49 protein-coding genes, 2 pseudogenes and 1 riboswitch (1 of these 52 running past the window's edge) are annotated in these 57671 nt (G+C 49.1%); of the genes and pseudogenes, 34 read left to right on the top strand and 17 right to left on the bottom strand.

Translation table 11 applies throughout. From position 1 onward, the window contains the following. The 6 genes and pseudogenes from CLV58_RS28415 to CLV58_RS28775 form a co-directional block, all read left to right on the top strand. Positions 1-650, top strand: a 650-nt coding sequence (locus tag CLV58_RS28415) for a GTPase-associated system all-helical protein GASH (protein WP_211300875.1), incomplete at its 5' end; no start/stop codon positions are given. Positions 651-658: 8 nt separating this feature from the next. Beyond that, positions 659-1642, top strand: coding sequence for a TRAFAC clade GTPase domain-containing protein (locus CLV58_RS17240; RefSeq protein WP_106139080.1), 984 nt, complete (start codon positions 659-661; stop codon positions 1640-1642). Beyond that, positions 1629-2456 carry a TRAFAC clade GTPase domain-containing protein gene (locus tag CLV58_RS17245; protein WP_106139081.1) on the top strand — a complete coding sequence of 276 codons (828 nt, stop codon included), beginning with the start codon at positions 1629-1631 and terminating at the stop codon, positions 2454-2456. Before CLV58_RS17240 ends, CLV58_RS17245 begins: the two co-directional genes overlap by 14 nt. Beyond that, positions 2453-4945: a GAP1-N1 domain-containing protein gene (locus tag CLV58_RS17250; protein ID WP_106139082.1), complete on the top strand. Its 2493-nt coding sequence runs from the start codon at positions 2453-2455 to the stop codon at positions 4943-4945. Before CLV58_RS17245 ends, CLV58_RS17250 begins: the two co-directional genes overlap by 4 nt. Continuing rightward, on the top strand, positions 4942-5970 hold the full coding sequence (locus CLV58_RS17255; protein ID WP_106139083.1) for a phosphorylase family protein: 1029 nt from the start codon (positions 4942-4944) through the stop codon (positions 5968-5970). The genes CLV58_RS17250 and CLV58_RS17255 overlap by 4 nt, the downstream gene beginning before the upstream one ends. A gap of 108 nt (positions 5971-6078) precedes the next feature. Beyond that, positions 6079-7203: pseudogene (locus tag CLV58_RS28775) on the top strand (IS3 family transposase); the annotation flags it as partial. A gap of 423 nt (positions 7204-7626) precedes the next feature. Here the strand turns inward: CLV58_RS28775 and CLV58_RS17280 are convergent. Next, positions 7627-10959 carry a DEAD/DEAH box helicase gene (locus CLV58_RS17280; protein WP_106139087.1) on the bottom strand — a complete coding sequence of 1111 codons (3333 nt, stop codon included), beginning with the start codon at positions 10957-10959 and terminating at the stop codon, positions 7627-7629. A gap of 641 nt (positions 10960-11600) precedes the next feature. On the opposite strand from CLV58_RS17280, the gene CLV58_RS17285 reads away from it, so the two are divergent. The 3 genes from CLV58_RS17285 to CLV58_RS17295 are packed head-to-tail and all read left to right on the top strand — an operon-like array spanning position 11601 to position 12777. Further along, positions 11601-11804 carry a hypothetical protein gene (locus CLV58_RS17285; protein WP_106139088.1) on the top strand — a complete coding sequence of 68 codons (204 nt, stop codon included), beginning with the start codon at positions 11601-11603 and terminating at the stop codon, positions 11802-11804. Beyond that, positions 11801-12076: a hypothetical protein gene (locus CLV58_RS17290; protein WP_106139089.1), complete on the top strand. Its 276-nt coding sequence runs from the start codon at positions 11801-11803 to the stop codon at positions 12074-12076. The genes CLV58_RS17285 and CLV58_RS17290 overlap by 4 nt, the downstream gene beginning before the upstream one ends. 2 nt (positions 12077-12078) lie before the next feature. Further along, positions 12079-12777 (top strand): recombinase family protein, encoded by a 699-nt coding sequence (locus tag CLV58_RS17295; protein ID WP_106139090.1) that lies wholly within the window; start codon positions 12079-12081, stop codon positions 12775-12777. 180 nt (positions 12778-12957) lie between these two features. Here CLV58_RS17295 and CLV58_RS28780 read toward each other — a convergent pair whose 3' ends face one another. From CLV58_RS28780 to CLV58_RS17310, 3 genes are read right to left on the bottom strand one after another with little or no spacing between them, the layout of a single operon-like run. After that, entirely contained in the window at positions 12958-13167 is a 210-nt protein-coding gene (locus CLV58_RS28780) for a GDCCVxC domain-containing (seleno)protein (protein ID WP_106139091.1), read from the bottom strand. 3 nt (positions 13168-13170) lie between these two features. After that, the gene (gene merTP / locus CLV58_RS17305) at positions 13171-13761 is read right to left on the bottom strand and encodes a mercuric transport protein MerTP (RefSeq protein ID WP_106139214.1); all 591 of its coding nucleotides are present in this window, start codon (positions 13759-13761) and stop codon (positions 13171-13173) included. A gap of 26 nt (positions 13762-13787) precedes the next feature. Next, the gene (locus CLV58_RS17310; RefSeq protein ID WP_106139092.1) at positions 13788-14171 is read right to left on the bottom strand and encodes an ArsR/SmtB family transcription factor; all 384 of its coding nucleotides are present in this window, start codon (positions 14169-14171) and stop codon (positions 13788-13790) included. Between the two features lie 1002 nt (positions 14172-15173). On the opposite strand from CLV58_RS17310, the gene CLV58_RS17315 reads away from it, so the two are divergent. After that, positions 15174-15925 (top strand): IS5 family transposase gene (locus CLV58_RS17315; RefSeq protein ID WP_106139093.1). Its coding sequence is split into 2 segments (ribosomal slippage): positions 15174-15489 and positions 15489-15925, totalling 753 coding nucleotides; the frame shifts between segments, so codons are not numbered across the junction. A gap of 13 nt (positions 15926-15938) precedes the next feature. On the opposite strand, the pseudogene CLV58_RS17320 reads toward CLV58_RS17315, so the two are convergent. The 3 genes and pseudogenes from CLV58_RS17320 to CLV58_RS17325 form a co-directional block, all read right to left on the bottom strand. Further along, positions 15939-16273 (bottom strand): annotated as a pseudogene (locus CLV58_RS17320) (YnfA family protein). Positions 16274-16304: 31 nt separating this feature from the next. Next, positions 16305-16436: a hypothetical protein gene (locus tag CLV58_RS29000; RefSeq protein ID WP_281257927.1), complete on the bottom strand. Its 132-nt coding sequence runs from the start codon at positions 16434-16436 to the stop codon at positions 16305-16307. A 393-nt stretch (positions 16437-16829) separates the two neighbouring features. Continuing rightward, a complete protein-coding gene (locus tag CLV58_RS17325) occupies positions 16830-18080 on the bottom strand; it encodes a hypothetical protein (protein WP_106139094.1) in 1251 nt (416 codons plus the stop codon). 192 nt (positions 18081-18272) lie between these two features. On the opposite strand from CLV58_RS17325, the gene CLV58_RS17330 reads away from it, so the two are divergent. Further along, positions 18273-18902 carry a DUF305 domain-containing protein gene (locus CLV58_RS17330; RefSeq protein ID WP_106139095.1) on the top strand — a complete coding sequence of 210 codons (630 nt, stop codon included), beginning with the start codon at positions 18273-18275 and terminating at the stop codon, positions 18900-18902. Positions 18903-19039: 137 nt separating this feature from the next. Then, positions 19040-19531: a DUF305 domain-containing protein gene (locus CLV58_RS17335; RefSeq protein WP_245882366.1), complete on the top strand. Its 492-nt coding sequence runs from the start codon at positions 19040-19042 to the stop codon at positions 19529-19531. A 79-nt stretch (positions 19532-19610) separates the two neighbouring features. On the opposite strand, the gene CLV58_RS17340 is transcribed toward CLV58_RS17335, so the two are convergent. The 4 genes from CLV58_RS17340 to CLV58_RS17355 form a co-directional block, all read right to left on the bottom strand. After that, entirely contained in the window at positions 19611-22430 is a 2820-nt protein-coding gene (locus tag CLV58_RS17340) for a multicopper oxidase domain-containing protein (protein WP_106139097.1), read from the bottom strand. Then, positions 22430-22942 carry a DUF305 domain-containing protein gene (locus CLV58_RS17345; protein WP_106139098.1) on the bottom strand — a complete coding sequence of 171 codons (513 nt, stop codon included), beginning with the start codon at positions 22940-22942 and terminating at the stop codon, positions 22430-22432. The genes CLV58_RS17340 and CLV58_RS17345 overlap by 1 nt, the downstream gene beginning before the upstream one ends. Positions 22943-23340: 398 nt before the next feature. After that, a complete protein-coding gene (locus CLV58_RS17350) occupies positions 23341-25608 on the bottom strand; it encodes a heavy metal translocating P-type ATPase (protein ID WP_106139099.1) in 2268 nt (755 codons plus the stop codon). A 121-nt stretch (positions 25609-25729) separates the two neighbouring features. After that, positions 25730-26353, bottom strand: a complete 624-nt coding sequence (locus tag CLV58_RS17355; RefSeq protein WP_245882367.1) for a helix-turn-helix domain-containing protein — start codon at positions 26351-26353, stop codon at positions 25730-25732. Between the two features lie 541 nt (positions 26354-26894). Here CLV58_RS17355 and CLV58_RS17360 point away from each other — a divergent pair. Continuing rightward, complete coding sequence (locus tag CLV58_RS17360) at positions 26895-29054, top strand: heavy metal translocating P-type ATPase (protein ID WP_245882372.1); 2160 nt, start codon at positions 26895-26897, stop codon at positions 29052-29054. Between the two features lie 673 nt (positions 29055-29727). Here the strand turns inward: CLV58_RS17360 and CLV58_RS17370 are convergent. Further along, positions 29728-31779 carry an ATP-binding protein gene (locus tag CLV58_RS17370; RefSeq protein ID WP_106139100.1) on the bottom strand — a complete coding sequence of 684 codons (2052 nt, stop codon included), beginning with the start codon at positions 31777-31779 and terminating at the stop codon, positions 29728-29730. A 114-nt stretch (positions 31780-31893) separates the two neighbouring features. Continuing rightward, positions 31894-32883, bottom strand: a complete 990-nt coding sequence (locus CLV58_RS17375) for a site-specific integrase (RefSeq protein WP_106139101.1) — start codon at positions 32881-32883, stop codon at positions 31894-31896. A 293-nt stretch (positions 32884-33176) separates the two neighbouring features. On the opposite strand from CLV58_RS17375, the gene CLV58_RS17380 reads away from it, so the two are divergent. From CLV58_RS17380 to CLV58_RS17405, 6 genes are all read left to right on the top strand, one after another. After that, positions 33177-33419 (top strand): type II toxin-antitoxin system prevent-host-death family antitoxin, encoded by a 243-nt coding sequence (locus CLV58_RS17380; protein WP_012931394.1) that lies wholly within the window; start codon positions 33177-33179, stop codon positions 33417-33419. Positions 33420-33620: 201 nt separating this feature from the next. Continuing rightward, positions 33621-33684, top strand: a riboswitch (Fluoride riboswitch). Between the two features lie 237 nt (positions 33685-33921). Continuing rightward, positions 33922-35280, top strand: a complete 1359-nt coding sequence (locus CLV58_RS17385) for a voltage-gated chloride channel family protein (protein ID WP_012931393.1) — start codon at positions 33922-33924, stop codon at positions 35278-35280. Between the two features lie 12 nt (positions 35281-35292). Next, positions 35293-35688 carry a DUF190 domain-containing protein gene (locus CLV58_RS17390; RefSeq protein WP_012931392.1) on the top strand — a complete coding sequence of 132 codons (396 nt, stop codon included), beginning with the start codon at positions 35293-35295 and terminating at the stop codon, positions 35686-35688. Positions 35689-35699: 11 nt separating this feature from the next. Further along, entirely contained in the window at positions 35700-36143 is a 444-nt protein-coding gene (locus tag CLV58_RS17395) for a universal stress protein (RefSeq protein ID WP_012931391.1), read from the top strand. A 40-nt stretch (positions 36144-36183) separates the two neighbouring features. Beyond that, the gene (eno, locus tag CLV58_RS17400) at positions 36184-37467 is read left to right on the top strand and encodes a phosphopyruvate hydratase (RefSeq protein ID WP_012931390.1); all 1284 of its coding nucleotides are present in this window, start codon (positions 36184-36186) and stop codon (positions 37465-37467) included. Between the two features lie 80 nt (positions 37468-37547). Then, positions 37548-37901 (top strand): hypothetical protein, encoded by a 354-nt coding sequence (locus CLV58_RS17405; RefSeq protein WP_106139218.1) that lies wholly within the window; start codon positions 37548-37550, stop codon positions 37899-37901. A 247-nt stretch (positions 37902-38148) separates the two neighbouring features. On the opposite strand, the gene CLV58_RS17410 is transcribed toward CLV58_RS17405, so the two are convergent. Further along, positions 38149-38925: an MIP/aquaporin family protein gene (locus CLV58_RS17410; protein WP_106139102.1), complete on the bottom strand. Its 777-nt coding sequence runs from the start codon at positions 38923-38925 to the stop codon at positions 38149-38151. Positions 38926-39179: 254 nt separating this feature from the next. On the opposite strand from CLV58_RS17410, the gene CLV58_RS17415 reads away from it, so the two are divergent. The 5 genes from CLV58_RS17415 to CLV58_RS17435 all read left to right on the top strand — a co-directional run bounded on the left by CLV58_RS17415 (position 39180) and on the right by CLV58_RS17435 (position 43373). Beyond that, positions 39180-39860, top strand: a complete 681-nt coding sequence (locus CLV58_RS17415) for a response regulator transcription factor (RefSeq protein WP_012931387.1) — start codon at positions 39180-39182, stop codon at positions 39858-39860. Further along, positions 39857-41155, top strand: coding sequence for a sensor histidine kinase (locus tag CLV58_RS17420; RefSeq protein ID WP_012931386.1), 1299 nt, complete (start codon positions 39857-39859; stop codon positions 41153-41155). Before CLV58_RS17415 ends, CLV58_RS17420 begins: the two co-directional genes overlap by 4 nt. Positions 41156-41206: 51 nt before the next feature. Then, on the top strand, positions 41207-41692 hold the full coding sequence (locus tag CLV58_RS17425) for a DUF305 domain-containing protein (protein WP_012931385.1): 486 nt from the start codon (positions 41207-41209) through the stop codon (positions 41690-41692). An 8-nt stretch (positions 41693-41700) separates the two neighbouring features. After that, the gene (locus tag CLV58_RS17430) at positions 41701-42114 is read left to right on the top strand and encodes an EamA family transporter (protein ID WP_012931384.1); all 414 of its coding nucleotides are present in this window, start codon (positions 41701-41703) and stop codon (positions 42112-42114) included. An 80-nt stretch (positions 42115-42194) separates the two neighbouring features. Further along, positions 42195-43373, top strand: coding sequence for an ATP-binding protein (locus CLV58_RS17435; RefSeq protein ID WP_012931383.1), 1179 nt, complete (start codon positions 42195-42197; stop codon positions 43371-43373). A 173-nt stretch (positions 43374-43546) separates the two neighbouring features. Here the strand turns inward: CLV58_RS17435 and CLV58_RS17440 are convergent, their stop codons facing one another. Together CLV58_RS17440 and CLV58_RS17445 are read right to left on the bottom strand one after the other, a co-directional pair. Further along, on the bottom strand, positions 43547-44278 hold the full coding sequence (locus CLV58_RS17440) for a phosphatase PAP2 family protein (RefSeq protein WP_170108731.1): 732 nt from the start codon (positions 44276-44278) through the stop codon (positions 43547-43549). Between the two features lie 67 nt (positions 44279-44345). Beyond that, positions 44346-44774, bottom strand: a complete 429-nt coding sequence (locus CLV58_RS17445; RefSeq protein WP_106139103.1) for a hypothetical protein — start codon at positions 44772-44774, stop codon at positions 44346-44348. Positions 44775-44983: 209 nt separating this feature from the next. Here CLV58_RS17445 and CLV58_RS17450 point away from each other — a divergent pair, with 209 nt between their 5' ends. Genes CLV58_RS17450 through CLV58_RS17470 form a run of 5 tightly spaced genes read left to right on the top strand, consistent with a single transcriptional unit; the run spans position 44984 to position 52078 of the window. Then, entirely contained in the window at positions 44984-45388 is a 405-nt protein-coding gene (locus CLV58_RS17450) for a PepSY-like domain-containing protein (RefSeq protein WP_041618072.1), read from the top strand. A gap of 2 nt (positions 45389-45390) precedes the next feature. Further along, positions 45391-46710, top strand: a complete 1320-nt coding sequence (locus tag CLV58_RS17455) for a TolC family protein (protein WP_106139105.1) — start codon at positions 45391-45393, stop codon at positions 46708-46710. After that, positions 46685-47626 carry an efflux RND transporter periplasmic adaptor subunit gene (locus tag CLV58_RS17460; protein ID WP_106139106.1) on the top strand — a complete coding sequence of 314 codons (942 nt, stop codon included), beginning with the start codon at positions 46685-46687 and terminating at the stop codon, positions 47624-47626. Before CLV58_RS17455 ends, CLV58_RS17460 begins: the two co-directional genes overlap by 26 nt. Next, a complete protein-coding gene (locus CLV58_RS17465) occupies positions 47623-50808 on the top strand; it encodes an efflux RND transporter permease subunit (protein ID WP_106139107.1) in 3186 nt (1061 codons plus the stop codon). The genes CLV58_RS17460 and CLV58_RS17465 overlap by 4 nt, the downstream gene beginning before the upstream one ends. Before the next feature lie 40 nt (positions 50809-50848). Further along, positions 50849-52078, top strand: a complete 1230-nt coding sequence (locus CLV58_RS17470) for a glycoside hydrolase family 28 protein (RefSeq protein WP_245882368.1) — start codon at positions 50849-50851, stop codon at positions 52076-52078. Positions 52079-52382: 304 nt separating this feature from the next. Here CLV58_RS17470 and CLV58_RS17475 read toward each other — a convergent pair whose 3' ends face one another. Beyond that, positions 52383-53126 (bottom strand): substrate-binding domain-containing protein, encoded by a 744-nt coding sequence (locus CLV58_RS17475; RefSeq protein ID WP_012931375.1) that lies wholly within the window; start codon positions 53124-53126, stop codon positions 52383-52385. 220 nt (positions 53127-53346) lie between these two features. On the opposite strand from CLV58_RS17475, the gene CLV58_RS17480 reads away from it, so the two are divergent. From CLV58_RS17480 to CLV58_RS17500, 5 genes are all read left to right on the top strand, one after another. Then, on the top strand, positions 53347-53868 hold the full coding sequence (locus CLV58_RS17480) for an AraC family ligand binding domain-containing protein (RefSeq protein ID WP_106139109.1): 522 nt from the start codon (positions 53347-53349) through the stop codon (positions 53866-53868). 12 nt (positions 53869-53880) lie between these two features. Next, complete coding sequence (locus CLV58_RS17485; protein ID WP_106139110.1) at positions 53881-55731, top strand: cytochrome c oxidase subunit I; 1851 nt, start codon at positions 53881-53883, stop codon at positions 55729-55731. Between the two features lie 75 nt (positions 55732-55806). Continuing rightward, positions 55807-56385, top strand: coding sequence for a DUF308 domain-containing protein (locus CLV58_RS17490; protein ID WP_245882369.1), 579 nt, complete (start codon positions 55807-55809; stop codon positions 56383-56385). 8 nt (positions 56386-56393) lie between these two features. Beyond that, entirely contained in the window at positions 56394-56762 is a 369-nt protein-coding gene (locus CLV58_RS17495; protein WP_012931371.1) for a sulfite exporter TauE/SafE family protein, read from the top strand. 14 nt (positions 56763-56776) lie between these two features. Next, positions 56777-57671, top strand: the 5' portion of a protein-coding gene (locus CLV58_RS17500; RefSeq protein WP_106139112.1) for a c-type cytochrome. The gene runs 182 nt beyond the window's last position; 895 of the gene's 1077 nt are visible here — the first part of the coding sequence; it begins with the start codon at positions 56777-56779; the stop codon falls past the right edge of the window.

Raw genomic sequence — 57671 nt, forward strand, 5'->3', positions numbered from 1 at the left:
CAAAATATGCGGCAGAACAATCAGCTATCGGAATTACTGAAGTTGTGAACTCTGCCTTATCCGAACAATCGAAATCCCTTTCCTCTATACCTACCTCCATTCAAAAGTATCTTGATACTTACTTCGCTCAACTTCAACCGTTTTTCGAAAACTTAAATACTTCATTAGCTAGCAGTATCACTGCCAACAATAAACGTAGTGAGCTCCTTTGGTGGAAGCAATCGCTGTATTCCCGTTCACTCAATACCAGCTACCGAAGCTTAGATCCATTGAACGCGGCCGTTGCCATGGCGCTTGATCTTACTGAACAGGTGGAGGCTATTTACCCGGAAAGTGTGGATTACCTGCTTCGGGAAACGTTAAAAGACGTGCACAGTGAGAAAGCAGAGAGTGAACGCCTGCTCACCGATTGGTTAACAGATGGCAGCAACCTGCACAATGACATTCAACGAGCGTTGAGCAAATATGCCGCGGGAGGAAATGCACGCAAACCATTGCTTAGTGCATGGGCCAATGTCGTGCAGTCGGGCGAAGCCACCGAACTTTATACTGAAACAGGTATCGACAAAACAGCCAAGTTGACTTTGTCCGGTCTGGCGGTGTGGTTGTTTCATGGGTTGCAAGCGCATAAACTGGCAACTACTAAATAAAGCAGGACATGGCAAAGCGAAGATGCAACAAAGAAGGTTGCTATGCACCTAACGATTTCTGTCTTGTACTAGCTGGCCCACTGCACGAGCAATGTCAGTATTTTGCAAATGCAGGAATCGTAGAAGCACCTGCCAAAACGGCTAAAAAGTTGGGAGCGGCTACGGCAATTCCGTGGACGGGAGAATGGTTGCGACCCGAACAGCTAGACCTTCTGACGCACCGAGGTACGCCTAAAATTATCGGTTTGGTAGGATCGTCCGGGGCGGGAAAAACCACCTACCTAGCGATGCTATACTCACTGTTGTTCAACGGCAAGCGCATCGAAAACTGGGATTTTGCCGGGAGTTATACACTAGACGGGTGGGAATTGCAGGCCAAAACGTTGCAGGTGCAGGAAGACGGCACAGTGCGAAACCCCGATGCTACACCTTCCGATAAAGATTTTTATAGCTTGTATCACTTCGCGCTGCGCCATGATGGTTTTTTACATGACATTTTATTTGCTGACTCATCGGGCGAAGTATTTTCCAAATGGGCGGACAACGTAAACGACCCAGCTGCTGAGAATGCTCGCTGGATATATGAAAACGCCCATGCGTTCCTATTATTTGTAGACTGTGAGGCTATCATCAGGCAGCGGGGTAGGGCGGGGAGTGACATAATTCAGTTAGCCGAACAAGTAAAAAGCGGACTGCGAAGCAGACCAGTGGTGATCATATGGTCAAAAGCTGACTTAGCCCAGCAGATGCGTGAAAATATTGTAGAGGTTATCAAACGGAGTTTGTCTGAAAACTTTCCTGGAGCTGTATCACTGGAGATCAGTAATTATTCGAAGTCAGACTCCGATCAGCTTTGTCACATCAACAATGTAGGCGTGACTAAAACAGTACTCGATCAACTGGCCAACCCGCGCCCCCTGCACATTGCCCCCGCAGTCATTCAAACAGATGACTTTTTCTTTTTATACCGAGGCAGCTATGGCAACAAATAACGAGATATTAATCATTGGACCGCCGGGTTCGGGGAAGACCACCTTTGCGGCCCAACTATATGGTCGCCTGATTGGTAAAAAAGGAAAGTTGCAACAGGATTTCTCACCTGAAAACATCGATGGCATTAAAAGCGCCTTCTATCGTTTGGCTGACGGATTAGAAACAGAACCTACTTCTTCTACTGATAACTTGGAGGTTAAAATCCCAGTTATATACGAAGGGCAAAAATTCGTATTGCATTGCAAAGATTATGGCGGGGAGCAGGTACGTGACCTCGTAGCCTTGATGGAATACGATGAAACCTGGATTGATCGGGCTAAAACCAACGATCGGTGGATTCTTTTTATTCGTCCGTCTGAAATTGAACACCGCTTCGACTTGAGCAAGAAAGGGTACGCTATAAAAGACCAAAAAGAAACGAAAGCTCTATCCTCCAGCACATCTGATCAGTCCCGGTTCATCGAGTTATTGCAAGTGCTGCTGCACGCACGTGGCACAGGCATGAAAAGTCCTATCGATACCCCCAGATTGCTCATTGCATTAACCTGTTGGGACGAACTGAGCACCAATTTGAAACCGGAGGAAATCTTGCAGCAAAAGATGCCGCTGTTCGCCCATTTCATTGCGGCCAACTGGCTGTCAGGTGCCTTCATGGTAGTTGGAGTATCCGCTCAAGAATTTCCATTACAAACTGACGAGGCCCGCGACAAATACTTGGACGAGATGCCTCAAAATTTTGGTTATCTGGTTTTAGACGACAATCCTAGGGAGAAAGACCTGACTCGCCTGATTGAGAAAGTCCTAAGCCTATGATAGTTATTCACCAAGCCAAATATGGAGAAGTGCCGGGTAAAACTTCTGGGCATGATCTACTAGCCGCTTCCGATAAAAGAACCGAATTGTTTAGACGGGTAAGCGGTTATACCGATCTGGCCGATCGACCTGAAGGCGGGGTTTTGTCTGGCCCGGTGGTACGAGGTTTCTTTGTCGAAGATCATTTTCTGTTGATTAAAACATTTCCCGACAAAAGTCCAGGACTGCGTTCCGGGCGGGTGTTTTCGCACGCTCTGTTCATTCCAAAAAAGGACTTGCACCGAGTGCATGATCTCGGTGAGTTATTTCAATATCATCTGCAAAGCATTAAGAAAGAAGCAGAAATGCACTTACTGGAGTACCACTCGCAGGAGGCTGTGGCAACAACTGGAGAAGTTAACGGAAGGGAAGTAGCTGCTACAAATGCCTTGCTGCAAAACCAGTCATTCGCTTGGGTGGGGGAGGAAGGCTACTGGCAATGGATAGTACGTATCTGGCCCCAGTTACCGTCAGAGATAAAACAAACGCTGAAAATCGGAGCTGCGTTTAATCCTTCTTATGCCAAAAATGAATACCTCAACATACTCTACATTCCCGAAGCCGCTAAAACCCTATGGGGACGGCATTCTCTTCGAGTTGTCGATTTAGGAGAAAATGAAACCCTGCAATCCGCAGCCGCACACTGGCTGATGGGGAATACAAAGGAAGCCGCACCTTTTCAAGTTTTGGTTGACGACTTTGCCCCGAAAATGGAATCTATTAGAAAGCTCAACCAGCTTGAGGATTATGGCAGGACTTACCACCAGATAGACAAGAATCCGGAGCTAAACCAGTTGTTGGTATTGGCACACTTTATCTCCCAGATTAGTCCCAGTGAAAAGGTTGGCATCAAAGGTAAAAACAGGTTGTTGACTGCAATTCTTCAAGCTATTCCCAATGCTCCGGTAAATATGTTCACGGCTCTTATTTACCAGAGCTGGAAAGGATTTCCAGATGCAATACCTTCCGCTTCAAGTGCGGTGCGTAGCTGGCTTACCAACCATCTATTTCAAGGTAGCCAAGCGACCAAAGGTGGTGTTGTGCTTTTACAAGCATTGAAGGATAAAACGAAAAACTGGTGGGCCAGCACTGTGTTGAGTTATTCAAGCGACCGGCTAAAAAAGCGACAATCGGGCGATGCTCCCATTTTGTGGCAATGGATAAAAAATGAACCTGCGTTGATTGCCGAACATGCTTCCTGGTTGCCAGATGATGCTGAAAACGAGCTGACTCAAAAAATTCCAAAGCTAGAAACATCAGTAGCCGAATCCATACTGCAAATGGCCGAACAAAAGGATTGGCTTGTGCTACATGCGAAAGTGGCAGCGCAGTTTTATTCTGCTCAGAAGGCAATCGAAGCACAGTTGCGTATAGACACAGATGAAGGCCATACCGTGGCTTTAGAAGCCTTGTCCAACAGCATGAGCGGAAGCTCTTTTGTACCTGTAGCAGCCAGTCACACCAATGCCCGCTTACACCGCATTGCTGGAAAATTAATTGCGGAAAACAGCAAATTGCTGAAAGGAATCGATCTTATCAGCGAAGGTTGGCAGCAGTGCTGGAAAGCAGCCATTGAACAAGGCGGTGAAGTTTGGTCGGGCATTCCCAACCCAAAACAAACCCTGTTCAAAATTCTCGATCACCTTCTGGCTGGAAATGCGTTCAACGAATCTCTGCTATATGCCATAAGCATTGGAAAGTATAGCAGCCTAAAAGATTATACACAGCGGGCGTCCATCTGGTCTGAGCTTCCCGAGAAAGCACGTTCCGGGTTCATTACCGCAACACTTATCGAGCTAATTGACGAGCTCGACACTAGCAAGTTAAGCTATAACGAGCTCGAATCTGAGTTGAAAATGGGACTGCAATCGCAAAAAATGCAACAGGTTATTATCAGCAGCACAGCAATTCCGCTCACCAAGAAACTACGGCTATTCGATGTACTGCCCGGTATGAGAGAAAATCACGCACAGCAGTTGATACAAAATCATCACTTTTCTCCAGCAGAAGCAGAGGAATTTGGTCGGCTTATTTCTAAATACAAATGGAAAACTGTAGTCGAATCGCTGTATAATGAACGATCAAAAAGAAATGACTTGGTCCCCGCTCTATTTCAAAGTAGCCACTTACTCGGTTTTTTGCAACGTCTGAGTCTTGCCGTTAGTGGATTGAAGTCTGATGCAATTACGCATGATGAATGGTGGGAGGTATTTCTTTCTAGAGCAGTAGAGCTATATCCATTGGGACCGACTCAAAATGGGTTGTGGACGAACGCAGGTGGGAAATTGGAAGAACTCCATTATCATAGTGTCTCAGGGAAGCAAAGCTGGTCGTTCGCTATTAATCATATTCGGAATGGTGGTTCGCCATCGATAAAAAAATTACTGAAAGAGATGCATAAAGAATTTTACGGAGATTTTACGTTATCACAACTTGTGCAATCAATATGAATAAAATCATACTTATCCTAACTGCGCTGGAAGTGGAGCGTCTCGCTATTGAGCAGCATTTAGAAACCTTTATGCCGGTAGCACATCCTATAACCGGCACGGATTACACAAAAGGCTCCTACCGCTGCAATGGTGAAGCCCTTGAAGTAATTGTTGCCCGTACCGATCAAACAAACGTGAATGCGGCCATCGAAACCGAACGCGCCATCGCCCACTTTAATCCCGAATACGTCTTTTTTGCAGGTGTGGCTGGTGGATTGAAGGATGTAAAAGTCGGAGACATTGTCATCGGTCGGGACGTTTACGGTTACGAGCGCGGAAAGGCCGAAGGAAACATCTTTAAACCCCGGCCACAATTTGGGGCTTCCACTTATTCGTTGGAAAGGTTGGCCGGTCAGTATGCAAAAAGCGAAGCCTGGAAACAAATAACTGGGAAGCTCCTGAACCCAGAATTTGCTCCCGTCATAAGCACTTACACCGGCACCATTGCTTCTGGTGAAAAGGTAGATGCTTCCATTGACTCAGACCTTCATCAATTTCTCAAACAAAACGCCAGCCATGCCCTCGCCATCGAAATGGAGGGTCTCGGCTTTCTAGAAGTCTGCCGCATGAGACCCATGGTTAAAACCCTGCTGCTTCGCGGAATTTCCGATCTTGTAGACGATAAAGGTCAAATGGATAGTAAAGGCTCCCAACCATACGCATCTACCACCGTTGCCGCCTTCTTGTTTGGACTTCTTGAGCAACTGGAATTTTCAGATACCGCTACCCAACGCACCCGAGAGCAAAAGCTAGTTGAAGTCATGTGTAAGCTTTATCCAGGAGGATTGCGAGATAATCAAATCTGGATAGCGGCAGGTAGAAATTTATCTTTAGTCAATCTAGGCCAGTCTGGTAAGGGGCAGTGGGTTGAAGCTATTCGAACTTTAAAGTTAGGTGGAGGAGGTAATATAACTACGGATAGTTTAGTCAGAGCAGTTGCCGAAGAATATGGAGATAATAAAGATGTAAAAGAGTTACTGTAGCTGAAATGTAAGCTTCCCCCCAAAAGTGATCGGTTGAACAGTAGAGTCTTCCTCTTAACTTTTCAGTAAAGGGAAGAAAAATGAAAGCAAACTGCAGCGGCGGACCGTCGATTCAGCGAGGCCCAAATCGTGGCTATCCTTAAACAACAGCAAAGTGGTCAGACCGTTGTGCAGATTGCTCGGGAGAATGTTATTAGTGAAGCGACCTTCTACAATTGGAACCGGGGCGCCGGAGCGACAGAAGTATAGCGGAATGGAAGCTTACGAATTAAAACGGCTCAAAGATCTCGAAGACTAAAACCGACGGCTGAAGAAGATGTACGCTGAACTGAGCCTAGATCACGAAGTCGTAAAAGAGGCACTCAAAAAAAAATGGCGGTCCGCCGCTGCGGTAGGGCCTGCTCAACGTCGTCAGTTAGCTCATTGGATTGTCAACGCGAAAGCGTACAGTCAGCAGCGCGCTTGCCGCTTGGCAGGATTAAGTCGTCGAATGCTTACATATCAATCCAAACGCCAGCCGGATACTGAAGTTGAACAGGCCCTTCAAACAGTTGCTCGTCGTCATCCAGGATGGGGCTTTTGGCGGCCGCCGCGCGGAAGATTCGTCATCGCTTGCGCCGACAAGGTCATCCCTGCAATCACAAACGGCTTTGGCGCATTTATCGCCAATTGGGATTGAATTTGCCCAGGCGTAGACGTAAACTATTACCTGATCGGGTGCGGCAACCCTTACCAAAGGCAATCGCAGTGAACCAGGTCTGGTCATTAGATTTCATGCGGCAGCCGCGCTGTCTGACGCTTTGCGAGATGGCCGGAGATTTCGGACACTCAATGTCTTGGATGATTATAATGGCACCGGCCACCCGGCGAGAGGCATTGGGCGTATATATAGATTATTCACTGGCCGCCAAACGAGTTATTCGTTTTCTTGAGCAGTTGATTGAAAGCTATGGCAAACCCAGTTGCTTACACTGTGATAACGGCCCGCGCGGCGGCCGCCTAAATTTATTAGTACTGCACTGACAGAGTGGTGTGAAGCGAGAGGCATCAGTTTACACTGGATTCAACCGGGTAAGCCTACCAAGAACGCTTTTATTGAACGGTTCAACGGGAGTTTACGCTGGGAACCGGGCCGCCGGAGCGGTCTTAGATGCCTATCTGTTTCGTAATTTAGATCAGGTGCGGGAAGTAGTTGAAAATTGGCTAAAGGTTTATAACACAGAACGGCCTCATTAGGCACTCGGCTTCATGACACCAATTGAGTTCAAACAAGCGGGATAGGCTCTAGTCGAAATCTGATCACCTAGCAGGGAATAGCACAAGTTATCAAACCAAGCCGTGATAGAAGGCAGCTATATAACGAGTATGTGACATAACAAGGGCTTTAAGAAAGCCAACCATATGGTCATTTCACCTAGGTGATAAGCTGTCAAAAGATTCAAACATTATTGCGAAACAATTGTCTCACCTAAGCAAATTACATATATCTAAACTAGCTCTGTGTCTTTAATTAGAACTGGAGCGTGCATCAAATTGGCATATATCGAACTTGCCCTATTATATGAGTTTTCCATTTCGTTTTTAAAAAATAGCATAGCGAAAGTCTCAGTGGATGGCAATACAGCTAATAAGTACTCACCACAGTGTTAGTAAATATTATTTATTAGCTATGATTTGTAGTGGTATATCACCTGTTTCCCGAAGATAAAATTCTGTAACACCAAAAAGCTCAACAAGTTTATTATTAGAGTCATTTAAAAGTTTAGATTTTGATAAGCCTGGTTGAACAATAAACACATTAAACTTCACTTTCTTTTCCTTCAAAGTTCTCCTTTTGATTTCTACTAGATCTTTTATATTGCCAATGATAAATCGAGTTTGATTATGCTCTCTTTTTCTTTGGGCTTCTCTATATTCTAAGTGCTCAACCAGTCTTAGAATATTATGTTTATACCTAATACACTTTTGTGCTTGACCACATACCTCGTAAAATTCACCAATACGAATTCCAGCGAAGGATTCTGAGGAGTATTTACAATGATAAAGCTCAACAATTACTGAGTTTCCGTCCAACCTAAATGCAACTATATCAGCCGCCTCACCTTTGTCATCGTCATTGAAAATTATCTTATAATTATAAGTGTTTTTTATGGTTTCAATCACGTGAAACTGAACCGAAGAATAGTCAATAGGATCAAAACCTTGAGATTCAGTTTTTATATCAACAGTGGCAGGCCAAATCCAATCATTTATTGCTTCTATATCATATATATATCTTTCTACACTTTGAGGCCGAATATAGTAATTATCTTCAAAATACGAAGTATCTTCAAATCGTACTATCGGTGTGTTATCTTTAAACCACTCTAATAAACTGAAGCGTTTACTACCTAATCGAATTTCAGCGTACATTTTTGAATTAAGTGATATAAACTCTAGACCTTTATCACTAACATTAATTTTATAGGAAGCTTTATATCTTGAAGATGTAATTTCAAAGAAGATTGGTCCAGTATCTGAAATATTTATCAATTCTATGTCCACGGCATAAAGCGGAATTGAATCACCATTGAAAACTATATCAAAATGATGCTCAACATCAGAGTAAATTAAATCAGGCCATTCAATAGTGATTGGGCAAAAGTTTGGTCTATATTTGATTTCTTCTGGAAGTAAAACTCCCTTTAGAAAATCATCGGTAGATATAGAATCATCAGTTAGTTTTTTACCTTGATAGTCGCACCATATTTTATATTGAGCTATGGTGTATGCCATTCTCGACCAAATCCTGCCCTTATAAGAGCACCCGATTGTTACCTTATCTCCATGCTCAATCCCTAATCCAAAAACATTTGATTTAATGTGAGAAGTCAAATGTGCAGGCGTTAGACCCTCTTTTACATCAGGCCCTGTGTACATCACATACCTTTTAGGACCTTTATTTGAGTATAATAATCCAACGTTAAACAGAACAACACGTCTTACATTATGAAAACAACGAAATACATCTTCACCACGAATAAGAATAGCTTTATCGCCTATTAATAATTTTGCTAGTTCTTCATGGAGAGAGCTATTATTAGTACTATTAATAAAAAGAAGTTTTAATTTAGGATTCCAATATGCTATGTAGAGATCATATTCTATTGACTCTAATTCTTTAATATTGCCCCAGACAATTTTTTCTTGCCTCTGAACAATTGCATATACTACATTTTCAGTAATGTTAATATCATCAAAATAGATATTCTCTTTATTTCTAAAATACTTCGTAAAGTTAGTAGGTGTCCAATTTACTTCTACATCTTTATTCTCATCAACATAATCATCTTCATCTTTTTCATTCTCCTTTATCTTATATACTACTGCGCTGCATCTTGGAAAAATTTGTGTTACCGAAACTTTTTGAGGCTTTTTACTAAACCCTCTAATCATTTCATCAAGACTTGCTACACCTGAAATAGTATCTTCACTTTTTATTCTTAAAAGCTCGTTCCAATTTGAATCCTCGTTATATAACTCTTCAAGATTTTCACTTACTTTAGGGTCAGCTATATTTGCAAAAAAATGAGCATCTCCAATCTTATCTGAATTTCTTACGCTTCTGGTAAAGCGGCCAGAAAATTGTAAGGTAATTCCTAATGTTCTATGATGATCGTGAATAGCTGCTATTTTTAGCTGTGGCAAATCGAACCCTTCGCCTAACATATTAACACATACGATAATTTTATGCTTTAATGCTTTAATATTTTTCAAAATGCTAGCCTCATTATCTATTTTACTATAAATAATTACAGGGTTTAAATCTGTCTCATTCTTATAGAGATTAAATACTTGTTCTGCTCGTTCTTTCTTAATGGTTCTAGCCATCAGAACATGTTCAAAGCCGTTTGCAATATCTTCTCTTAACTGAGCAATTGCTTTTTTTGCTATGGCTTCATCTGATCTATCGGGATGCCATTCTTGAATAGGTACGAAATTTATTGTTTTAAAATAACCCTCTGACTGAGCTTGGCTTAAAGGATAATTATATATTAACTTTCCTGACAAAGGCTTTTTATCATTTCTAAACGGTGTAGCCGTAAACTGCAAAATCCGTTTGTTAGGAAAATAACTCTTAACTTCCGCCCAAGTAGGAGCTGCTACGTGGTGTGCTTCGTCTATAAATATTTCTTCACAAAATGAATTAACTCTAGCCATTATTTCAGGCTTAGATTCAGCCATAATAGGCATAGTGGAAATTATAACATTGGCTTTCTCAAATATTTGATCTACTTCATTAAGTGATTTTGGCCTATGCCTCAGTAAAGCTACAATTGGGAAAACAGCGCCACTTTTAATTACATTAAAGTTTTGTAATATGCCGAAACAAGAAAATTTACTAAAAGTCTGTTCTCTTAGAGCATCAAAAGGAACAATAATTAGTAACTTTTTACACGGTAACGCTGTCAACAAGGATAACATTGTCTCTGTCTTACCAGTACCAGTAGGCATAACAATTGTTGCTGGATCTTTTGATATAGTCCAGTGAGATAAAGTTGAATAAATAGCTCCAATTTGAGGTTTTCTTAAACCCTTTATAGTATCACTTTCTAAGATTGCTTCAAATGTATTTAACCAACTTTTTTGTACTTCATCCGCTTTTTGTGGAGTAAAATATTTCGCAGGGGTTATGGATGGAATCTTAGGATGTTTGAGCCATTCTAAATTATGGCAGTTATTCCTAGAAAATAATTCAATAATATCTAAATCTTTATCTCTTTTTACTTTGATAATTTGGTCGTAGTTGTCTGTTGTAAACGATCCATTTATATGCACATACAATTTTTCACCATTTTTATTAATACCACTATATCCTTTCTTTTTACCATTTTTTGAAGTGACTTCTGTGAAACTAAATTCTTCTTCATATGCAGGTTTTATTAGATGGCTTATCAGTTGGTCTTCAATTTTGATAGAAACGTTTATGGCAGGTAAATAAATTTTCATTTAAAATGTGGATTTAAGTTGAACATATATACTGTAAATATAATTATTTTAACAATTTATTATATACTATCGAATTCTAAACAATTTATCTCCTCTTACAAACGCTCGTTCATAAAACGCCCAGGCTAGTATCATGTCGTAAAATGTGAACGTTAGAAGGAGATCGAAAGCCCAGGCAGGCCTCCGATGCTGAGTACCATCACTGAGCCCTGTTTGAACAGGGCTTTTTTGTGCTTCGTCTTCTCAACTCCAGCCTTGGGTCAACACTCTCCGCCAGGGTCTGTATGAGAAGCTGGTCGGTCTTCGTTCTCGCTTCGGCTTTCCCGCTCAATCTCCTCCACAAATTCTTCCGTCGACACGGCATGGATGTAGGGCTCATCGAGGTCATCCGCCGAGCTAGGTGTTAGGGTATCATTCTCTGGATCCATGGCAGCAAACTTGTCGTGTATACACCGGTCAAATTGGCTCCTGTCCGAGAACAAGCAAGCCCGAGCCAAAGGTAGCGGGGCATTTAAATTTTATTCCCGTCATGATCGGGTCGGGTCTTATGGGTTGGGTTTAGTTTACATAGCTTAAACGGTCGTTTATGCTATGTAAACTAAACCCAAATCCCTATTTTTCCGGTATAGATTCGGGCAGTCATGATACACGATCAGGTTCAGGTCCTGCTGGCGAAATGGGAGTTAGTCAAAACGGTCGAGACCAGAATGGGTCCGATCCGGATTGACAGTAACGAACGGTTGAGTCAGGCCGAAGCCCAGACCCGGCAATCAACACTGGCTTGCTTTCATCCCCGGTACCAGTTTCGCGTTGTGGCCGTCGACGAAGATGTCAACTTGCTATGACGACGGAAGAGATACTGGGAAAGATTGCGGCCGGAGCCATTGGCCTGTTACTGGCTGCGTTTCAAACCGAGCGCAAACAAGCGCGCCGGTACCGACGGGCCCACCAGGAGCTGGTCAACGAATTCAATCAGTTCGAGGAGTCGGCTCGACTTGATGGCGAGCGTTCGCAGAATCTGCTGTCCCGCTACGAGACCAAGTTGCAGCAACAGCAGGAAGTGATCGATCAACTGACCAGCCAACTCAGCGAGGTGCGCCGGTTTCACTATAATTAAGCATGGCAAAGAAAACAGTGCCGGCCGCCGGTGAGCAACATCGCTACGTAGCCTACTACCGGGTGTCAACCAAGAAGCAGGGTGAATCGGGTCTGGGCCTAGAAGCGCAGCGGATGGCCGTGGCCGGCTTCGTAAAGGGCCCCATCGTGGCAGAATTTACCGAAGTCGAGTCGGGCAAGCGCGACCAGCGGGAGCAACTGCAACTGGCCATCGAGCGCAGCAAAAAAGACGGGGCTGTGCTGGTGATCGCTAAGCTCGATCGGCTGAGCCGGAACGCCAGCTTCATCTTCGCTCTGCGCGATTCAGGTGTTAACTTCCAGTGCGTCGATATGCCCGATGCCAATACCCTGACGGTGGGTATTTTCGCCACGCTGGCCCAGCACGAGCGGGAGTTGATCAGTAGTCGAACCAAGGCCGCCCTGGCGGCCAAGAAAGCACAGGGTGCGCAGCTGGGCAGTCCAAATAACCTGACCAACGAAGCCCGGCTAAAAGGGGCGCATACCTACCGGAAGCGAGCGGCTAACAATGAAAATAACCGGCGGGCCAAAGCGATGATCAGCATGATGCTTTCGTCGGGAAAGAACTACGTGCAGATTGCCGAGCAGCTTAACCTGGCCGGCTTCCGTACGGCGCGCGGGTGCCAGTTTCAAGCTACGCAGGTGATGCGGCTGCATAGACGTACTCAATCTGAAACTGTCTGATACCGCTCCTACTTGAGATGAAGCGGCTTATTCTCCTCATAGTAGACGTATTACAGTAGCATACGGAGAACAAAGAAGCCCCTATCGGGGCCTAAACGTATGAATCATTCACTCCATCAAAATCTTTCTATCCGGATTATGAAGGCATAATGTTCATGAAATTAGAATCTGTATGGTTGTTTAAGCGCAACATCTCCCTTGCTCCTGGATCGGTGGGCACTTCGCCGACCCATAGGAACAAAATACACAACAATCTCCCGCCAGCGGTTTTAAAAGGGTTTGGCAGGAGGTGCATTCATAAAAATAAATGCAAGCATCGGTCGGCATGGTCTCCGCTGCTTGGTGACCACAATTTGGGCATGTAATCACTGATCCGAGTGTGACGGTCATTCATTAGAGCATTTTTGTACTGGTGACTTTGTAGCCGGTGGAGTCCACCGCTTTTTTGATGTCGGCGAGAGAGATTTTTTTGCTATCGTATTTCACAGTAGCAGCCCCTTTTTGGTACGATACATTAACTGTCGATACGCCTTTGATCTTGGTAATTTCCTGCTTGATGTGATGTTCGCAACTTTCACAAGACATTCCTTTAATGGTCACATAAACTACTTGCTGCGTGCCCATCTGAGCAGGCTGCATGGTCGCTTGTTTCTTGTCCTGGTACAGCCAATTTGAGTAGGAAGGGAAAGCCAGTAGTAACAATGCCATTGCTGTCACGACACCTAAAATTGACTTCGTTTGCCAAAAGGCAGTTTTCTTCGTTTCGCAATCACATTCTATCGTTTTTCGGGGTTTTAAGTGTTCATACCAAGCCCACCCCAACGCGCCCACTGTCAGCGCAATACTGTAATGCCGCAAAGGTTCCAGCCAAGCCCACCCACCAGCCGAGCCGGTGGCACCCACCAGCAATGTGAGTAAAGGGACGGTGCAGCAGAGAGAAGAAACAAAAGCGGTCAGTAGCCCGGTCAATCCTGCAAGTTTCATAGTTTCATGATCATTATGGTCCCAATTCAAGCAGCCAGAAAAGGGGCAGTTTGCACAGTTTCGAGGTGTTCCAACATCGAATGTAATATGCCGGTTGATTCTGTTCGTAATGAATAAAAAACAGTCTGGCCTACTTTGCGGGCCTGGATCAACTGCGCGTCCTTGAGCTTACGTAAATGTTGGGAAACAGCAGGAATGGTCATGCTTAGAATATCACTTAAATCGCAGACGCACAAATTGCTTTCTTGCCGCAACAGGTAAATAATCTTCAGCCTGTTGGCATTGCCTGCCAAGTTCAGCACTTGAGCCAATCTGTCGAAAACCGGTTCAGCATCCTTTATTTTCTCAACACAATCGCAAATCTGTCCTTTATCGGCAAAGACGCGTACACATTTTGTCGGATTTTCCATTTCGGAACAAAGTTAGATTATTTGCTTATTTAAGCAAATTCTTAAATACAGGAAACAAATATGTTGTCATCTATGGAAAGAAAAGTGGTAAGCTTTAACTGAAAGCGAGCGGCGGCCTTATTAGTAAGCTCTGTATGGATTCTATGCGGGGACTCATCTGTCAACCTCTTCATCTGAATCAGCACCCGTTTATGTGCTCCCAATCAGCCACCGACTGATCAAACTCAAGGTAACTATGATGTTTCAGGGACATTTGGTCACTACCTAACTCCTACATCATTTACTGTTTCAAACGTACTGTCAGGTACTATTTATGTCTGTGATTTACCTGAAGACTATCATGTCTTGGGTAAACGCGTAACGTTTAGTAGTGAGTTTCGCGACGCGCAAAGAACGCTTACTGCTGTATTTGGCGTGAAAGAAGTATACTTCCTTTATTCAACCGCTATTTGCCCTCAATGAAACCACTATCAGTATTCTTGTTGATTTTATCCATCGTGGGCTGTCATCGTTCCGAGCCAAGTCCGACTGGTTGCGGTGTAAGCAACCCGCTGACCGATTTACCATGGCTGGCCTCGATTGTGACAAATTCAATTCCGGATCTGTCGATTACCCAAGCTACTTATTAACGAGAGACAGTGTACCTGATTAGTTCATGTGGCCGATGCTTCGCCGGTCCTAACGTGGCTGTCTACCACTGCGACGGGACAACATTTTGCAGTGGCCTTTTGCTCTACAGCAATCCTGATCCAGCTTGCAAGTCCATTCTAAATGCACTGACAAACCAGCAAGTGCTGCTGACTCGAGAATGATAAATGCTTAGTTACATAACTATACAACGCTACAATTACCAAAAATTTTGGTACTGAAAAACGGTCCATTTGGAAGAAAAGACCGTTATGAATGTATCCACGATCTAACAATTATCAGAACAACCTACTATAGCGGCTTAGGGCGCGTTGACAATTAGGTAAATCTGAAACTACTAAGCAACTTTGCGCCATGCGACGCTACGAAATTACCGATCAGCAATGGCAAAAGATTAAGCATTTGCTGCCCGGACAAGCAGGCCATGTAGGACAGACAGCAACCGACAATCGGCTGTTTATCAATGCGGTACTTTGGATTGGACGAAGTGGGGCTCCCTGGCGCGATCTGCCCGAACGGTTTGGAAACTGGAACTCCGCTTATCGACGGTTTCGGCGCTGGGCAATCGGTGGCATTTGGAAAAGAATCTTCGATGAGTTGCAGGAACCGGACCTGGATTGGCTTATGATTGACTCGACAGTAGTACGGGCACACCAGCATTCAGCGGGTCAAAAAAAAGCGACCCCGCCAGCGAGTGCTTAGGCCAGTCAGTAGGCGGTTGGACGACCAAAATTCACGCGGCTGTGGACGCATTAGGTAATCCATTGCGGATCATCTTAACTGTGGGGCAACGGGCCGATATTACTCAGGCGAAGGAGTTAGTGGTTGGTTATGAGCCAGCTGCACTGCTAGCTGACCGGGGATACGATGCGGATAAGTTGATTGATTGGCTTGACGAACACCAGATAGAGGTCGTTATTCCAGCTAAATTGAACCGGCTTGAGCAGCGCGTTATTGACAAGAATTTATACCGTGATCGCAACAAAGTGGAGCGGTTTTTCAACAAGCTCAAAGCGTATCGTCGGGTAGCAACTCGTTATGAAAAGACCGCCAGTAGTTTTGCTGGCTTTGTTTATGTAGCGTCGGCCATGATCTTGCTACACTAATTGTCAACGCGCCCTAGTGTGGGCGCGGCGTGAAATAAATAATACAGACACCAAGAAGGGCGATGACAGCCCCGATAATATCGTATTTGTCGGGCCGGAAATCATCTACCCGCCACGCCCATGTCAATGACATGACGATAAAAAAGCGCCGTATGTAGCATACACACGGCCAAAACCTGCTGGCTGTAACGTGGCCACAACACCATAGAGGGCCAGTAGCAAAACCCCGAGCATACCATAGCAGATTGATTTATCCGCTTTCAACCAAATCCATACCAAATAGCCCCCACCAATTTCACACAGACCGGCAAGAATAAAAATCAGGATTGCTTTCGTAGTTTCTGCCATCGTTTTCTAACGGGGAAATAGAATTAGTACATTAACGAAACTTCAGATTCTGCACCCGTACTGCGTTTATAATGGCCAGCATCGCTACGCCCACATCGGCAAAGACCGCTTCCCACATTGTAGCAAGTCCACCCGCGCCAAGAATGAGAACAATCGCTTTCACCACATCGACAGGGTGATATTGGGTGCATTTGCTGTTTCGTACAAAATCCGTCACTTAACTGATTTGATGACTCATCGACCTCAAAAAGCTAAGGCCCACAAAGTCAATACTTTCCGAACTACAGATAATTATCGATTCAAATACTCAAAATAACTTAAGAAATAGGGTCAGAAAACAGGTCTACCAACCATTCTTGTTTTTATCTTGCAAACCCGACTTTCTGGATCAATTCAGTTGATAATCAAATTGTTGTAAACTTATTGCGATTCAAATGACGGATTTTATACGAAACGGCAAAACTACCCAACTCTTCCTGAAACCGTATATTGCTGATTGAGATTAAGAAGTAATAAACTCAGCTAAAACCAGCGTTGAAGTCCCGGTGATTTACAATTATACTGAGTAGGCGATCTTTTCCAGCACCCGGTGGCTATCCCCAAATTTACATAGAGCCTCACAATGGGCCCGAAGCTCTGACATGAGCATATAGCGAATCGGTGTGTTCGTCTGCATGATTGACGGACGGGTGAGTTGCAATTCGACTTCTTTCCGGCGGCTGTCAGGGACTACTAAATACAACGAGGTAGCGTGGTCGGGTAACGAGCAGACTAAATCCGTCAATCGTAGAATACCGGAGTATATAGACGTACTTTTTTCAACCTCAAACGCGCAGATAATGCGACCAGTACCTTTTTCCAGCCAGACAATATCAATCAGGCCAATCGTTTGACTTGTTTCCGGAGAGACGGGTAGGGCAGGTAAATTCGGTAGACTCAGGAACGAAAAAGCATGACCGTTGTAATGCCGGGACATATCATTTCGGGCCGCAGCCACATCATATCCTAAAGCCCGGCCAATGGTCAGCAGGTGATATTGCATCTCACTGTGTGTGTGCTCTTCCTGCTGCTCGTTGACTACACCTTTGTGCCGTTTTTCGATCTGTTTCTGAAGTTTATCCCGATCAACAGCTGGTTGTTCAGCAAGCCCGGGCGTCAACAAATTTCCAGAACCTACTTCAAAAAGAAGGCCCGCCAATGCGCCAAGATCGTTGGATAGAAAGGAGCGATATTCGCTATTGGCTAGTAACATTTTTTCCCGGATCGCCAGATACTCTGACCAGGAGCCAAGTTTTCGCCGTTCGTTGTACAGGCGATTATAACCGTTGATAATGGCCGTATTGAACGGAGGTATCCAGGTGGGATGCAGGAAGTACACGATGCTGGCCACGGCGGGTCCCAGCCCCTTAATTTTGTGTGCGTCGAGTTTGTTGATCTCGCTAATGATCGTTTCGGGCTTCGTGGCTTTCAGGCAACATTCCAGGAACTGCCCAAAATAACGCTTATGGTCCTGGTTCTCGTAAATGTCTGGAATGCGCAACTTGGGTTTCCAGTAAAATGGGTGAGATGCACCCTCGAAAACTTGTTTCTGCTCGGTAATGCAGGATAAGACAAATTCGAGTGAACTCCCTTTAAAATCGTTGGGAAAGGAACCGTCTTTTATATCGCTGACAACCTGAATTACGCCACGTCTAATGGATCGGAAGGCTTTCAGCCTGTCCTCATTGTGTAAAAACCAGCTTTGATAGAGCAGATTTGGGTTTTGTTTGTAATCGTTAATCAGGTGGGTGAAGGAGTCAGTGGACATAGTACGAAATGAAGCAATTGACAGGGCAATTAAATTGATCTATTTAAAGGAGATAAGCAAGAAACTACTACCGATCCAATCGTCGTCACATGATAATGACCTGCGAATTCTATAAGTCTACGCGGGTAATCTTGTAAAAACTCTGCTTAGCAGCCACCGTTATAGAAGGACACAATTCTATTACTCAACGAAATGAAAAGTAACGCATTAATGAAGGTGGGCTTCGCTCTTCTGATGGCGGGGACTATGACTGCCTGTACCAAAAACAATGACGGTATTACTCCGCAGGCACATGATGATAATGTGTATCAGCAAATTATGCACGCCAACATGACACAGATGAACGCCATGAAAATGACGGGAGATGCTGATCATGACTTTGCGATGATGATGCAGATGCACCACCAGGGAGCCATTGATATGGCTAATCAGGAATTGAAGGCAGGTAACGATCAGACCATGAAAACGATGGCGCAAAATATCATTACCTCCCAGACTACGGAGAAGGCTCAATTTGCCCAATTCATAAGTAGCCACACGCCGACGGCATCATCGGCCGGCCAGGCCTTCGACATGATGGCGATGCAGGATATGGATAAAATGATGAAAGCACAGGATACCCGTATTCTGACAGGCCGGTCCGATGTAGACTTTGCCGCGCTGATGATTGATCACCACCAAAGTGCTCTCGATATGGCACAGAATGAATTGAAATACGGCACAGTCAACACCATGCGACAGATGGCTCAAAAGATTATCGACGAGCAAAAAACCGAAATTAGTCAGTTTCAAGACTGGCTTATAACAAACAAGCCATACTAACTGATCGGTCCACCGCGAAACAATCGTGTATCTCTAACCAGACAAATTCAATGAAAGCACCCCTTTTTGTAGTAGCTGGGCTAAGTGCAATGTTACTGCTCGCCAAACCCATATTGGCCCAAAACACCAGTAATGCCATGATGAAATCTATGCAGTCGGGCATGAACAAGATGATGAGCATGAAAATGACCGGTGATCCCGACCACGATTTTGCCATGATGCTGAAAGAGCACCATCGGTCGGCGGTAGAAATGGCGGATATGGAGATCAAGCAGGGCAGGAACGCGCAGGTAAAGGCACTGGCTGGTAAAATTAAAGCCAGCAACCAGAAAGAGATCAAGGAACTCGACCAGTTCATGAGCAGCCACAAGCCGCAGTCGGCCTCGTCAAAACTGGGGCAAAAGGGCATGGAAATTATGCACGGTGGCAGCCATTCGATGAACGGCAATGTAGATCATGATTTTGCCAGTATGATGGCGCAGCATCATCAGCAGGGCGTAGACATGGCCCGTGCTTTCCTGAAAGAAGGGAAAACGGAAAAAATGAAGTCGATAGCCAACAACGTTATCGGGATGCAGACTAAAGAAATGGCTGAACTGAAAAGGCTGGAGAGCAACCTGAAAAGCTAACCCTTATACACCCGCAAAAAAAGACCGCTATCTCAGAGATAGCGGTCTTTTTTTGCGGGTGAAATCACCTCTAAACGCGTCAAAAGTTGTAGCCTAAGCCACCGGCGAACGTCTTATATCGGGTGTCGTAATCTGTATGAAGAAACAGATTTTTAGTAACGGTGTATTGCAGTTCCACGTGCGCCCGCAGGTAGCCACCAACTAGCCATTGCGTCTGATACTGAAAATCAAGCCTGGGAAACAGCATCTGCTGGCCACTGAGTTGAAACCGGACGTTGCCCCGTGTATCTAGTTTAACTTCTGATTGGATCAGAAACGGCAACATGTACCGAATACCAGCTACAGGACGGATAATTCGACGACCTTCGGCAGGTAGTACGCCATCTTCAGGACGTACCCGGCGTAGAAACTCCTCATTCCCGCCATCAATGCCGGCAAAGACCCGAAACCAGTCGCCAAAATATCGTTCGTAGTCCAGATCGAACTCGAACTGGTTGGTGCGCCAGTTGTGATCGCCCCCCGCAACAATCGCATTTTTGTTATTGGATACGTTTAGGGCAAAGTAATTGAGTGGGTAGCCTAGTTGCAGATAACCCCATGTGAACGGCTGGTTGTCGCGCATGTCGCGCAGGTGCAATTTTTGAATGCTGGCAATGGATGAATCGGGCTTATCGCCGTAACTCACCACGCGGGCCATGCCACTCAGCATATGGTACAACAGATGGCAGTGAAAAAACCAGTCTTTGTCGTCGTCGGCCATAAACTCGATGGTAACGCTTTGCATGGGCGATACGTTTATGGTATGCTTCAGGGGAGAATATTGCCCTTGTCCATTTAGTACCCGGAAATAATGGCCGTGCAGGTGAATGGGGTGCATCATCATCGTGTTGTTCATCAACTGCATCCGCACAATTTCGCCCCGGCGAATTTGAATCATGTCGGCGCGCGAAAGTGGTTGCCCATTAAATCCCCAGATATAGCGGAACATATTGCCGGTCAGGGTCAGCGGTATCTCGCGGATGGGGTGATTAGCGGGAAAGACAATTGGTTCGGGTGATTTGAGGATGCCGTAGTCAATGGTATTTAACTCGTCCATCATGCTCATTCCCTTCATCCCAGCCATATCGCCAGACTTGGCATCCATGTTCATGTTGGTGTGATCCATTCCCGCCATATCATCCGGCTTATTGCTGTCTGTTTTCTTGTTGGGCATCGAATCCATTTTCATGGCCATTTTACTGTGATCCATACCGGGCATGGATGAGTGATCCATTTGCCCGTGATCCATGCCCGTCATAGCCATCTTACCATCTTTGGTTGTGTTCATGCCACCCATGTTCATACCGCTATGGTTCATACCATCCATCGATCCAGCCGGTTTTGTGGGTCTAGCAGCTTTTTTTGCCGGAGCGGGCTTCCCATCTGTCGGCTTTCTACCCATATCCATCTGGCTGTGATCCATTCCGCGGTCCGACGTTTCGGCCATGCCGTCCTGCTTTTTCGGCTTGGTAGGTGTGGCTTGGGTTGGACTGGACTGCCCCATCTGCATCTGACTATGGTCCATCCCACCCATGTCCTTTTTTTTCGAGGCCTGTTTTGTCAGATTTACAGCCTGCTGGTTGGCATTCTGATTCATCCCGGGCATATCGTGTATCATGGGGCCGTTCATGCTCATGTTAGCCTGGGCCGTCGTGTCGGTGTGGCCCATGTTCATTGTGCCCATACCCATGCCGCCCATCCGGCTCATGTTTGCGGTAAGCTTATAGAGATCGGGGCGGGGAATGGTCGGCGCGTACTTCGCCGGGCCAGTTCCCAACAGGGCAGTTGCATAACCCGAACCATCCTGTGCGGACGCACGAACCTCGAAAGCTCCGCCTTTAGGCACAGTAATCAGGAAGTCATACGTTTCGGCAATGGCAATCAGCCGACGGTCAACGTCCACTGGCTGAACGTCCAACCCGTCGGCAGCAATCAGCTTCATCGGTCCACCTGCGTAGTTTACGTGGAAGTAGGTGGATGCGCTGGCGTTGATGACCCGCAACCGTACCGTTTGGCCAGCCTTAATTTCCGGGTAGCGGACAGTGTCTCTGCCGTTGATTAAAAAGCGTTCATAATATACATCCGAAATGTCCATCGGGGCCATTTTCATCATCGACTGCCGTAGGTACGCGCCCACTGCCTTATGCTGAATGATTCGATTTAGCGACTGAACGTTTCCTCTTCGGATCGAGTACCATTCGTTGCGCCGTTTCAGATTTTTAAGAATGTAAGCCGGATTCTCGGTAGTCCAGTCCGACAGCAGCAGCACCAGATCGTGGTCGACTTTGTAGACCGGACGCTGGGGCTGGATTACGATCGACCCATATACGCCAACCTGCTCCTGATAGCGAGTGTGAGAGTGAAACCAGTACGTACCCGATTGCACCAGCGGATATTCAAACGTATAGGTGTCGCCCGCCTGAATTGGGGGCGTGTTTAGATAGGATACGCCGTCCTGTTTATTGGGGAGCAGGATGCCATGCCAGTGCAGCGAAGTTTCCGTTTTTAGTTTGTTTTGTACCCGGATGATGGCAATATCCCCTTCCGTAAATCGCATGGTGGGACCGGGAATCCCACCGTTTATGGTCATCCCTTTTATAGACTTACCTGTCAGGTTGACCGTCTGTTCATCAATGACCAAATCATACGTTACCCGTTTTCCCGTTGGCTTCACATTAGCCAGCGCCTGGGGCCGCGATACGGGTAAACTTGTTTTGACGGTGGAGAAATTCGACTTATCAGGATTATAAGATTGCTGAGTCGACGAGTTGGCATCGGGTATCGTGTGTTGCTGATGCTGTCCATAGCTGTATGTGAACAGCATTGTTACACCCAAGAGTGCGAAAAAATAGTGTTTCATTACTTATTCAGTTCAGCTAGTTTATTCTTCATCTGCCTAATCTCTTTCTCCTGCGCTGATATAATGTCCTGTTGTAATTTTTGTAACTCAGGATCGCTCAGTTTAGCCTTTTTAGCCATCAGAATCGCTGCGGCATGGTGCGGAATCATCGACTTGGTAAACTCCTTATCGCCCACAGCTATTTGAAGACGAATGAGCCAGAAAAAGCCCCCCAGTCCAAGGGTGCTAACCGTGATAATCAGAGCATTTCGCTGTTTATTTGTGTACATGGACGACATCAGCATCACCTCGATGATGAGCATCGGCATTGTCATCAGGCCGGCCATATAAAACTGATTGACGTTAGAAATAACATTGTCAAAACGGTCGACCATCGAGTACATCAGAACGTACATCGAGATGAACGATAAGACAGCCATGACGGCCAATTTGCCGTACTGGTTTTGGTTGGCCAGCGGATGGCCTTGATGTCCCAACTGAGCCCGATCAGTAAGGTATTGGTGTGTTTCCATAGGTTATCTTATTGACTATTATGTATAACTAGCAAGCCGCCCTGCCGGATGGCAAAGCGGCTTGTAAGATTGGAGCAACCTGTTTATAAAACTTTTGGCCATTACGGCTGAGCACTGGGTTCGGCTCGATAACCTGCGTGGTTACCGCTTTTTGGATTTATTAGGCAATTCGGTTGGCTGTTGTCTGAAGGGGCAGGGGCTTATCGGGGCCGTTACCGTCCATATCCCAGCCGTCAACCTGCCGTAGCGACGGTCCAATGCGATTCAAGACTAACGTGACAGCCGCCACGCAGCTGCTTCATTTAATACTCGTCTTGAATCGGAGCGTCGAACCGATTCAACGTTTCCATACTCGTCAGTTTTTGTGATGCCTATTTGTTCGTAACGAACCTCATTCGTTAGAGTTTAGCAGCCCTCAACCGCAGACTGTTACTGACTACCGACACTGAGCTAAGGGCCATTGCTGCCCCGGCAATCATCGGATTGAGCAGAAAGCCATTGATGGGATACAGCAATCCGGCAGCAATGGGAATGCCGATCAGGTTGTAGATAAATGCCCAGAATAGATTCTGACGAATAGCCTGTACGGTCTTTTTCGAGAGTTGCAGGGCTTTGGGTACACTGTTCAAATCGGAAGTGATGAGTGTCATCTTGGCTACGTCCATGGCAATGTCGGAACCTCGGCCCATTGCGATGCTTACGTCGGCCTGCGCCAGGGCCTGCGAGTCATTGATACCGTCGCCGATCATAGCCACCACTTTACCCTGTACCTGTAACTCTTCGACGAATGCAGCTTTATCAGCGGGTGAGACCTCGGCCCGAAAATCGTTTAGACCAACGGCCCTGGCAACGGCTCCGGCCGTCTGCGCATTGTCGCCGGTCATCATGTACACGGCAATGCCCCGCTTTCCCAGGGTATGAATGGCTTCGCGGGAGGTTTGCTTCACTGGGTCGGCAATAGCCAGAACCGCCAGCACGCGCGTCTGATCGGCAAAGTACACGACCGTTTTCGCTTCGTTCTGCCACTGTGCCGCCTGTTGCCCAACACTCGAGTCAAGGGAGATTCCGCGTTCAGCTAGCAGACGACTGTTGCCCACAATATACGTGGCGTTTTCGTAGAGGCCCGATACGCCCCGACCCGTCAGGCTATCGAATCCGTCGATGGTCGTTCCGTTCATGCCATCAGTCCGTAGTCGCTCTACTACCGCATCAGCCAGCGGATGTTCGGATTGAGCCTCCAGCGCGTATAACACCGGCATTAACCGGGCTACCTCATCGTCGCCCACCTGCCAGGACATGTCCGTTACAGTCGGTTTACCTTCAGTTATGGTGCCGGTTTTGTCCAGTACGACGGCATTGACTTTGTAGCCAAGCTCCAGACTTTCCGCATCCTTGATGAGAATGTTGTTATCGGCTCCTTTCCCTACCCCGACCATAATGGCTGTGGGGGTGGCCAGGCCCAGCGCACAGGGACAAGCGATGACCAGCACCGTCACGGAAGTTAGCAGGGCGTGCGTAAACGCATTTTCTCCCCCGAATAACATCCAGGCCGCAAACGTCAGTAGGGCGATACCAATGACAACCGGCACAAAGATACCGGCAATCTTATCCACTAATTTCTGAACCGGAGCCTTACTGCCCTGTGCTTCCTGCACCATGCGGATAATTTGCGCCAGCACGGTTTCTGCGCCTACCTTTTGTGCCTTGAAGCGGAACGAACCTTTTTGATTGATTGTCCCCGCAAAAATTGAGTCGCCGGTTTGTTTCGCTACTGGAATGGCTTCCCCCGAAATCATGCTCTCATCCACGAACGATTCGCCGGTTTCAACGATACCATCCACCGGGACTTTTTCACCCGGCCGCACGACGATAACCTGACCGACACGTACCTGAGCAATGGGCAATTCGCGTTCGGCACCGTCCTCGACAATACGTACCGTTTTCGGTTGCAGGCCCATCAGCTTCTTAATAGCTGAGGATGTATTTGATTTGGCCCGTTCTTCGAGCAGCTTGCCCAGCGAAATGAAGGCGATCACGACCGCAGCCGCTTCATAGTAAACGTGGGGGTGCAGACCCCGGCTATGCCAGAAATCTGGGTAGAGCGTGTTGAACGTACTGAAAAGGAAAGCAATGCCCGTTGACAGTGCCACCAGTGTATCCATATTGGCCTTACCGTGCCGGGCCTGTTTCCCGGCATTTACAAAGTAGGACCGGCCCAGCCAGAACACCACCGGTGTAGACAGAGCCATCATAATCCAGTTGACGTAGGGGGCCGGTCCGGCGTTCCGGTCCATGAAAAACATACCCAACATGACCACTGGAACGGATAGAATACCCGCCAACACTGTTCGCTTCTTCAGCGATTCGTAGTACCGCTGCTGCGCTTCCTGCTGTACCTGCTGCGGATCTTCAACATCGGCTATTAAATCGTAACCAATTGATTGCAGCACCTGCTGCATTCCAGCCGGGGTAATGGCTTTGGCGTCATACTCAACCGTAGCCGACTGGTTGGCGTAATTCACGGCGGCTTTAAGCACACCTGGCGTGTTATTGAGCATCGACTCGACGCTAACGGCGCAGGCCGCGCAGGTCATTTCCAGTACTGGAAACGTTTGGCGGGTCAGCCTTGCCGGGGCCGGGGATTTTATGGGTTCGGTCGTCGTCATCGTATTGTCAATTTACATGACAAAGGTCGACATACCTGCCACCCCCTCCGTTACACAATTACCCCGATGGCTTGTGAGATTTTGGACAACTCGCTCTACGTGGTACGTCGACGGTCAGCCGCTATTGGTCAATACCAGTCGGCACGGCTGATTCCTCTGACTCATGTTGCAGCGCCTGTTTCTCCCGACGTACTTGGCGGAAATACGAAGGGGTCAGCCCAGTCTGCTGTCGAAATTGATTGGAGAGGTGTTGAACGCTGCTGTAACCCGTTCGGTGGGCAATCTCGGTAAGCGTCAGGTCCGAGTAGACTAAGCGCTCCTTAACCTTGTTGATGCGCCGGAGAATGATATATTTTTCTAAGGTAATACCCTCCGCTTTGGTGAACTGACCGCTGATTGTATCGTAATCTGACTCAAGCGACTCCTGAAGCTGTGTAGATAAACGAGACTTATTTTCACTGAGATCATCCTGGGTAAAATAGGCATCTACGAGAATTTTAACCCGTTGATGAACTGTTTGCTTAATGTCGTTGATCAGGCTAAATCCCTGTTCAATGAATATGGATCTTATTTTTTCTACATCCTCGGCTGATAGAGGACCACGTAACGTAAGCTGCCCTAGTTGAATACTGAGAACATCGAAGCCCGCTTGTACTAATTCGTGGTTTGCTACCGCGATACATCGATCGCAAACCATGCCTTTTACACGCAAGGATACTATCGTGTGACTGTCCGTTTGCATCATCGTTGTTCCTGGCTTTATTAGTGATTTTATCAAATTAACATCGTGGGCTCACCGCTATTACAAACGACTTTTTACAATAAATACGGCTTTGATTTATAATACAACAAACAAAGCTATTATTCTGGGTCAGAAAAGGGCTTGCAGAATTCGGGATTGTTCTTGCAGAATTTTTGTGGTGTGCGCCTTTTAACTTTTGTGCGTGTTACACGAGGTAGCAGAGCTTATCGACCGTCTCGATTCACCCTTTGCTTCTAACCGAATCAGCCCTATGAAATATCAACACCGGTTTATGGTGCACGGCCTAACAACCAAGGAACAGGCCGAAGCTATTCGAAATGTTTTGGTCGGGCAGGAGGGCATATTAAATGCCGAGGTAACGATTGATCCGCCCCAGGCTGCACTAACGGTTGAGCATCGTCCCTCCCTGACAGATATACAGCGGCTGGTTTCTACAGTCGGATCATTTCATGTCATGGAAGCCCAGGATGAGTCAGCCTCCTCGCATGCTGATCATCCTGCCACTGAGCCGCCTATACCTTTTATGCATCACCACGTAGCGCATCAAACCGCGTCGACTGACGAACCGCCTGCTGAGCAACAGGCCCTGCAACACATTGGTCACGACGGACACAGCGGACCGGATGATAACCTGAAACACCAGGGCGGTACCGGTATGGATCACGGACATATGAACCATGCCGATATGGATCACAGCCAGATGAAGCATGGAGCCGGACACGGTGACCACGATCACGGCGCGATGATTGCTGACTTTTTGCGCCGATTCTGGATATGTTTAATCCTGTCGGTACCGGTGGTGGCGTTCTCGATGATGTTTCAGGAGTTGGTTGGTTATCAGTTGGAAGTTCCATATCGTGAACCCCTCGTTGTTGTGCTTGCATCGGTAATCTATATCTATGGCGGCTGGCCGTTTCTGACTGGTATGATTGGCGAACTGCGAACCCGTCAACCGGGCATGATGACCCTGGTTGCCGTGGCTATCACAGCCGCTTACGCCTACAGTGTGTCTGTTTCGTTCGGCTGGCTGCGTGGAATGGATTTCTTTTGGGAACTGGCTTCGTTAATCGACATTATGCTGCTGGGTCATTACCTGGAGATGAAATCTGTAGCCGGCGCTTCACGGTCGCTGGAACTGATCATTCAGATGTTGCCCGCCGACGCCCACAAAGTATCCGGGGAAAAAATCACCGACGTAAAGGTAGATACTCTGAATATCGACGATATCGTGCTGATCCGGCCAGGCGAACGGGTTCCGACTGACGGTGAGGTCGTGGAGGGAGATAGCGCAATCAATGAAAGTATGCTGACGGGCGAAAGTGTACCGATACAAAAAGGACCACGTGACAGCGTGATTGCCGGGGCGGTCAACGGGGAAGGCGCACTTCGGGTTCGCGTTACGCACAAGGGTGAAGACAGCTACCTTAATAAGGTCGTTCGCATGGTGGAGGAGGCCCAGAACGGCAAGTCTCAAACACAGACATTGGCGGATCGGGCCGCTGGCTGGCTTACGCTGGTTTCTTTGTCGGTCGGTCTGCTGACCCTTTTTGCCTGGTTGATCGCGGGAAAGGAAGTGTCTTTTGCGGTGGAACGTATGGTTACGGTCATGGTCACGGCCTGTCCGCACGCGCTCGGTGTCGCCATTCCACTGGTGGTGGCAATTTCTACAGCCATTTCTGCGCAGAAGGGACTACTGATTCGTAACCGCACTGCCTTCGAAGAGGCTCGCAAAATCACAGCGATGGTTTTTGACAAGACAGGTACGTTAACAGAAGGTGAATTTGGGGTGAACAGAATCAGGGTGCTGGTTCCCGATATGGACGAAGCAACATTTTTAAGCGCGGTAGCCGCTCTGGAACAACCTTCACAGCACCCTATCGCGCAGGGCATCGTCCGGGAAGCCAAAAAACGCGACCTCGACCTGCCCGCTATCAGCGATTTTCAATCCATTACGGGCAAAGGCGTATCAGCAACGGTGTCCGGTCGGCGGGTATTGGTCGTCAGTCCGGGCTATCTGAAAGAAAATGGTATCGAACAGCCAGAGGATGCCTTCGGTAGTGGAGCTGAAACGGTTGTATTCGTGCTGTTTGATGACCAGATGGCGGGTTACGTTGCGCTAGCCGACAAGATTCGTGAAGACTCCAAAGAGGCTGTTCAGCGGTTGCAGCAATCAGGCATTAAGGTATATATGGCCACAGGCGATAATCAGAAAGTGGCCGACGCTGTTGCAAAGGAATTAGGGTTGGATGGGGTTTTTGCTGAAGTGTTGCCCGACCAGAAAGTAACTATCGTGAAAGACTTGCAGGCCCAGAGCGGTCCGACGGGTCGGCAGTTCGTAGCCATGACCGGCGACGGAGTCAACGACGCACCAGCCTTGGCGCAGGCCAACGTGGGCATTGCCGTAGGTTCCGGTACCGACGTTGCCGCCGAAACCGCTGACATCATTTTGGTCAATAGCCGCCCCACCGACATTACCAATTTAGTCGAGTTCGGTAGAGCTACGTACCAAAAGATGATCCAGAACTTATTTTGGGCAACGGGCTACAACATCGTCGCCATTCCGCTGGCAGCCGGTGTACTCTATCCCAATTTTGTCCTTAGCCCCGCCATCGGTGCTGTGCTGATGAGTGCCAGCACAGTGATCGTAGCTCTAAATGCGCAATTGCTAAAGCGTAAGGGGTAAATCTAAAAAAAGGGAGCAAATTCGTCACTTCAACTACACATTGAATTAGTAAATACAGTTGATGGGTATAGTATGGGAAGTATGGGCATTACCGAACAAACTTTTATTCTGCTGGAGCGCTTTAACACGGTACTATGACAAGTGTAGCGGGCCGATTTGGCCAATTTTTTACTTACATTTTTAGCTGATTAAGGCTTATTTTGCAGCATGGAAGCCATGCCCGATCAATTGCCCACTCAGCCCGATCAATCGGTGATTCAAAAACAGCGCGTGGAGGACGCCACAGATTTTCTAAGTATCTGTGATCGCCTGTCTACGGGTTACGACAGTGGGTACTACTGGGAAGACATCCAACGAGCCTTACGGATTGCAGCTGGCTTAGAGAAGTGGCCTGGCTAACTGATATAAACCAACTCTTTTATTCCTGAAATAACTAAAATTAACCATTATTGGGGGGTACCTACATTCGTACGGAATGTTTCATTAGAAGCGAGTAAATTACTAAAAATATGTACTTCGTACCATTAATTTAAGACGTCAATTAGTGCACTTTTACTGCCAGAAACAGACATTATCAGAGATGATTTGTATAAATAATTCTCAAGTTTACAACAGGCGTTAAGGATGCCGTACTGGCTGTGTATGGCGTACTCTTCTACAGAACTTTCCTACTTCAAACGGATATTCCTAGCCTTTCAAAAAGTATTCGATTTCTATTTCTTGCATCTTTAACTAGCTTTTGATAAGAAATCACCTCTATATAGGCATTAAATTGTTTGTGATAGTAAAAATAACCCATCCCATCTGGCGTGATTATATAGTCTCTGGTAGTTAGAATATTAATAAGTTTAGGATTGAAATCACAAATAACATAGGCATAAAAAGGTATTTTGTCCTTATCAGAAACCTGAATAAATTTACCTCTTCTATCTAACGCCGAACCACTTCTTAACTTACCAATATAATCTATCACCTGATCAACAGGATTCTTTTTCTCATCCCTGTCCGAATAATCATTCCGCTCAGGTTTCTTGAACTCCACTATAATAAACGAGTTAAAAGGGGCCTCTTCATTGACAAAGGCAAAGCTGCTATTAAAAATAAATAAGTCCGGTCGATCAGTCGTTTTAATATTTTCTAGAACAGGCATGTCAGCCATTGGTTTATCGGATGCCAAGTAATAGTGATAGGCAAGCCGTTCATCGATGAGCCATAAGTTTTGTTGTTCATATTTTACATCATCAGACTCTTTCTTTATAGGAAAGAAAATTTCATGAATTGTTTTTTCGCTCTGAAATTTATCTCCTTCCTCACCTAAATATTTATTTAATAAATCAATAATTGCTCGTCTATGTATGACATACTTAACTAGATTCGATTTGCCAATATCATTGGATTGTTCCAGATACTGATCGTAAGCTTTCTGATACTCCTCAACGTTCTTATAGTCATGGCCATTTAGCACTTCATTACCTAGAATCTTCGTATCAAGTTCCAGTTTCTGTTGTATCTTAAATAGTTCGACATCAAGTTTTTCTCCCGTCAGAGTAGCTGGTAATTTTTTCACTTCATCCTCTTTATACTTTAACACGTATTTGAATTGAGGAGCATATTGTTCGACATGTTTTTTAACAGATGCCATCTTTTGCTCTCTAAGCGCTGCTAACGGAATTTTTAGTTCTTCTTCCAGTTCGTGTTCTATTTGTTTTTTTATATCCTCAAACGTGACAATATAATCATAGGGAGCATCTTCCTCATTGTCTGGAAAATTAAACCGTGTTCGCTCATTCCCGACGTTATTGTCCAAGTATGTGGAGGTAATGTAAACCTTGAGGTTCTTTTGATCACTTTCTACTAAATAGACATTACTTTTTAAATCAGGAATATATTTGCTGATAGGTTCATTGACAACATCCCTAGAGTTTCCACAATAATGTACCCGGTGACCACCTTCGGTTTTATCCACTAACAATAAATTAAGAGTAAACTCAGTATTTTTAATTTTAAAGGTTCGTTTAATTAAGTTAGGTAATAAATCTATACCAAACTTTTCCTGTAACGTAACCTGATTTCCATTTGTATCAATGATCGTAATGATCGGGCATTTACCTTCAATAAAATAGATAAAGAAATGCTCTATTATAAGTTCTGCTATTTCATCAATTGACTTCGGGCAGTGGTTCTTATATTCATCATAAAATGAATTAAGTATGACTTTAGTACCTGACTCTTTCCTAGCCTCTGATTTTACAATGGGCTCTTCATCAAAGCCCTTACCATAAGCTTTTAATGTGAAATTTCTAATTTCAGTTTCGCCTAAATTATTCTGATAGGTGCTACTATATTCTATTTTTTTAAATGCTTTTAAACAGACAAATCTCCCAATACCTTTTGATCCTTTATCTTCTTTATAATCTGATTCTGCCGTGAGGAACGATTTATAATTTCGTTCATTAAAGCCAATGCCATTATCCGTAATAATAAACGATTTAATAAAATACTGATTTACATCACCGAGAGAAACTAAGGCTTCGTCATGACCTTCCCGATCAAGTGTTATATTTATTCTTCCTTTTTTAGAAGGGCCTAGCTCTTCAATAGCATGTATTGAATTGCTGACAACTTCAAATAATGGCCACAAAGCTTTTTTTAGGGGTAGATTCAGATTGCGTACTCTCCCAGCAATGTTGGTTATAAATTCGTTATTTGAAATGACAGCTTCCATTAGAAAAAAAGGTGCAGAGTTGAAAAAATTACATTAGTTGGCAATTTAGACGGTTGATTTACGGATTACAAGCCGTTTAACATTTAGCATTGGTAATGGCTTTCGGAATTCGCTTTACCAGCCTAACTTCTTAGCCGCGTTATGCTGCTTGATCGAATCTAATCGGGTATACCTTCGGATCATGGCGCTGGTTTTGTGCTTGGTCTGTTGCATGATTTCTGAATCATCAGCCCCGTTGAGCTTGGCCGTTGTCACAAATGAGGCCCGCATCGAATGCGCTGAGAATCGGTCACCCATATGCTTTTTAACAATGGCTCCAATCGACTGATCTGTTAATCGCTCCTCGGTTAGTTCGTTGCCCTTTCGTATTCTTACCAACAAGGGGCCATTGGTTCGTTCCAGCAGAGCTACCCATTTCTGTAATGTACGCACGGGACAAATCTGAGCATCGGGACTATAAAAAAGGGCCTTTTCTTCTCGCTGTCCCATTTGATTGGTTTTACTTCCGTAGTATGTAATAACCACACCGTCCTCACCAAAATGAAGTTGCTCGACATTGAGCGCCACCAGCTCCGACCGGCGAAAGGCCCCCGTAAAACCCAGCAGCAAAACGACTTTATCACGCAGTGGTCCAAACCGGGGTACCCCCTTACTATCGGTGACAAGTTTACGCAGAATACCTTTCAACTGATTAGCGCCAAACGCAGGTGCCTGCTCAGCATGGGTACCATGTTCCCGCTGGATACCTTTCAGTGTCGCCTTTAACCAGCGATCATCGACCGGGCTGGGTAGGTCAAGCAATTCATGCCATTTGCGCACGGCCGAAAGTCGACGCGCGATAGTTGCCCACTTGCGCTTCGGACCCAGGGCTGATACATACTCTCCCAACACAGCCGACGTAGCGGGCAAAGCGTCCACCCCCTGCTGCTGGCACCAGGTAGTATAATGATTTAGGTCAGCTCGGTACGCTCGCTCGGTATTAGCCGCTCCCTGTAACCCTTTCAGCAAATACTTCTGCTGGTCCCCACTCAACTGAGGCAAAGGGACCAACGAAAATGGATCGTTTTGCGTAATAGGCAAAAAGGACACAGTTTGCTTATCCATATATTACAGTCAATGTTAACAAACCTACGAATTACGCATAAGATACACAAACATTAAAGCAGCTAAACATTCATTTTGTACTTTACTATCGATAACATTTACTTATCAATACTAAAATGAATTTAAGTTTATTTTACAAATGACTGTAATTGAATAAATAACAAGTATAATAATATTATATGTTATCAGTTTTTAATACTTTTCTATAAATTTATTTTAATGTAATTAATCGCTGATTACATAAAGGGCTTAAAAACTTTTTATGCACTTTTGCATTAACATAACTATGCACAATGGAAAATGTAGCCATGAACGAATTTCGTCGGCAGGTTGGTGAATACATTAACCAGACCTATTATGCAAATAAGTCTTTCGTGCTGACAAAAGGACAAAAGAGGGTAGCCGCTTTAGTACCGATAGCTATACTTGACCGACTATCTGAACTAGAATCCTTTTACAGTCAAACGTTGGCAGATCGTCAGCAAGCAGATGCATCTGTTGACAAAATCAGCGAAACAGATAAAGAAACCGTTTAACGATAGTCACCCATTGTGCATACCAGATAAGGATATCTATGATTTTGTACAATGATAGCGGGTTTAGTACGAAAGGGAACGAACTACTTTTTTAGACGTTGACTTAAATAGAATCCGGACGAAACGGACCACCTCCAATACTTACTTGTCGTTCAGTATTTAATCATTAAGAAACTATTTCGGCGCATCCATTGTAATAGACCTATCAAAGGTGATGGAGTTCGCCTGGAACCGCCCTCAAAAAGCTGATAACTCCTGTATTCGTTTCCCCGAAACAGGACGTTTGTATGCTCAGCTTTTTCATCACCCCAATCTATTCATTTTCTATGCCGGCTGATGTGTCTGCCTGTGGCTGGCCCTCATCGTCACGGCTGTTCAGTTTTCCGCGCGGTTCCCCGCTTCGGACAGGCCTTCTTGTATCCCCCTAATTCTATCTCACCCCATTCTGACGGCTTGAGTCGCTTGGCTATTGCCTGGTTCGACAAAAACTCATGAATCAATAATGAAAACAACCCTTCACTACGTTCAGGATCACCTCAGCCTCCTGCGATTTTTAGGAAAATGGTTTCTGCTGATTTTGCCGGTGGCCCTGCTTAGCGGTACGACCAGCGCTTTCTTTTTGTGGGCGCTCGACGAAGTTACCCAGCTTCGCTGGCAACATGGTTGGCTACTCTACGGGCTGCCATTGATTGGCGTTCTGATTCTATGGCTCTATCAGAAGGGCGGTAAAAATGCGGAACGGGGGAACAACCTACTCATCGATGAAATTCATCAACCGGGCGGGGGCGTACCCGGGCGTATGGCTCCCCTGGTGCTGCTAACGTCGCTGTTGACCCACCTTTTTGGCGGCTCAGCCGGTCGGGAAGGCACCGCCGTTCAGATGGGGGGTAGTATCGCTGGGGTGCTGGGCCGACAGCTCAGGCTCTCGGAAGCCGATTTGCGCATCCTACTGATGAGTGGGATTGCCGCTGGTTTTGGCGCCATATTCGGCACTCCCCTGGCTGGGGCTGTCTTTGCCCTGGAGGTGCTGACCATTGGCAAGCTGCGGTATCAGGCCCTGATTCCCTGTCTGATGGCCAGTATTCTTGGCGACATTACCTGCGCGGCCTGGGGCATTCACCACATCCATTATCAGGTTGCCTTTTCGCATACGGCCATCCCGACCTTTTCGGTGCCGAATGGCTGGCTACTAACTAAAGTGGCCCTGGCTGGCGCTTTATTTGGCCTGGCAGCGCTGGTCTTCTCGGAACTGACGCACGGACTGCAACGTCTCTATAAGACGTATTTGCCGTCAACGTATCTCAGACCTATTATTGGGGGTGTCTTATTAATTGGTTTAGTGTGGCTGGTAGGCACCCGCGACTATCTAGGATTGGGGGTGGTTAGTCAGCAGCCTAACGGCATTTCCATTCTCAATGCGTTTCATTCAGGTGGGATAACTCCCTGGAGTTGGTTCTGGAAACTGTTGTTTACGGCCATCACCCTCAGCAGCGGCTTTAAAGGGGGCGAGGTAACCCCGCTCTTTTTCATCGGCGCCTGCCTAGGCAATCTGCTGGCTGGTTGGTTTAATGCGCCCGTCGATTTATTCGCAGCCCTGGGCTTCATCGCCATCTTCGCTGGGGCTTCTAATACTCCGCTTGCCTCGACGCTGATGGGCCTGGAGCTGTTTGGCTCCGACAATTTGATCTTTTTTGCGATTGCCTGCTTTGTGGCCTACTTCTTCAGTGGCCATACCAGCATCTATTCCGCCCAACGGCTGGGCGTGACTAAATCAACGGGCCGAGATATTGTCCACCAGGCTCCCTTGAGCCGCATTCAAACGTTACGCCGGAGGGCCTTTACCGGAAATCGGATCGACTAATCAACCAAAGCAATGCCAACCTTACATAAATCGGAACTGGGAAAATTACGGATTTACCTGACACCCACCGACAAGTTACCCGCACCGGGTTTGCTGGGACGACTGCTGGGCAAGCCGCTCGCCCGGGAGCTGATTCACCGGGCTAAAGCGGCCGGAATTCTCCATGCGACGATTCATCATTCGCAGTATGGCTATACCAACCGGGGCGCTTTACAGGACGATCATCCCGAACAGGGTAACCCCCGCTTGAATATTTACGTGGAGCTGATTGACCACAAGGACGCCCTGGAAGCTTTCTGCCAGCAACAGTATGCGCTGTTGCAACACAAAACGATGGTGTATAAAGCTGCTGAACACTGGTCTTTTCGCGACACACCTACTCCCTCATTAATCACTGACTACTCTTAATTCATACGACAATGGCTTTTCAAAACATACTCATGGCGGTTGATGCCAGTCCGTACTCCCTAAAATCGACGCAGGCTGGCTTTGATTTGGCCCGTTCCTGCGGGGCCGACGTAACGTTGATCTACGTTATTGACCCCGTACTGGAAATGGGTAACATCGACGGTGGTGAGTTTCCCGACCAGGCTCGTCAGCGCGAACGGGCGGCCGGGCAAACGCTCCTGGATAACTTGAAACAAAGCGCGGGTTCGGGCCTGACCGTTCAGACGCTGATGCCCGAGGGCAAACCCGAGGAAACGATCCTGGCTGCGGTTGAGGATGCAGGTGCCGATTTGCTGGTGATCGGCACTCATGACCGGAGTGGACTACTTCACCTGTTGCAGGGTAGTATGACCGATTACGTCCTGCGGCACAGTAAGGTCCCGGTGCTGGTCGTACCGACCCATCTGCAGGACTAAGCGTTTTAATCTCTAGTATTTATTATCTAAACAATTCATCATGAAAATTCAAGACATCAGTGCCCTCGAAGTATTGGACTCCCGGGGTAATCCAACCGTAGAAGCTCAAGTCATCCTGGAAGATGGGAGCTGGGGCCAGGCCATCGTTCCTTCAGGAGCCTCAACCGGCGAAAACGAAGCGGTGGAACTGCGCGATAACGACCCGCTTCGCTACGGCGGCAAGGGCGTTCGGCAGGCCGTTGCCAACATTCAGACCCAGATTCGGAACAGTTTAATTCAGCGCGATTTTATGGATCAGTCGCAACTGGATCATCAACTGATTGAACTGGATGGTACGCCGAACAAGGCCCGATTGGGTGCCAATGCGATCCTGGCCGTTTCGATGGCCTTCGCCCGTGCTCAGGCTCAAGCACAGCAACTGCCGCTCTATCGTTACTTACAAGGGCCCTTTACCGAAGCTGTCTGGTTGCCTGTACCCTGCATGAACGTCATCAATGGCGGGCGCCATGCTGACAACAACGTTGATTTTCAGGAATTCATGATTGCCCCTCATCAAGCCGGGTCATTTGCGGAGGCCATTCAAATGGGTGAAACGGTTTTCCACACCCTCAAAGCGCTGCTCAAGCAACGCGGCCTGAGCACCGGCGTGGGCGATGAAGGTGGGTTTGCTCCCGACCTAAAAGCCAACGAAGAGGCCGTTGACCTGATCTTAGAGGCCATCACCCGGGCCGGGTACAAACCGGGTGAACAGGTCAGTTTATGCCTCGACCCGGCGGCCAGTGAACTCTGGCAGAATGGTCATTACCAATTGAGTAAAAGCACGGGTCAAATCTTATCTACGGAGGCCATGATCCGGCTCTGGGAGGACTGGACGCGTCAATATCCCATCGTTTCGCTGGAAGATGGCCTGGGTGAGCACGACTGGGAGGGCTGGAAAGCTCTGACTGCTACGCTTGGCCACCGGGTTGAGCTGGTGGGTGACGATATATTCTGTACCAACCCGGCACTGGTTCAGCAGGGAATCGACCAGAAAATAGGCAATGCGGTGCTCATCAAGCCCAACCAGATTGGCACAGTGACCCAGACACTCGATACGGTCAGGCTGGCGCAGCAAAATCAGTACCGAATCTTCATCTCGCACCGGAGCGGAGAGACCGTCGACACATTTATTGCCGATCTGGCGGTAGCGACCAGCGCAGGAGCCATTAAAACCGGGTCGGGTTGCAGGGGGGAACGGACCGAGAAGTTTAACCAGTTTTTGCGCATCGAGCATCGGCTGGGGGCGGCTGCTCGCTTTGCGGGCCGGGATGCGTTTGGGCAGTGATTGAATTCAAAACTCGTTAACAAGATGACAACGACTCACTTATTCCCAAACCACCAGCGTCGCCTGGGACCGTATTGCACGTGATTGAACTACGGCTGAATGAGCTGCAGGCTGATTTAACGAATGGAGCCAACGGGCTAACGTATCAGTTGGAACCAGCCCTTTCGGCCGATCAGCAAAAGTTGCTTAACCAGCAGATTCAGGCCATTCGAGACCTGATTGGTCAGCTTGTGCACAAATATGGTCTTTCGGCTCGTCGGCTTGCCTGGTCTCAACGACTCAATGCGTTAAGCTCGTCGCTTTGGGTCGATCTACAGGACAGCCGTTCGGATCAGATGCCAGGGTACGGCGCGTTTACAACCGATGAGCACCCAGCAGACAATGATCAGGAAATAGGCCAGTTGATCCTGCTCATTGGAACGATTCAGACCTGATGAATCCTTGGTCAGACCTTGGCAGCAGGCGAAGAGATCGCCCTGCTTTTACCGTTACCTCCTACACTGAAACGGGCGTAGGAGGTAACAACTTTAACCGCAAATCCTTACCGATCAACTGCTTATGTTTTAATAGTTATTCCAATTCTACTGAACGGCAAAAAGGCTAAAAAGCTTCGCAAAAAAATGCGATTACTCGGTTTTGTGCGAAACTTTCGAATTCGTCAGTTATGCACTACCTATTACGTTAAATACTGGCTGGTTGCTCCTGCCCCCGCAAAAATCCCGTTTCGTCATGCCGGAAATGATACAATTTGGCAATATCCGTTCGCAGCCATTGCAGCACAGGAAGAGCAAATACAAGCAGAGCGCCAAATGTACCCGTTACGGGGGCCAGCCAGTAAAGCCAGTGGTCAGTCCAGATACCGCTCCAAACGGCGGGGCCAAAACTACGGGCTGGGTTGGCGCTGCACCCGGACAGGGGCGCTTCCAAACCGACCAGCACCGAAAACAATGGTGGTATCATGAAAGGGGTATAGGCTTTCAGTCGGTCATGGCTGGTGAACAATAATATCACGCAGATCAGACAAAACGTAACGAATGCTTCACCCGCAAATGCCGTCCCCACGTTATGTCCCGGTACGGTTATTCCTTCGCGTAGACTATCACCCATCGATCCCCATACCGCCAGCGCTTCCGCACCGAGCGTAGCGCCTGCTAGTTGAGCAATAATATAGCCAAACAACGCCCGCCATGGCAGTAAACCTCGTCCAAAAAAAGCGATAGTGACTGCTGGATTCAGATGCGCCCCGCTGATACGTCCCAGGGGCGACAACGTGATCAGGCACCCAACGCTGCCAAACAAAAAGCCGGTAACAAACCGACGCACCATCGCGTCAGGCACGTAACTGGCTACAATACTTCCAGGTCCGAAGTCAATAATGATAAACGATATGCCTCCGAAAATCAGCAAGGCCGTACCAATTCCTTCCGCGATTACCGCTTTCCACTCTTCTGGCTTCATTCAGGTTGTATACCCGGCAACCGGACAGATTCTATGAAGATGTATTGCTATCTTTCGGAAAGGCCGTTAAACAAAGATAACTGGTTTTGAAATGTATACCCGATGGTATTGCGAAAATGGGCAACCAGATTGCCCCCATTAGTCGCCGTGGCTAACTGACCTGGCAATATCACGTGTTTATCTAGTCAAACGGCCGATTTAGGATTGCATCAGAATTGGGCCTTACCTTTAGACTAGTTTGAAAAAATAAGGCGATGAAACTGCTGCTGATTGAAGATGAACCGGTATTGCAACAAACCATTCGAACCTACTTGGAGCGGGAAGGGTACCGGGTCACCACGGCCGATACCTTTTTGCAGGGCTCCCGGCGGGCTAACGACTACGAGTATGATTGTCTGCTGGTTGACATTACGCTGCCGGGGGGTAATGGACTGGACATTATCCGGGAGGTCAAACAGCTCCAGCCTCAGACGGGCATCATCATTATATCGGCGAAGGACGCGCTCGATGACCGCATTACGGGGCTGGACCTGGGGGCTGACGATTACCTGACTAAGCCCTTTCACCTATCGGAGTTGAACTCCCGGCTGAAATCTGTGCTGCGACGACGCTTATTTGCGGGCAGTCAGATCATTACCTTCGGTGCGCTGACGATTGATCCCCAACCCCAGCAGGTGCAGATTCAGGGGCAACCCGTTGAAATGACGGGTAAGCAGTATGATCTATTACTATACTTGATCAGTAATAAAAACCGGCTATTATCGAAGGCGGCTATCGCCGAGCACGTCTGGGGTGATTCGATGGAATTAGCCGACTCACACGATTTTATCTACCAGCACGTCAAGAACTTACGAAAGAAATTGCTGGCCGCTGGTTGCCCGGATTACATCAAGACCCGTTACGGGGCAGGCTACTTATTTACGCTGGATACATGAAACTATTAGCCCTGACCTACCGGTACTACGCGGGACTGGCTCTGGGCGTGCTGGCCCTGAGCGTCCCCGTTTTTTACGGAATCATTCAGTGGTTGGTGATTGTCGATGTCGATGAAGCCTTATTGGCCCGCAAGCAGGAGATTCAACAGTTGGTAGTTAAACGGCCGGCTTCTACTCTACAGTATCTACCCTCAACGGACCCCAACATCCGGTTGTTACGGGTAGCCAGTTGTCCTGGTTCAGACTACTTTCATGATAAGGACTACTATTTACCCTTACTCCAGGAACTCGAACCCCATCGGGAATTAGTCACCTGCCTGAAAGCCGGGGAAGAAGTTTATCAACTCTTTATTCGTCAGTCGCTGGTTGAAGAGGAGGATTTTATGCTAACCATTACCGGTTTGCAAACGGGCCTACTCCTGCTACTCTTACTAGGACTGGGACTGATTAACCGGCGGATTACCCGGTCACTTTGGCAACCTTTCACGGATGCCTTACGGCGGATACGCAACTTCCGGCTCGAAAGTGACCAGGCGCCCAGCTGGTCGACTACTGAGATCGATGAATTTCGGGAGTTGCATCAGTCCCTGACCACTCTATTGACCCGCAACCAGCAGGTGTACACTTCCCAGAAACAATTCACTGAAAATGCCTCTCACGAAATGCAGACGCCCCTGGCCATCATGTCGGCTGAACTGGAAGTGCTTTCGCAAACGGATGACTTGCCCGATGACGCGCTGGATCACGTGCAGAAAGCTGCCAGTGCCGTCAATCGACTGTCCCATATTAACCGGGCGCTATTGCTGCTCACTAAAATTGAAAATATGCAGTATGCCGAGGTGTGTCCCGTCGATATAGGGGCGTTGACCGCTCGATTACTCGACTGGTACGCGGATTTTATTGTCCACAAACAACTGACGTTCCGTCATTTGACGGCCCAGGATACCACCCTTTCGATGAATCCGCAGTTGGCGGACGTACTGGTGGGGAATCTGTTGAAAAATGCGATCCGGCATAACCAGCCAGGGGGCATGCTGACCTGTACGGTGTCCCGCACAATGCTTTGCATTGAGAACACGGGGGATCCGCTGCCCTTTCCGGCCAGCCAGCTCTTTGACCGTTTCGTTAAGAATCCCGCCCTCCCCGATGCGACGGGGCTAGGCCTGGCGATTGTCAAACAGATTGCCGACCGATACGGGCTTCCTCTTCGCTACCAGTTCAACGCAGACCAATCCATACACCGATTTGAGCTGGGGCTACAGCCAAGTCACAGTGCCGCTGACTCTATAATCTAATTCAAACGAGGACCGATTTAATTCAATTCATCTGTTTAAACTGACAACCTTATGAACATGCCAGCAACCGCTAAAGCCCCCATGCAGTCCGGTCATTACGGCCGCTTTTTTCTCATGCTAGGTGTCTCGTTCGTCGTCATGAATGCCCTGACCTACGCCAATCTGGAACAGGCTGACCATTTTTATTTAAGCACAAACCGGCTTTATGTGACCTTCCTGATGATCTCGGCCATGGCCCTTATTATGCTCGGCTTTATGCGGGCCATGTACACGGATCGACGCATGAATCAGCTCATTATCGGCGGTAGCGTGCTGGTATTTGCCACAGCTTTGTTCTGCATTCGGAATCAGGTATTAATCAACGATCAGCGGTTTATGCAGTCGATGATTCCCCATCATTCGATTGCCATCCTGGTCAGCAAACGGGCGGAGTTGAAAGACCCTGAAGTGAAAGAATTGGCCCAATCGATTATCACGGCGCAGGAGCGGGAAATTGCCCAGATGAAGCGGATACTGGTTCGCATGGACCAAAAATAGCTAAGTCGATGTGGTGGACATATGCTTTGCTGTCAGCCCTATTTGCCGCGCTGACGGCGGTGCTAGCGAAAGTCGGTATCAGAAACGTCAATACTGACCTGGCGACAGCCATTCGTACCCTTGTGATTCTGGTGGTGGCTTGGGGGCTGGTCTTTTGGCGGGGCGGTCTGGATGGGTTGCCTACGCTGACTCGTCAAAACTGGTTGTTTCTGGTATTATCCGGTATTGCCACGGGTCTATCCTGGATCTGTTATTTCAAAGCCCTGCAACTTGGCAAAGTGTCGCAGGTAGCTCCGGTCGATAAGCTCAGCGTCGCCATTGCGATTTTACTATCAGTGCTTTTTCTGGGTGAGGACTTAACCTGGAAAACAGCGCTGGGTGCTAGCCTCATCATTGGGGGCACGCTGGTGCTGATTCTTTAACCTCAAAGCTAGTTCTTTCATCCATATTTTTCAACAACTAACCCCGCAAATTTAAAATTTAATTTTAAATTTGCGGGGTTATGATTAATCGACTTATTGCACCTGAATTAGTAGAACTACTGGCGGATCGACCAGCCGTGGCCCTGGTTGGTCCCCGACAGGTAGGCAAGACAACCCTGGTCAATTCGCTGGCGGCTCAGTTTGAAACGCAGCCGCTTTATCTGGACTTAGAATCGAGTCAGGATCTGGCCCGTTTGCAGGATGCGGAATTGTATCTGTCCGACCGTCAGCGGCAACTCGTTATCATTGATGAAGTCCAGCGGATGCCCCAGTTATTTCCCCTACTACGTTCGCTGATTGATCGTCACCGGGTCGCGGGCCGTTTTTTACTATTGGGCTCTGCTTCTCCGCAACTGCTTCAGCAGAGTTCGGAGTCTCTGGCCGGTCGAATTGCTTACCTGGAACTGCAGCCATTAAGCTGGCCTGAGGTAAAGGAGCAACTCCCCTATCAAACCCACTGGCTGCGGGGCGGTTATCCAGATATGCTATTAGCCAATAGTGATCGATCTGCCATCCGACGAATGAATGATTTTATTCAAACCTATGTCGAACGGGATTTACCAGCTCTTGGCTTAGGGGCGTCACCCGCCCGGGTACGTACGCTGCTATCGATGCTGGTAAGTGTTCATGGAAATCAGTTGAATGTTTCCGAACTGGCCCGATCCCTGGGACTGAGTGTGCCCACCATTCAGCACTACCTGGACTTTCTGGAACAGGCGTTTCTCATTCGCCGATTACCCCCATATTTTGTCAACATTGGCAAACGTCTGGTCAAATCACCCAAGCTTTATCTGCGGGATAGTGGTATGTTTCACGCCTTGGCAGCCATTGGCTCACTGGAGGTGCTGAGTGGCAGTCTATACGTGGGTAGTTCCTGGGAGGGCTATGTTGTTCAGCAAGTCATGGCGACAATTGGCTATGATATCCAGCCCTATTTTTACCGGACGGCCGACGGCTCAGAGTTGGATATACTGCTGGTGCAGGGTACCAAGCCCGTCGTAGGCATTGAGATAAAATACACGAATGCGCCTACCCTGAGCCGGGGAAACTACATTGCCAGCCGGGATTTAGGCGATATTCCGTTGTTGGTCGTCACGCCGTCGGCTGACGATTTTCGGTTACAGGAGCACGTGCAGGTATGTAGTCTGCAAACTCTGTGGCAACACCTCAGTGCATACAGTGTTGTCGAGAAGCTATAGCCAACCGGTCCGCTCGCCGATTTTGTCATTCCGTAAAAGTAGTGGCATCATTAACCGCTAAACCGTCCGGGCGATCTTCTCTCGGATACGGTGATGATTCTAAACGTCAGTAACGCATCAATAATTGATCAATGCCGCATCAAATAAACAGGTGAAAGCGGAAGAGAATCTGCCTAAAAAACCGCCATCATGCATACCCCCGTGCTGGAACCTGTGTAAATGGGCACTAAGGCCATGTTCTTTTTGTGAAAGACGACCCGGCGGAGCCATGGATAAAGTTGATAGACCAGCTCGGTTGAGCCGATACCCACCCCCGCACTAAAAAGAACGTCGGCCAGCCAGTGCCGGTTTTTCATTACCCGCAACGCGCCCACTGTCGTGGCCATACCGTAGCCTGCAACGCTGTACCAACCACTACGTTCGCCGTATTCTTGAGCCAGCAGGGCGGCACCCGTGAAGGCAAATGACGTATGGCCCGATGGGAATGACTCGTTACCTACGCCATCGGGCCGGGGGTAGGCAACAGTGTACTTTAGTCCCTGCGTAATCGCCTGTGCGACCCCGTGCGACAAAATAGTAAGAACCACCTGATCCCCAAAAGCGTGCTTTCCCTTTATCCCCAAAGCACCCAGACCCAACACGGCCAGTGTGGGCACAAACTGACCGACATCATCCACATGCGACGAAAAGCCGGGATACCGTCCAACTACCTCTGATTGAACATGGCGGCTGATAGCTCCCTGCGTGATCAGCCCCGCCGTCATCAAGCCAACGGGTACGATGTAGGCCGAGGGTTGAAAAACCGCGCGGGTTGCGGCCGCAGACGCACGGGTTGTATCGGACTGAGCCTGGGTGACAGAAAGCGGAAACGTCGTCAGGATGACTAAAAAAATAAGCTGTTTCATCATCGGGTGTCCTCTATGGTTTTAAAGCCTGATAGTCGCGGCAACGACCATCAGGCTTTCATGAAATCTACTGGCCGATCTTTTTCACCGGTTTGCCCTCGGCGGTAAACAGGTAATCCTTACCCCCCGATTCAGCCTCATAATAACGTTTCCCCATCGCATCGGTAATTTCGGCCGCTTCGACAATGGGTTTTTTCTGACCATCCATATAGCTTCGCACGGATTGGGGAAGCTTCGCTACCGAAATTTCCGTTTCAAGTTCGGTTTGCTGACCGTCTGGGTTGAAAAGCGCCGATTTTTTTTCGCCGTTCAACGTGAATGACACTTCCCAATCTTTTCCTTCCCGATCCCACTTTACCTGCCTGGCTGTAGCGTACGTATTCGTAAACGCCGTTTTTACGGTCCGCGGCACCCGGTTGGTACTCGATGACTGGGCTGATCCATCAGTGAATGTCGCGCCCAAAAGCAGGGCGCTGACAATGACATACGTTTTCATGATTCGATCCTTGCTGTTGGTTATGGCGGTAAACCTACAACCCAAATCTGATGCAATCCTGATGGGAGAATACGATGCCTTACCAATGCTACCTGGACTCCGCTGTTATCAGATTTCCGATAGAATTCACCACTAGGTTTGCCAAGTCTTCACGCTGTTTTCGTAAACCAGATCAAAACTTTATGAGGCATTTAACTCCTTTAGTACTCTTGCTTGGTACACTAACGGGTACAATACAGGCCCAATTAATTCCGGCAAAACAGGTACCTATACCGGTTCAACAGGCACTTAGAAAACTTCATCCAGCGGTACAGCATCTCCAGTGGGAACGAGCGGCCCCGTACTACGAAGCCATTTTTACCCTCAACCAGAACCACCGGGCTATCAAATTCGACGTGAAGGGCCAAGTAGCCGAAACCGAAGTAGGAATACCCATTACCAGCCTGCCGCCAGTCATCTCAACGTACATAAAGCAGCATTACCCGAATGAACGGATGCAGGCGGCTGAAACCGTGACGAAAGCGAACGGGAGCATGCACTATGAGATTCGGATCACGGGCATGGAGGTCGTTTTTGATAAGGCGGGTACATATATCGAAGAAGAGAAAGATTGATCATGGACAGACATCCCTGGTTTTCCAAGCTAACGACGTTACTGGCGCTATCCCTGCAGTTGGGCATGGGAGTCGTACGGGCGCAGGTGGCGCAACGGGGCATAACGTACTATGTCGAGTCCGCCCGGCAGACCTCCCCGCTCCTGCTCGACAACCGGAATCAGCTACAGGCCAATGCTCTCGAAGCCCAGCGGCTTCAAGCCCTGTACACAAAGCCTTTAGTCCAGTTGACCGGAGCGGCCCAGTTCGCCCCCATTGTCTCTACCGACAACGGGGGCGTCAGGCCGGAGCTAAACTCGCGCGGGGCTGACCAGTATATTGGGTATGATCTGGCCGTCTCAAACGGGGGGCTCTATCAGGGCCTGATTAGCGTGAACCAACCCCTTTCCAATCTTTTTCGCGCCAAAGCCTACGCCGAACCGTTTGTCCTGGCTTCCCAGATTGGGCAGACAGTAATTCGGCTTGGCCAGCACGATGTCGAACGGGCCGTTACCGACCAGTATATTCTTTGTTTGCAGGACCGCCTACAGGTGCAATACACCGATAGTTTACTGCAACTGATGGCTGAGCAGCGGGGCATCGTACGAAAATTCGTTGAATCGTCGCTACTCAAGCAATCGGATATGACGCTGGTAGACATCGAAACGGAAACACAACGGAATCTACGGGTCGGCTATCAGACCGCTTATCGGCGCGATGTGCTGGAACTCAATGCCCTGAGTGGTCTTACCGATACGACGGTCGTTGAACTGGCTCCCCTGCAGTTGATGATGAATGCTGACATCGGGCCGGTTGAATCCGGCTTTACCCGGCGGTATGCGCTGGACAGTTTAGCGCTAGGGGCTCAGCAAACCATTTTTGAGTTGCGCTATAAGCCACAATGGAATTTTATCGCTAACGGTGGGCTTAATACGTCCTACTTACCTGATTTGCCTCGCCGATTCGGATTTAGCGCGGGTGTGTCGCTCATCTGGACACTCTACGATGGTCACCAAAAACGCCTGAACGCCCAGCGAACGGCCATTCTCCAGCAAAGCTATGGCAACTACCGCCGGTTCGCGATCAATCAAAATGGCGTGCGTCGGGAGCGGATACGGGGAGAGCTTCGGGGGCTGGAGAGTCGCCTGCTCGTCTACCAGCAGCAAATCGCGGGGTACCAATCGGTATTGGCTTCCTATCGCCGGGAGCTGTTGCAGGGGCAACTTCCCATCATCAACTACATCACGGTCGTCAAAAATATGGTAGCCGTCCGCCGGGATGCCCTACTCCTCGAATCCAACCGACAACTCCTCATCAATGCGTTCAATTATTATAACTGGTAGCCTCTGGCTTACCCTGCTCGTGGCGCTGACTTCCTGTAGCTCCTCCGAACAGACTAATTCCACGACAACTCAGGATCAGATTTCTCCCCGCACGCCGGTGACGGTACAATCAATAGAGCGGGGCGGTATCAGCAACAGTCTGACCCTGTTTGGTACTACCCTCTACCTGCGCCGGAACGCCGTAACGGCACCCGTAGCCGCCTTTATAACCAAGGTCTATATTAGTTTGGGGCAGCGGGTGAAAGCGGGTCAACCGCTCTATCAGCTCGAAACCAAAGAGCGTCGGGCCTTGGGTAATTTATCCGTTGGGGGCGACTCAGCACTATTAGGGCGAATCATCGTCAAGGCGGCCTCGGGTGGTCTGATCAGTACTTTCGATAAGCAACAGACCGGCGATTATGTCCTGGAAGGTACTCAGCTTTGTACTATTGCCGAGGATAATGCGCTAGCTGTTCAGGTCAACGTTCCCTATGAGTACCAGGCATTGGCCAAACCAGGACGTAGATGCCGGGTTCGACTGCCCGATGGGCGCGCTCTGACCGCTATCTTCCAGACGCCTTTGACGACAGTCAATGCACTGGCCCAGACCCAGAGCGTGCTGGCCCGTATGACAAGTTCGGTACCCTTGCCCGAAAACCTCACCGTGCAGGTCGATGTGACGAGCCAGGCCAATGCGCAGGCTCAACTGTTGCCTAAAGCCGCCATACTCAGTGATGAAATGCTCCAGCATTTTTGGGTCATGAGACTAATTAACGACAGTATCGCCGTTAAAATCCCCGTGCAGTTGGGCGAAAAGACCACGACGACTGTCGAAGTGAAAAGCCCCATTTTTGGGACTGGCGATCGGATCATCACAGAAGGCAATTATGGCCTGCCTGATACGGCCCGGGTGCAGATAAACGCTAAGCAGCTATGATCGAACCACCAACCGTATCGGAGCCCGTTCGTCGACCCGACCAACCCAAACGGTCGTATTTCGAGGTGTTTAGCCGCCCCATTCTGTTTACGGGCGTGTTGCTGCTGCTGGCGGGTATCTACGCCTACACTCGGATGCAGACCAATCTGTTTCCCGAAGTGTTGTTTCCGCGCGTGTCCATCATTGCCGACAATGGGCAGCAGCCCATCGACCGGATGATGATTACGGTTACCAAACCCCTGGAAAGCGCCGTGAAAAAGGTCAATGGGGTAACCATCGTGAAAACCAGCACCAGCCGGGGTAGTTGCACCATTGACGTGTTTTTTGAGTGGGGGCAGAATATCTACACCCAGAAGACGCAGGTGGAAAGTCGCATCAACGAGATTCGTAATTTTCTGCCACCCGGGGTGAACCTGTCCATCGAAGCCATGAACCAGTCCCTGTTTCCGGTCTATGGATTCACGTTGGAAAGTGATCGGACCGCGCTAGGTCGACACGGACTGGTGGCGTTGCGTGACAAGGCGAACCTGTTGGTCCGGCCTATCTTCTCCCAGGTACCCGGCATTTCCAATGTCGTGGTGCGGGGTGGCAAGGCCAAGGAGGTTGTCATTCTGCCCGATGCAGTCAAAATGGCCTCGGTCAATCTATCGATTTCGGCGCTGATGACGGCCATCAATGCCAACAACAGTGTCCTTTCTAACGGGTATATGGTCGATTACCGACGACTCTATCTGACCCTGACTGATACCCGTGTGCTGGATGTCGATGCATTAGGGGCACTGATTGTCAAAAATGACGGCACCCGGATTGTTCATCTGTCCGAAGTGGCCCGCATCGAAGTCCAGGAGCAGCAGCAGGAATTTCTGGTAGTCAATGCCAACGGCCATCAGGCAGTTCAGATTGATCTGGTCAAACAGCCAGGTATCAATTTGATTGATTTCGCCAAAAACGCTGAGGCTAAAGCCGTTGAAATCAACCGGATTCTGCCCAAAGGCATGCACGTCAAGCCGTACTATAATCAATCGGCTTTCGTGGGCGATAGCATTCACAGCGTAATTAAAACGATCTATGAAGGGTTGATTCTGGCTATTCTGGTGATGATCGTCTTTTTGCGATCCTGGCGGGCCTCAATGGTGGTGCTACTGACCATTCCTATTACGCTGGCTTTTACGGTGCTGGTACTGTTCGTAGTGGGCATTACGATTAACATTATGTCGCTGGGGGCCATAGCAGCCTCAATCGGTTTGATCATCGATGATGCCATTGTTATTATCGAGCAGATTTACCGGGGACATGAAGAGGAACCCAGGAAGAATAAATTTGCCGTCGTGCAGGAAGCAATTCATACCCTTTTTCCGGCCATGGTTGGCTCTTCGCTCAGTACCATCGTCATTCACTTTCCGTTCCGATTGATGAGTGGACTGGCCGGTAGTTTCTTCCGGGAACTGTCGGATACGATGCAGATCACAATGGTTTGCTCATTTCTGGTAACCTGGCTTCTGCTGCCGGTGCTGCATCTGCTAATTAGCTTTAAGCATAACAAAAATGCCAAACCGATTGACGAGGCCGCCAACGTTCGTCAGCTAAGCTGGCTGACGAACCTGTTCACCAAACCGCTAATCTCCCTCGTATTTGTGGGGTTACTGGGTGTTGGTACCTGGTGGTCTTACAGTCGATTGGAAACGGGCTTTCTGCCCGATCTGGATGAAGGCACGATCGTACTGGATTACTTTACGCCCCCGGGTACGTCCATTCAGGAAACGGACCGGATACTGCGGGAAGCGGAAAAAGTCATTGCTACCCATCCCGATGTAGCTACCTATTCACGCCGAACGGGTATCCGCATGGCCTTTAAGGGCGTCCCCCCCAATTTCGGTGACTATTCCATTCAACTCAAATCGAGCCGTACGAAAACTACGGTCGAGGTCATTGATCAATTGCGCACGCGCATTCACGCCGTGGAGCCGGTTTTAGCTATCTCCTTTGGTCAGCGCATTGCCGACTTGCTGGGTGATTTGATGAGCACCTCCCAGCCAATTGAGATCAAGCTGTTTGGCGATAATTATGCACTGCTTCAGCGTTTATCCAAACAGGCATCGGGAATACTCGAAAAGGTGCCGGGCATCGTCGATGTGAACGATGGTCTGGTGGAAGCGGGGCCATCACTGGTCTTCGAGCCAGATCAGGAAAAATTAAGTCAGTATAAGATTGGGCTAACCGATTTTCAAACGCAGTTAACAGCCTATACGGGCGGGGTGGCCCTGGGACCTAATGCTGCCCAGCCAGTCCCATCACCGGCACAGGCCGCGCTAACGGCGGGTATTCAGGTGGGTTCGTTTCAGGACGGGGAGCAGATGCGTCGGATGGTACTTCGGTTTTCCAACTTTACTGCGAATGATCTGGATAAAATGCGCAACGTGTTGATCTTTCTGCCCGATGGCACCACACGCCCCCTATCGTTTTTCTGTACCGTGAGCGTACTGGCGGGTGAAATAGAGCAGCGCCGGGAGGATCTTAAATCGACTGTTGTGCTCACGGCCCGGCTGGATGCACGTGATCTAGGTAGCGCCATTAAAGAGATTCAGACCCAATTTACTCAGAAATTACCCTTACCACAAGGCTACACGATCGGCTACGGCGGAGCCTATTCGGAACAACAACAATCTTTCAGAGAATTGCTATTGATTCTGACACTGGCCTCACTGTTGGTGCTGGCCGTTCTGATGTTCTTATTCAAAGACTGGTGGCTGTCAGTGTTGGTGTTAGTGTTGTCGCTACTAGGAATTACAGGTTGTATTGCGGCTCTTTTTCTGACGAATATTCCCTTGAACGTCAGTAGTTATACCGGTATTATCATGATCGTGGGAATCATTGCGGAGAACGCCATTTTTACCGTCAATCAGTTTGAGCACACGCTGGCCCGCACCGGCGACGTGGAGGCATCGGTTAACTACGCCATTGCTTTGCGATTGAGACCTAAACTGATGACAGCCGTTGGTGCCATTCTGGCCTTAATGCCCTTGGCCCTTGGTTTTGGACTAGGAGCTCAGATGCAGCAGCCCCTGGCCGTAGCCGTCATTGGGGGCTTTGTCGTGGGGCTGCCGCTGCTATTACTGGTTTTGCCGACTCTATTGCGACTGCTTTATGACTGGAAAAACTCTATGTCTGTGCACCCGTTATAGAAAGCAAAGTATTAATCAATCAGCTTCATTGGTCTGTTCTATGAGAACTATAAAATATAAATGGCTCCCAGCGTTCATACTAAGTGGTTGGTTATGGATGCTGTTAGCCTGTAGTCCGCAGGCTCAATCAAATCCTACTCCCACGTCGGTAACGCTTCACCTATTAGCCGACGGCACAACTGATCAGGCCAAATCCCTGCAACAAACCATTGACTCCTGCGGAGCGACCGGGGGTGGTACGCTGATTGTACCAGCCGGAAGATACCTGATCAGTCCTATCAGCCTGTGCAGCCGCGTTAATTTGCAACTAGCTTCAGGAGCCACGCTACTGGCCAGTACCAACGCGGCCGACTATACTCCTAAACTACCCAACCTAATCAATGGCGATTCCCTGACCGACGTGAGTCTAACCGGGACAGGTACCATTGACGGTAATGGGGCCGTCTGGTGGCAACGGTTTATCGACAGTGGTAAAACCCTGAACCGGCCACGCCTGATTTACCTGACCCGCTCCAGAAACGTAACCATCGATGGGCTGACGCTGATTAATTCGCCGTCGTTTCATCTGGTTCCCAGTCAGTGCCAGAACGTAACGATTCAGAACCTGACCATCACCGCCCCGTCCGACTCCCCCAACACGGACGGCATCGACCCGGCCAACTGCACCCACGTCCTGATCCAGAACTGCACCATTGACAATGGCGACGATAACATTGCTATCAAAGGCGGACGCAGTAATGGGCAGATCGTTCAACCCTGCCAGGATATCCAGATTCGGAACTGCCGGTTTCTGCACGGGCATGGCTTATCAGTAGGGAGTGAAACCTCCAGTGGGGTATCGAGTGTCTCGGTAATCAACTGCACGTTCACCGGTACGACCAATGGTATTCGCATTAAGTCGCAACCAGGATTGGGCGGGGCCATTCAGAACCTGTCGTACAGTCAGATTACCATGACCAACGTGACTAATCCGTTGATCATCGATCTGGCCTATTCGCTCAATAATAACAATGGCTACGCGAGTGACATCCCGTCGGTGTCGGGCCTGACCATCGACCAACTAAGTGTGACGGGCGCCAAAAACGCGGGGAGTCTGGTAGGGTTGACCAATAGCCTGCTCCAGAACCTGACTTTATCAAACCTGCAAATCAGCGCCCAGACGGGACTGGTGTTGCAAAACGCCCGCAATATAACGATGAGCGCCTACCGTATTCAGGTTAGCAGTGGGCAGTCGGTCATTGCTCAGAACGCTACGGGTACTGGCTTTTGATGAAATAACGGCTTCGTGCTTCAACCAATTTTTAGTAGGTTTATCGAGTTGGTAGCGAATTTATGGATGCTGATTAGTTGGGCAAATGCAGGTAAACGAAGAAGTGATTCTGTTTTTTTTCGTCCTTAAATGGAGATTTCGATGAAACTGATCATCTCATTCCGAAATCGACTGACCACCTGTTTCGCTCTAAACTGACCACTTTAATCCCCTTTCCAACAAAGTGTTAGCTGTAATTTGATGAGCACCACTGGTGGTCAAAATGCTACGGAATCCACTGGTCAATACCTCTGAAATCTCCAGCTTAGTCCCAGCCCCATTTTTTAAATATTCCATGCCCAGCTTCGGAGCGCAGAAAATCGACAAACTGCCGGACTATAGCGGGTTGGCGAGTCGTTTTGCTCAGGGCAACGGGCGTGCCCCGGTAAACCGTTTCCGCAGCGGGCAACCGCACTAGGTCCGTCTCGGCCGTCAGCCGGTTGTGCCACGACGAGTAGGTGATCCAGGCATCGTAGCGGCTGTCCTGCTTCCAGGCGGCAATGCCCAGTGCTGAATTGGCAAACGACTGGCCGATGTTGGCCTGAATGCCGCCAATCAGCTTCTGCCGCCCGGCAAGATCTTCCCACAGCCCTAGTTGCCCCGCTCCGTTGACGTCCAGTAGCGTAATACCAGGGCGGGTCAGGTTGCGCAGGGTCTTGATGCCTTTGGGGTTGCCCGGACGGACCAGGATGGCTGCGGCCCGGCGGTAGAGTTCCGTGCGGCTACCGGCGTCGATGAGGTCAGGGTGGGCGGCTGTCAGTTGGGTCAGCATATATTCCGAGCCACCAAAGAACAGGTCGGCCCGCTGCTGCGCCTGCGGGAGCCAGTTGGCTTCGGGCCCAGCAATTACTTTAACCGGGTGGCCGGTTTGCTCGCCAAACAGCGTAGCGCATTCATTCATGGGACCCAGTGGTCCGCCGGGGCCGTAAACGTACAGCGTGTCGGTCGTGGTTTGGGCATCGGTCAGCAGGGGTGTCGTCATCAGCAGGGCGATTAACAGAGTTTTCATAGGCGATTTGTGGTTTTGGCGGCTAAATCCGGCATGGACTTATCCGCTATTTCTGGGGCAAAAGTGCGCCCGCCCGCTCAGTAATGTTCATGCTATTTCTGAATGGCCCCTTACGAATGGTGATTGGCACAGGTAGTCAAATTGGTGGACCTTTACCCCGGCTAACGAACAACGTTGTATCAAAATAACGTTGATTATTGACTTATTAAACTCCTTGTCCATGACTTTTTCAGCCACGAAAATCCAGCCGTTCAGCTGCTGGCTGCTGCCGCCTGACGACCAGCCCACGTCCGATGCCGTTCACCTCATCCGACACGACGGCTCGGCAGGTCCTAGCCGCCGGGAAGCCTACCCGCAGCCCTATCAGCTGCTGATGCTGGTGGTGGCTGGGACCGTCGTACAGACCGTCGATGAGCAGGTCTGTCTGCTTCAGGCTGGGGAACTCTGCTACGTGCGACCCGGCCAGGTGCAGGGCTGGACAATGGACGAGAACACCCGCGCCTACCTGCTCTTCGTCCGTCCCACGCCGGGCCACCAGCCCGCCGATCCAGGGACATACCGCTGGTCGTTACCACCGACCGATTTCCGGCTGGGGCTGCTCGACCGGCTTTTCGGGCAGCTTCACGCCGTCTGCCACGCGAGTGGGGCTAACCGGCCGGAGCGGGTCACCGGTCGGCTGCGGCCGTTGCTGGGCTGCCTAGACCGGCTGCTGGCCGATACAGCCCGCTACCAACCCGATTAACCAATTTCCCTCATGACAACGGATCAACTTCCCGTGACCGCGCCGACGGCGACCGGCCACGAACCACACTCGTTCTGGACCCGCTACGTCTTCAGCACCGACCACAAGACGATTGCCAAACAGTTTCTACTGACGGGCATGGCCTGGGCCGTGATTGGCGGGGGAGCATCCATGCTTATCCGGCTTCAACTGGGCTTTCCCAGTCTGCACCTGCCCATTCTGCACGCGCTGCTGGGCCGCTACACGTCCGAGTCAGGGCAGCTCACCCCCGACGGCTACCTGGGGCTGGTGTCGATGCACGGGGCTATTATGATGTTTTTCGTGCTGACGGCGGGGCTGAGCGGCACGTTCAGCAACCTGCTCATTCCACTTCAGATTGGTGCCCGGGATATGGCGTCCGGTTTCATCAATAGGCTTTCCTACTGGTTTTTCTTTGCGGCCAGCGCGGTCATGTTTTCCGTGTTTTTAGTCGAAACGGGGCCACCCGAAGGGGGCTGGACGGTTTACCCACCCTTGAGCGCGCTACCTCAGGCATCGGGTGGGTCGGGGCTGGGTATGGTGCTATATCTGCTGGCCTTCGCCTTCTTCGTCGTCTCCACGCTGCTTGGGGGCATCAACTACATCGCCACGGTGATCAACTATCGTACGCGGGGGATGTCAATGAGCCGCCTGCCGCTGACGGTCTGGGCGTTTCTGTTCACCGCCATCATCGCTACGATGGCCTTTCCTGTGCTGCTGTCGGCATTTCTGCTGCTATTTTTCGACAACTCGATGGGCACTAGTTTCTTTCTCAGCGAGATATACGTGGGCGGGCAGGCGCTGCCCGAAACGGGTGGCTCACCCATTCTCTACCAACATCTGTTCTGGTTTCTGGGACACCCCGAAGTCTACATCATCTTTCTACCCGCCCTGGGGATTGCCTCCGAAGTCATCGCTACCAACGCCCGAAAACCCATTTTCGGATACCGGGCTATGATTCTTTCGATGGGAGCCATTGTTTTTCTGTCGTTCGTGGTTTGGGCGCATCATATGTTCGTGTCGGGCATGAATCCGTTTCTGGGGTCGATCTTCATGTTTCTGACGCTGGTGATTGCCGTGCCCTCAGCGGTAAAAGGCTTTAACTACATCACCACCCTGTGGCGGGGCAACATTCGCTTTACCCCCGCCATGCTATTCGCTATTGGGCTGGTATCGTTTCTATTCACCGGGGGCGTAACGGGCATCGTGCTGGGCAATTCAGTGCTCGACATTCAGTTGCACGACACCTATTTCGTGGTCGCCCACTTCCACCTGATTATGGGGTCGGCTTCGTTTTTCGGCACGATGGCGGGTATTTATCATTGGTATCCCAAGATGTTTGGCCGGATGATGAGTGCCAAATGGGGCTACGTGCATTTCTGGCTGACATTTGTGGGAGTATACCTGGTCTTTTTTCCCATGCATTACCTGGGCATTGCGGGCTTTCCGCGTCGGTATTACGCCTTCACCAGCTACGATTTTACCCACGCCTTTAGTGATATGAACGCCTTTATCAGCCTGGCGGCTTTCGTCACCTTCGGCGCGCAGTTCATTTTTCTGGTCAACTTTTTCTGGAGTATGTTCCGGGGAAAGCGCGCCCCGCAAAACCCCTGGCACTCGAATACACTCGAATGGACGACGCCCATCGTGCCGCCCCACGGCAACTGGCCGGACGAGCTGCCGCTGGTGTACCGCTGGCCCTACGACTACAGCAAACCCGGGGCGCCCGACAATTTCATTCCGCAGACGGTACCCTATGCGCTGACGCCCGAATCGAACCTGCCCCATGAGCAGGCGCTGGTGTCGGCGGAGCGTGAACTGAGCTTAGTTCAGAATCGGGCATAACCATTTGTGATTGGCCGGGTTAGCTCTAAACAATGACCTTTGTTTCAATCAACCGGGGCACCTGCCCTTATGACCATGAAAACCCTACATCACCCTGCTCAGCCCTGGTGGCTCATGCACCTGCACAACGTTTGTTACGCGCTGATGGGCGTCGCCCTGCTCATTCACCCGACGGAAACCTCACCCCTGCGGACCGGGCTGCTCGGTGGCCTGCTATTGCTGGCGGGCATCTGCACGCTGACGCTGGGCATGCACCGTCGGCAGCGGGGTGACACCGACAACCTGTGGTTTATTCTCTCCAGCGGTCGCGACATCATTTTCGGTATCTGGCTGCTGGCGGTGATGAATCAGCCGATGGGCGCCATGATTAACACCATCGGATTGTGGGCCATCATCTACGCCTTTTTGCAGGCCATCGAAGCCAACTTCTATTTTCTGGGTACCCGCGCCAACGAAGACAAAGACTACTGGGTCGAAGTCATTCACTTCGCGTGCGTCTTCATCGCCGGGGGCTTTGCCTTCCTGCTCATCATGCGCCCCGACGGACTGACGGCCAGCCTGGGCTACGTGGGGCTGTTTCTGGTGGGGCTAGGGTTGGTGCAGGAACTCCTCACCCGGATGCTTCAGCTCGATGCCACCCGTTACGTTAACTAAGCCGCACCATGACACATGTCCTGCTCTTAGTACTGCTGGGTCTGGTGGCCGGGGCGCTGAGTGGCCTGATCGGCATCGGAGGCGGCATCATCATCGTACCGGCCCTGGTACTGCTGTTCGGCTTCTCACAGATCACCGCGCAGGGAACGGCCCTGGCGACATTGATTCCCCCCGTAGGCCTGCTGGCCGCTTACGCGTATTACCGCGAGGGGGCCATCGATCTGCACGCGGCCATCTGGATTGCGGCTGGCTTTCTAATCGGTGGTTTTCTGGGAGCCAAAATCGCTACGGCCATTCCGGTCAACCTGCTGACCAAAGGCTTTGCCCTGCTGCTCGTCTTTATCGCCGTGAAACTGTGGTTCGGGGGTGCTCACTAACTGATTTCTTTTTGATGAATACTAACCCAACATCCCCCAATCCCTTTCGTCGGCTTGTTCGGCCGCTGATGGCCCTGGGTGGGCTAACGGCCCTATTAGTCGTGGGCCTGCTGCTGACGCTGATGCTGTGGCTGAACGGCTCGGCCACGCAGCCGGTTGCGTTGGCGACGGCCACCCGCACGCCGGTGAGCACGGCTACGTCGACTACCCCGGCCGCGCAGCCTAAACCCGCCTACTGGCACCCGCCCGGCGACAGCCAGTTGCCCGCAGGCGAAGCGGGCAGGCAAGTCAGCTACGGCCGCGAGCTGGTAGCGCACACGGCAAAATACCTCGGTCCGGCGGGGTCGGTTAGGCACCTGTCCAACGGCATGAACTGCCAGAACTGCCACCTCGACGCCGGTACGAAGGTGCTGGGCAACAATTACTCGGCCGTTTTCTCGACCTACCCCAAATACCGCGAACGGTCGGGCACCAAAGAAACCATCGTTAAGCGCATCCGCGACTGTTTCGAGCGCAGCCTCAACGGACGCTCGCCCGACAGCAGCAGCCGCGAAATGCGGGCGATGGTAGCCTACATGAAATGGCTGGGCACCGGTGTACCCAAAGGCGACAAACCTAACGGGGCCGGGCTAGAAAAGCTGGCTTACCTTGACCGGGCCGCCAGCCCCGACAAAGGTAAGCTGGTGTACACCACCAAATGCCAGAGCTGCCACGGTGCCAAGGGGGAAGGTATTACCGTCGCGGGCGACGCCCAGTATACCTACCCGCCCCTGTGGGGTCCCCACAGCTACAACGACGGCGCGGGCCTGTTCCGGCTGTCGAACTTTGCGGGCTACGTCAAGAACAATATGCCGTTTGGAGCCAGTTACGAAAGTCCAATGCTGACCGACGCGGAAGCCTGGGACGTGG

This window comes from Spirosoma oryzae (assembly GCF_003002825.1).
GTDB lineage: Bacteria > Bacteroidota > Bacteroidia > Cytophagales > Spirosomataceae > Spirosoma > Spirosoma oryzae.

Bases quoted from the DNA above. Each gene is read 5' to 3' on its own strand.
- CLV58_RS17240 (WP_106139080.1), top strand. From the start codon at position 659: ATGGCAAAGCGAAGATGCAACAAAGAAGGTTGCTATGCACCTAACGAT.
- CLV58_RS17245 (WP_106139081.1), top strand. From the start codon at position 1,629: ATGGCAACAAATAACGAGATATTAATCATTGGACCGCCGGGTTCGGGG.
- CLV58_RS17250 (WP_106139082.1), top strand. From the start codon at position 2,453: ATGATAGTTATTCACCAAGCCAAATATGGAGAAGTGCCGGGTAAAACT.
- CLV58_RS17255 (WP_106139083.1), top strand. From the start codon at position 4,942: ATGAATAAAATCATACTTATCCTAACTGCGCTGGAAGTGGAGCGTCTC.
- CLV58_RS17280 (WP_106139087.1), bottom strand. From the start codon at position 10,959: ATGAAAATTTATTTACCTGCCATAAACGTTTCTATCAAAATTGAAGAC.
- CLV58_RS17285 (WP_106139088.1), top strand. From the start codon at position 11,601: ATGATACACGATCAGGTTCAGGTCCTGCTGGCGAAATGGGAGTTAGTC.
- CLV58_RS17290 (WP_106139089.1), top strand. From the start codon at position 11,801: ATGACGACGGAAGAGATACTGGGAAAGATTGCGGCCGGAGCCATTGGC.
- CLV58_RS17295 (WP_106139090.1), top strand. From the start codon at position 12,079: ATGGCAAAGAAAACAGTGCCGGCCGCCGGTGAGCAACATCGCTACGTA.
- CLV58_RS28780 (WP_106139091.1), bottom strand. From the start codon at position 13,167: ATGACCGTCACACTCGGATCAGTGATTACATGCCCAAATTGTGGTCAC.
- merTP (WP_106139214.1), bottom strand. From the start codon at position 13,761: ATGAAACTTGCAGGATTGACCGGGCTACTGACCGCTTTTGTTTCTTCT.
- CLV58_RS17310 (WP_106139092.1), bottom strand. From the start codon at position 14,171: ATGGAAAATCCGACAAAATGTGTACGCGTCTTTGCCGATAAAGGACAG.
- CLV58_RS17325 (WP_106139094.1), bottom strand. From the start codon at position 18,080: ATGTCCACTGACTCCTTCACCCACCTGATTAACGATTACAAACAAAAC.
- CLV58_RS17330 (WP_106139095.1), top strand. From the start codon at position 18,273: ATGAAAAGTAACGCATTAATGAAGGTGGGCTTCGCTCTTCTGATGGCG.
- CLV58_RS17335 (WP_245882366.1), top strand. From the start codon at position 19,040: ATGATGAAATCTATGCAGTCGGGCATGAACAAGATGATGAGCATGAAA.
- CLV58_RS17340 (WP_106139097.1), bottom strand. From the start codon at position 22,430: ATGAAACACTATTTTTTCGCACTCTTGGGTGTAACAATGCTGTTCACA.
- CLV58_RS17345 (WP_106139098.1), bottom strand. From the start codon at position 22,942: ATGGAAACACACCAATACCTTACTGATCGGGCTCAGTTGGGACATCAA.
- CLV58_RS17350 (WP_106139099.1), bottom strand. From the start codon at position 25,608: ATGACGACGACCGAACCCATAAAATCCCCGGCCCCGGCAAGGCTGACC.
- CLV58_RS17355 (WP_245882367.1), bottom strand. From the start codon at position 26,353: ATGATGCAAACGGACAGTCACACGATAGTATCCTTGCGTGTAAAAGGC.
- CLV58_RS17360 (WP_245882372.1), top strand. From the start codon at position 26,895: ATGCATCACCACGTAGCGCATCAAACCGCGTCGACTGACGAACCGCCT.
- CLV58_RS17370 (WP_106139100.1), bottom strand. From the start codon at position 31,779: ATGGAAGCTGTCATTTCAAATAACGAATTTATAACCAACATTGCTGGG.
- CLV58_RS17375 (WP_106139101.1), bottom strand. From the start codon at position 32,883: ATGGATAAGCAAACTGTGTCCTTTTTGCCTATTACGCAAAACGATCCA.
- CLV58_RS17380 (WP_012931394.1), top strand. From the start codon at position 33,177: ATGGAAAATGTAGCCATGAACGAATTTCGTCGGCAGGTTGGTGAATAC.
- CLV58_RS17385 (WP_012931393.1), top strand. From the start codon at position 33,922: ATGAAAACAACCCTTCACTACGTTCAGGATCACCTCAGCCTCCTGCGA.
- CLV58_RS17390 (WP_012931392.1), top strand. From the start codon at position 35,293: ATGCCAACCTTACATAAATCGGAACTGGGAAAATTACGGATTTACCTG.
- CLV58_RS17395 (WP_012931391.1), top strand. From the start codon at position 35,700: ATGGCTTTTCAAAACATACTCATGGCGGTTGATGCCAGTCCGTACTCC.
- eno (WP_012931390.1), top strand. From the start codon at position 36,184: ATGAAAATTCAAGACATCAGTGCCCTCGAAGTATTGGACTCCCGGGGT.
- CLV58_RS17410 (WP_106139102.1), bottom strand. From the start codon at position 38,925: ATGAAGCCAGAAGAGTGGAAAGCGGTAATCGCGGAAGGAATTGGTACG.
- CLV58_RS17415 (WP_012931387.1), top strand. From the start codon at position 39,180: ATGAAACTGCTGCTGATTGAAGATGAACCGGTATTGCAACAAACCATT.
- CLV58_RS17420 (WP_012931386.1), top strand. From the start codon at position 39,857: ATGAAACTATTAGCCCTGACCTACCGGTACTACGCGGGACTGGCTCTG.
- CLV58_RS17425 (WP_012931385.1), top strand. From the start codon at position 41,207: ATGAACATGCCAGCAACCGCTAAAGCCCCCATGCAGTCCGGTCATTAC.
- CLV58_RS17430 (WP_012931384.1), top strand. From the start codon at position 41,701: ATGTGGTGGACATATGCTTTGCTGTCAGCCCTATTTGCCGCGCTGACG.
- CLV58_RS17435 (WP_012931383.1), top strand. From the start codon at position 42,195: ATGATTAATCGACTTATTGCACCTGAATTAGTAGAACTACTGGCGGAT.
- CLV58_RS17440 (WP_170108731.1), bottom strand. From the start codon at position 44,278: ATGAAACAGCTTATTTTTTTAGTCATCCTGACGACGTTTCCGCTTTCT.
- CLV58_RS17445 (WP_106139103.1), bottom strand. From the start codon at position 44,774: ATGAAAACGTATGTCATTGTCAGCGCCCTGCTTTTGGGCGCGACATTC.
- CLV58_RS17455 (WP_106139105.1), top strand. From the start codon at position 45,391: ATGGACAGACATCCCTGGTTTTCCAAGCTAACGACGTTACTGGCGCTA.
- CLV58_RS17460 (WP_106139106.1), top strand. From the start codon at position 46,685: ATGCGTTCAATTATTATAACTGGTAGCCTCTGGCTTACCCTGCTCGTG.
- CLV58_RS17465 (WP_106139107.1), top strand. From the start codon at position 47,623: ATGATCGAACCACCAACCGTATCGGAGCCCGTTCGTCGACCCGACCAA.
- CLV58_RS17470 (WP_245882368.1), top strand. From the start codon at position 50,849: ATGAGAACTATAAAATATAAATGGCTCCCAGCGTTCATACTAAGTGGT.
- CLV58_RS17475 (WP_012931375.1), bottom strand. From the start codon at position 53,126: ATGAAAACTCTGTTAATCGCCCTGCTGATGACGACACCCCTGCTGACC.
- CLV58_RS17480 (WP_106139109.1), top strand. From the start codon at position 53,347: ATGACTTTTTCAGCCACGAAAATCCAGCCGTTCAGCTGCTGGCTGCTG.
- CLV58_RS17485 (WP_106139110.1), top strand. From the start codon at position 53,881: ATGACAACGGATCAACTTCCCGTGACCGCGCCGACGGCGACCGGCCAC.
- CLV58_RS17490 (WP_245882369.1), top strand. From the start codon at position 55,807: ATGAAAACCCTACATCACCCTGCTCAGCCCTGGTGGCTCATGCACCTG.
- CLV58_RS17495 (WP_012931371.1), top strand. From the start codon at position 56,394: ATGACACATGTCCTGCTCTTAGTACTGCTGGGTCTGGTGGCCGGGGCG.